This window comes from Mycoplasma sp. 1890 (assembly GCF_053851615.1).
The window spans coordinates 1-57,671 of record NZ_JBSQAZ010000002.1 but is presented as its reverse complement, the minus strand read 5'-3'; the positions used below and the strand labels follow the sequence as shown (position 1 = coordinate 57,671).

Annotated in this window: 41 protein-coding genes, 10 tRNA genes and 1 riboswitch (1 of these 52 running past the window's edge); of the genes, 7 read left to right on the top strand and 44 right to left on the bottom strand. The window is 28.1% G+C overall.

The window, feature by feature from the left end; all coding sequences use genetic code 4:
* From rpsG to ACWXVO_RS00880, 6 genes are all read right to left on the bottom strand, one after another.
* Window positions 1-255: the 5' portion of a 30S ribosomal protein S7 gene (gene rpsG / locus ACWXVO_RS00905; protein ID WP_438340318.1), read on the bottom strand. 216 nt of this gene lie to the left of the window's left edge; 255 of the gene's 471 nt are visible here — the first part of the coding sequence; the start codon lies at window positions 253-255; its stop codon lies beyond the left edge, outside the window.
* A gap of 28 nt (window positions 256-283) precedes the next feature.
* The gene (gene rpsL / locus ACWXVO_RS00900) at window positions 284-700 is read right to left on the bottom strand and encodes a 30S ribosomal protein S12 (RefSeq protein WP_438340319.1); all 417 of its coding nucleotides are present in this window, start codon (window positions 698-700) and stop codon (window positions 284-286) included.
* A gap of 150 nt (window positions 701-850) precedes the next feature.
* Window positions 851-1,429, bottom strand: a complete 579-nt coding sequence (locus ACWXVO_RS00895; RefSeq protein ID WP_438340320.1) for a hypothetical protein — start codon at window positions 1,427-1,429, stop codon at window positions 851-853.
* Between the two features lie 12 nt (window positions 1,430-1,441).
* Window positions 1,442-2,617, bottom strand: a complete 1,176-nt coding sequence (locus ACWXVO_RS00890) for a hypothetical protein (protein WP_456001975.1) — start codon at window positions 2,615-2,617, stop codon at window positions 1,442-1,444.
* A 14-nt stretch (window positions 2,618-2,631) separates the two neighbouring features.
* Window positions 2,632-3,588 carry a hypothetical protein gene (locus tag ACWXVO_RS00885; RefSeq protein WP_456001972.1) on the bottom strand — a complete coding sequence of 319 codons (957 nt, stop codon included), beginning with the start codon at window positions 3,586-3,588 and terminating at the stop codon, window positions 2,632-2,634.
* 67 nt (window positions 3,589-3,655) lie between these two features.
* Window positions 3,656-4,552 carry an RluA family pseudouridine synthase gene (locus ACWXVO_RS00880; RefSeq protein ID WP_455993638.1) on the bottom strand — a complete coding sequence of 299 codons (897 nt, stop codon included), beginning with the start codon at window positions 4,550-4,552 and terminating at the stop codon, window positions 3,656-3,658.
* Window positions 4,553-4,587: 35 nt separating this feature from the next.
* Here ACWXVO_RS00880 and ACWXVO_RS00875 point away from each other — a divergent pair, with 35 nt between their 5' ends.
* Together ACWXVO_RS00875 and ACWXVO_RS00870 are read left to right on the top strand one after the other, a co-directional pair.
* Window positions 4,588-4,935, top strand: coding sequence for a YigZ family protein (locus ACWXVO_RS00875; protein ID WP_455966342.1), 348 nt, complete (start codon window positions 4,588-4,590; stop codon window positions 4,933-4,935).
* 880 nt (window positions 4,936-5,815) lie between these two features.
* Window positions 5,816-8,410 carry a hypothetical protein gene (locus ACWXVO_RS00870; RefSeq protein WP_456001969.1) on the top strand — a complete coding sequence of 865 codons (2,595 nt, stop codon included), beginning with the start codon at window positions 5,816-5,818 and terminating at the stop codon, window positions 8,408-8,410.
* A gap of 392 nt (window positions 8,411-8,802) precedes the next feature.
* On the opposite strand, the gene ACWXVO_RS00865 is transcribed toward ACWXVO_RS00870, so the two are convergent.
* The 27 genes from ACWXVO_RS00865 to ACWXVO_RS00735 form a co-directional block, all read right to left on the bottom strand.
* On the bottom strand, window positions 8,803-9,063 hold the full coding sequence (locus tag ACWXVO_RS00865; RefSeq protein WP_438340326.1) for a hypothetical protein: 261 nt from the start codon (window positions 9,061-9,063) through the stop codon (window positions 8,803-8,805).
* A gap of 234 nt (window positions 9,064-9,297) precedes the next feature.
* A complete protein-coding gene (locus ACWXVO_RS00860) occupies window positions 9,298-10,101 on the bottom strand; it encodes a SemiSWEET family transporter (RefSeq protein WP_455966346.1) in 804 nt (267 codons plus the stop codon).
* Between the two features lie 186 nt (window positions 10,102-10,287).
* Window positions 10,288-10,363 (bottom strand) — tRNA-Phe (locus ACWXVO_RS00855).
* A gap of 1 nt (window position 10,364) precedes the next feature.
* Window positions 10,365-10,441, bottom strand: a tRNA-Asp gene (locus tag ACWXVO_RS00850).
* A 1-nt stretch (window position 10,442) separates the two neighbouring features.
* Window positions 10,443-10,518: transfer RNA gene (locus ACWXVO_RS00845), tRNA-Met, on the bottom strand.
* Window positions 10,519-10,524: 6 nt separating this feature from the next.
* A tRNA-Ser gene (locus ACWXVO_RS00840) sits at window positions 10,525-10,615 on the bottom strand.
* Window position 10,616: 1 nt separating this feature from the next.
* Window positions 10,617-10,692, bottom strand: a tRNA-Ile gene (locus tag ACWXVO_RS00835).
* Window positions 10,693-10,719: 27 nt separating this feature from the next.
* Window positions 10,720-10,796, bottom strand: a tRNA-Met gene (locus tag ACWXVO_RS00830).
* Between the two features lie 4 nt (window positions 10,797-10,800).
* A tRNA-Ala gene (locus ACWXVO_RS00825) sits at window positions 10,801-10,877 on the bottom strand.
* Between the two features lie 5 nt (window positions 10,878-10,882).
* Window positions 10,883-10,959: transfer RNA gene (locus ACWXVO_RS00820), tRNA-Pro, on the bottom strand.
* A gap of 65 nt (window positions 10,960-11,024) precedes the next feature.
* Complete coding sequence (obgE, locus tag ACWXVO_RS00815) at window positions 11,025-12,296, bottom strand: GTPase ObgE (RefSeq protein ID WP_438340328.1); 1,272 nt, start codon at window positions 12,294-12,296, stop codon at window positions 11,025-11,027.
* A gap of 111 nt (window positions 12,297-12,407) precedes the next feature.
* Window positions 12,408-13,454: a hypothetical protein gene (locus tag ACWXVO_RS00810; protein WP_456001966.1), complete on the bottom strand. Its 1,047-nt coding sequence runs from the start codon at window positions 13,452-13,454 to the stop codon at window positions 12,408-12,410.
* Between the two features lie 102 nt (window positions 13,455-13,556).
* Window positions 13,557-15,122 (bottom strand): methionine--tRNA ligase, encoded by a 1,566-nt coding sequence (gene metG / locus ACWXVO_RS00805; protein ID WP_456001963.1) that lies wholly within the window; start codon window positions 15,120-15,122, stop codon window positions 13,557-13,559.
* Window positions 15,115-15,912, bottom strand: coding sequence for a tRNA1(Val) (adenine(37)-N6)-methyltransferase (locus tag ACWXVO_RS00800; RefSeq protein WP_456001960.1), 798 nt, complete (start codon window positions 15,910-15,912; stop codon window positions 15,115-15,117). Before ACWXVO_RS00800 ends, metG begins: the two co-directional genes overlap by 8 nt.
* A gap of 204 nt (window positions 15,913-16,116) precedes the next feature.
* On the bottom strand, window positions 16,117-16,902 hold the full coding sequence (locus tag ACWXVO_RS00795) for a hypothetical protein (RefSeq protein WP_456001957.1): 786 nt from the start codon (window positions 16,900-16,902) through the stop codon (window positions 16,117-16,119).
* A gap of 302 nt (window positions 16,903-17,204) precedes the next feature.
* Complete coding sequence (gene secA, locus ACWXVO_RS00790) at window positions 17,205-19,793, bottom strand: preprotein translocase subunit SecA (protein ID WP_456001954.1); 2,589 nt, start codon at window positions 19,791-19,793, stop codon at window positions 17,205-17,207.
* 95 nt (window positions 19,794-19,888) lie between these two features.
* Window positions 19,889-20,080 (bottom strand): hypothetical protein, encoded by a 192-nt coding sequence (locus tag ACWXVO_RS00785; protein ID WP_438340334.1) that lies wholly within the window; start codon window positions 20,078-20,080, stop codon window positions 19,889-19,891.
* A 3-nt stretch (window positions 20,081-20,083) separates the two neighbouring features.
* A complete protein-coding gene (locus ACWXVO_RS00780) occupies window positions 20,084-21,118 on the bottom strand; it encodes a carbohydrate ABC transporter permease (RefSeq protein ID WP_455993653.1) in 1,035 nt (344 codons plus the stop codon).
* Window positions 21,060-22,070, bottom strand: a complete 1,011-nt coding sequence (locus ACWXVO_RS00775; protein ID WP_438340336.1) for a carbohydrate ABC transporter permease — start codon at window positions 22,068-22,070, stop codon at window positions 21,060-21,062. The genes ACWXVO_RS00780 and ACWXVO_RS00775 overlap by 59 nt, the downstream gene beginning before the upstream one ends.
* Complete coding sequence (locus ACWXVO_RS00770) at window positions 22,070-24,025, bottom strand: ATP-binding cassette domain-containing protein (RefSeq protein ID WP_456001951.1); 1,956 nt, start codon at window positions 24,023-24,025, stop codon at window positions 22,070-22,072. The genes ACWXVO_RS00775 and ACWXVO_RS00770 overlap by 1 nt, the downstream gene beginning before the upstream one ends.
* Window positions 24,026-24,994, bottom strand: coding sequence for a thermonuclease family protein (locus tag ACWXVO_RS00765; RefSeq protein WP_455966360.1), 969 nt, complete (start codon window positions 24,992-24,994; stop codon window positions 24,026-24,028).
* Between the two features lie 53 nt (window positions 24,995-25,047).
* Window positions 25,048-27,171, bottom strand: a complete 2,124-nt coding sequence (locus ACWXVO_RS00760) for a P68 family surface lipoprotein (RefSeq protein ID WP_456001948.1) — start codon at window positions 27,169-27,171, stop codon at window positions 25,048-25,050.
* A gap of 249 nt (window positions 27,172-27,420) precedes the next feature.
* Entirely contained in the window at window positions 27,421-28,275 is an 855-nt protein-coding gene (whiA, locus tag ACWXVO_RS00755; protein WP_456001945.1) for a DNA-binding protein WhiA, read from the bottom strand.
* An 83-nt stretch (window positions 28,276-28,358) separates the two neighbouring features.
* On the bottom strand, window positions 28,359-29,825 hold the full coding sequence (gene lysS / locus ACWXVO_RS00750) for a lysine--tRNA ligase (RefSeq protein WP_456001942.1): 1,467 nt from the start codon (window positions 29,823-29,825) through the stop codon (window positions 28,359-28,361).
* Between the two features lie 29 nt (window positions 29,826-29,854).
* Window positions 29,855-30,178, bottom strand: coding sequence for a histidine triad protein HinT (hinT, locus tag ACWXVO_RS00745; RefSeq protein ID WP_456001939.1), 324 nt, complete (start codon window positions 30,176-30,178; stop codon window positions 29,855-29,857).
* Window positions 30,179-30,191: 13 nt separating this feature from the next.
* The gene (locus ACWXVO_RS00740) at window positions 30,192-31,922 is read right to left on the bottom strand and encodes a HinT-interacting membrane complex lipoprotein P60 (protein ID WP_456001936.1); all 1,731 of its coding nucleotides are present in this window, start codon (window positions 31,920-31,922) and stop codon (window positions 30,192-30,194) included.
* Window positions 31,923-31,949: 27 nt separating this feature from the next.
* Window positions 31,950-34,103, bottom strand: a complete 2,154-nt coding sequence (locus ACWXVO_RS00735) for a HinT-interacting membrane complex protein P80 (RefSeq protein WP_456001933.1) — start codon at window positions 34,101-34,103, stop codon at window positions 31,950-31,952.
* Between the two features lie 209 nt (window positions 34,104-34,312).
* On the opposite strand from ACWXVO_RS00735, the gene ACWXVO_RS00730 reads away from it, so the two are divergent.
* Window positions 34,313-35,074 (top strand): hypothetical protein, encoded by a 762-nt coding sequence (locus ACWXVO_RS00730; protein ID WP_456001930.1) that lies wholly within the window; start codon window positions 34,313-34,315, stop codon window positions 35,072-35,074.
* Between the two features lie 375 nt (window positions 35,075-35,449).
* Here ACWXVO_RS00730 and ACWXVO_RS00725 read toward each other — a convergent pair whose 3' ends face one another.
* The 9 genes from ACWXVO_RS00725 to ACWXVO_RS00685 form a co-directional block, all read right to left on the bottom strand.
* A complete protein-coding gene (locus ACWXVO_RS00725) occupies window positions 35,450-36,364 on the bottom strand; it encodes an ABC transporter ATP-binding protein (RefSeq protein ID WP_444704803.1) in 915 nt (304 codons plus the stop codon).
* Complete coding sequence (locus tag ACWXVO_RS00720; protein WP_456001927.1) at window positions 36,364-44,730, bottom strand: ABC transporter permease; 8,367 nt, start codon at window positions 44,728-44,730, stop codon at window positions 36,364-36,366. The genes ACWXVO_RS00725 and ACWXVO_RS00720 overlap by 1 nt, the downstream gene beginning before the upstream one ends.
* 124 nt (window positions 44,731-44,854) lie before the next feature.
* Complete coding sequence (gene rsmG, locus ACWXVO_RS00715; RefSeq protein WP_456001924.1) at window positions 44,855-45,559, bottom strand: 16S rRNA (guanine(527)-N(7))-methyltransferase RsmG; 705 nt, start codon at window positions 45,557-45,559, stop codon at window positions 44,855-44,857.
* On the bottom strand, window positions 45,546-46,517 hold the full coding sequence (locus ACWXVO_RS00710) for a ribose-phosphate diphosphokinase (protein ID WP_438340349.1): 972 nt from the start codon (window positions 46,515-46,517) through the stop codon (window positions 45,546-45,548). The genes rsmG and ACWXVO_RS00710 overlap by 14 nt, the downstream gene beginning before the upstream one ends.
* A gap of 124 nt (window positions 46,518-46,641) precedes the next feature.
* A complete protein-coding gene (mgtA, locus tag ACWXVO_RS00705) occupies window positions 46,642-49,434 on the bottom strand; it encodes a magnesium-translocating P-type ATPase (protein WP_456001921.1) in 2,793 nt (930 codons plus the stop codon).
* 208 nt (window positions 49,435-49,642) lie between these two features.
* On the bottom strand, window positions 49,643-50,386 hold the full coding sequence (locus ACWXVO_RS00700; RefSeq protein ID WP_456001918.1) for a phosphonate ABC transporter ATP-binding protein: 744 nt from the start codon (window positions 50,384-50,386) through the stop codon (window positions 49,643-49,645).
* Window positions 50,387-50,576: 190 nt separating this feature from the next.
* Window positions 50,577-51,545, bottom strand: coding sequence for a lactate/malate family dehydrogenase (locus ACWXVO_RS00695; protein WP_438340352.1), 969 nt, complete (start codon window positions 51,543-51,545; stop codon window positions 50,577-50,579).
* Window positions 51,538-52,881 (bottom strand): hypothetical protein, encoded by a 1,344-nt coding sequence (locus ACWXVO_RS00690; protein WP_456001915.1) that lies wholly within the window; start codon window positions 52,879-52,881, stop codon window positions 51,538-51,540. The genes ACWXVO_RS00695 and ACWXVO_RS00690 overlap by 8 nt, the downstream gene beginning before the upstream one ends.
* Window positions 52,871-53,206 (bottom strand): hypothetical protein, encoded by a 336-nt coding sequence (locus ACWXVO_RS00685; RefSeq protein WP_444704808.1) that lies wholly within the window; start codon window positions 53,204-53,206, stop codon window positions 52,871-52,873. The genes ACWXVO_RS00690 and ACWXVO_RS00685 overlap by 11 nt, the downstream gene beginning before the upstream one ends.
* A 208-nt stretch (window positions 53,207-53,414) precedes the next feature.
* A riboswitch (TPP riboswitch) is annotated at window positions 53,415-53,505 on the top strand.
* Between the two features lie 39 nt (window positions 53,506-53,544).
* Here ACWXVO_RS00685 and cypl point away from each other — a divergent pair.
* Both cypl and ACWXVO_RS00675 read left to right on the top strand, forming a co-directional pair.
* The gene (gene cypl, locus ACWXVO_RS00680; protein ID WP_456001912.1) at window positions 53,545-54,678 is read left to right on the top strand and encodes an ABC transporter thiamine pyrophosphate-binding lipoprotein p37/Cypl; all 1,134 of its coding nucleotides are present in this window, start codon (window positions 53,545-53,547) and stop codon (window positions 54,676-54,678) included.
* 310 nt (window positions 54,679-54,988) lie between these two features.
* Window positions 54,989-56,329: an ABC transporter permease subunit gene (locus tag ACWXVO_RS00675; RefSeq protein WP_456001909.1), complete on the top strand. Its 1,341-nt coding sequence runs from the start codon at window positions 54,989-54,991 to the stop codon at window positions 56,327-56,329.
* A 51-nt stretch (window positions 56,330-56,380) separates the two neighbouring features.
* Here the strand turns inward: ACWXVO_RS00675 and ACWXVO_RS00670 are convergent.
* Window positions 56,381-56,456 (bottom strand) — tRNA-Lys (locus tag ACWXVO_RS00670).
* A 3-nt stretch (window positions 56,457-56,459) separates the two neighbouring features.
* Window positions 56,460-56,546, bottom strand: a tRNA-Leu gene (locus tag ACWXVO_RS00665).
* 338 nt (window positions 56,547-56,884) lie between these two features.
* Here ACWXVO_RS00665 and ACWXVO_RS00660 point away from each other — a divergent pair.
* Entirely contained in the window at window positions 56,885-57,208 is a 324-nt protein-coding gene (locus ACWXVO_RS00660; protein WP_456001906.1) for a hypothetical protein, read from the top strand.
* A gap of 280 nt (window positions 57,209-57,488) precedes the next feature.
* Window positions 57,489-57,671 (top strand): hypothetical protein (locus tag ACWXVO_RS00655; RefSeq protein ID WP_456001903.1); only part of this gene is annotated, 183 nt, incomplete at its 3' end.

Genomic DNA, 57,671 nt, shown 5'->3' with positions numbered 1-57,671 from the left:
GTAATTAGAACCACCAACTCTTCTTGAACGAACTTCAAGTTGTGGACTTACATTTTCTAGTGCAGAATTGAATACTTCCATTGGTTCTTTACCAGTTTTGTTTTTAATAATTTCAAAGGCACTGTATAAAATATTCTCGGCAACAGATTTTTTACCATCTAGCATAATTGTGTTAATTAATTTGGTAATAATTTTTGAGTTAAAAACTGGATCTGCTAAGACATCTCTCACAGGTGCTTTATGCTTTCTTGACATATTCTTTCCTTTCTATTTAACTTTCTAATTAATTACTTTTTGGTTTTTTTGTTCCATATAGAGAACGACCTTGTTTTCTATTGTTTACCCCAGCGGCATCTTGAGTACCACGGATGATAGTATATCTAACCCCAGGTAAATCTTTAACTTTACCTCCACGGATTAATACAACTGAGTGTTCTTGTAAATTGTGTCCTTCACCAGGAATATAAGCAGTAACTTCTTGTCCATTAGATAATCTAACACGGGCGTATTTACGAATAGCTGAGTTAGGTTTCTTAGGAGTCATTGTAGCAACCCGAGTACATACACCACGTTTAAATGGGGCTGGAATTGCTTTTTCTTTTTTTTGTAAAGAGTTGTACATCTTTAATAAAGCAGGGGCTTTAGATTTAGTTGTCTTATCTTTACGGCCTTGTTTAACTAATTGCGCAACTGTAGGCATTTTTTTCCTTTCTTAACATTGTTTTACATATTTTCAGATATTTTTAACTCTTATTTTAAAAATACTAAATTATTATACAACAACTAAACCAGTGTTTTTACTTTTTTATGTTTTTTATTAATAAAAAAGCAGCCAGATATAATTAGGCTACTAAAATTTCTTGGTAATAATATCAATTTGCTCTTTTTCTTTCTTTATTTGTTGTTCAAATGCCTTAAGTTTGCTTATTTCTTTGGTGATTTGACTAATATTTCAATCATATCTAAATACATGATCTTGCAAATATTTCTTAATTTTTAAAATCAAGGGCGTGTATTTAACATTAATCAAATTATCTAGTGTTCATTGTGAAAAATTACTTAGTTCTTCAAAAAATTCAGAAACAAGGCGAGTATTATTATTGTACATATCCACAAATTTCTGAACTAAGTTTTTAAATTTTTGTTTAGCTTTATTTATAAAAACGTCAATATTATTTTCATGAGTTATCTTTTCTTCTTTTAGAGACCTTAGAAGATTGCTAATTTCATCCTTTAATTTAATAACTTCTTCATTCTTAGAACTTCCAAATAACGCATCAACATTTGCTAATAAATTTATAATATCATTCTTAAGTGAGTTAATTACATTATATTTTAACTTTTCGAGATTTTGACTACATGAAGCAACAAGGGGTGCAATAGTAATAACTGGCAAAAAACCTAGTACTAATTTTATTTTTTTAGCCATAGCAAAAGCAAATTATTTAGTTGCTAAAAATTTTGAAATTAAAAATTGTTTATATTCATGCATAAAATCAATAAGTTCTTTTTCATAAATAATATTTGAATCATCATAATAATATGAAACATTCGAATGTGGATTAAAGAATAAATCTTCAACTTCATTATCACGATAAAATAATCATGAATTTTTAGTGGCGCTTTGATATAAAGGATCATTAGCACGAGCCGTGTATACATATTCCTCATATTTTTTATTAAATTCAGCTTTTGACATTGCTGCTAATTCCTTAGTTTCGTTAAGAATTTTAGCTTTTTTGTCCATTTTATCCATCCAAATAATTTCCTGCTCAATCTTTGATAAATCTTGATTGTGAATTGGTGTAGCAAATTCCGCAATATCAGAAATTTTTTGAGCATTACTTTTAATTTCGTTTTGGACTTCTACAAAATACTCTACTTTAAATAATTGATTTAAAAATAAGTTATATTGTTTCTCGAATTTTATTTGATCCATATTATTATAAAATTTCATTCATCTTAATAACACATTAGATAATAAAAGATTAGAAGATTTTAACTTATCAAACTCTATATTAATTTTTTCAGGATATTTAGCTAATTCTTGTTTTTTTAGTTCCTTAAGAGAAATAATTTCATTATACACTGCCTCATTTTTATGTTTATATTGAGGATAGTTAAAACTTATGTAATAAATCACAACAAATGCGATACCAAACGAAATTAAAAGAACGATAGCAAAAGAAATAAATGTTATAAATAAAGGAATATATGAGGTAATGGTGTCTTTATATTCTAGATACTTCATTTCTGTAACCAGACCTGAATTAAATTTCTGGGTTGCAGTTCCCATATATGAATATACTTTTGACAATGATACAGATGAAAAAATAATTTGGATAGCTAGAATGACTAAAATTGTAACTATATTATAAAACGCGGTACTTTTTATATTTAACCCTTGTATATATTTTTTAAATAAAAAACCATCTAGTACTGCTTTTGTTTTATTAATGCTACGCTTAAAATTAATAAAAAACTTAATTATTAAATATAAATTAACTATTGCCAAAAGTGTCAATATTAAACCATAAATTAGAAAAGGATTGGAACCGACACTTTCAGAATTATTGGGAACCTTTGAATTCTGTCCTTGTAAAAACAGCTGACTCATTTTACCTCCTAAAATTAATCATAATCATTATTATTCTCAATATCTTTTATTTCTTTGGCATTATCAGATTCATTTTCTTTATTATTTTCATTGTTACTCATATTAGCTTTTTCGTTATGACTATTATTATTTTCAAATATGGCACTGATTTTTTCAATTAATTGCTTACGCTTTAATTCGCTAGCACCAAATATATTTAATTTTTGCGCCATAATTATTAGTTTTTCATCGCTTAATGTTTCTAATTGTGAGCTATATGATTTATTATTTTTTTTCTCAATAATCTCATCATTGTTTTTTTGTTCATTATTATCAAATATAGAAGGTTGTGTAGAATAAGTTTGTTGATTAGTTTGTGAAAACTTTTGCCCAAAAATTTCATTTATTCTACCTTGTTCATTGTTGATTCTTACAATTCTAAATAATTTTACAATTCTTGAAAACGGCCAATATATTGTGAAATATCCTATTAAAAATATGATTGTAACAATAAGATTTAAAATTTGGTTTATATCCCATGGTTTAATTCTAAAAATACCACCAGCTGAGAAAAATAAATTAATAAATATAATCATAACAGTCATGCTATACAAAGTCAGTAACCAAGGCGAATATTTTGTGAAATCTTTTTCTTTTAGTGAAAGTGTTAAAGAAACAATGTGTCAAATCAATACAGCCCCAGAGAATAATGCCACAACGATAGAAAATGCAAATTTTCTTATAAACAAATCTTCAACTGAAGCATTAATGGTAGATATCTCATAACTAGGATTTGCATTTGAAAATGCTTCTTTATAATTCAATAAATAGACTTGTTTTCTAACTGCATACTCAATAAATATGGCCATTAATGATAAAAACATCACAACTAAAAATGCTGTAAATAACATTGATTTTACCAAAATTGCCTTTTTGTTATGTTTATAAAATTCATCAATTGAGTTGTATTTATTTATATCAATATTTTTCATAAACACCTCCTTTTTGGTTTTAACGAGTTTACTTAATTTTAAAATATATTAGAATTATAACTAAATTTTATCTACCTTGCTCGATTTCTCTTTGCATTAGTTCGGGAATAGGGGCCTCAAGATGTATGTTTCTTCCCTTATTATCAATAAAATCTAGTTGTGCAGCGTGAAGTCTTTGATTAAAAGAATCAATTTTTTTATTATAAACAGGGTCCCCATAAACTGGATGCTTAATATATCCTAAATGCACTCTTATTTGATGAGTTCGTCCTGTCTTTAAATTACATTTTACTAATGTTTTATCTTTATTATCAATTTTCAAATATTCAAGACATTCAATCATTGTATATGCATTTTTCGAGTTTTGATCGCTAACAGCAAATTTTTGACGATTTTTTATATCTCTTCCAATGGGCAAATTAATATGCATTTTTTTGTTAGCTATTCTTCCATCAACTATAGCAATATATGTCCTGTTAATCTTATGTTCTTTAAGCAAAGAAGCAAAATAATTGTGGGTTGAATTATTTTTAGCAATAATTAATAGCCCGCTAGTATCTTTATCTATCCTATGAACTATGCCAAGTCTTAAAAGCCCATTAACATTACTTAAATTATTTTTAAAGTGGTACATTAAGCCGTTGACCAAAGTATTATTCCTGTGGCCGGGGGCCGGATGAACTACTAAACCCGAAGGTTTATTTATAACCAAATAATCTTCATTTTCATATACAATGTCAAGGCTGATTTCTTGTTCCTCAATCTTTATTTGTTTATCGATGACTCTAACAATTTCTATTTCATCATTGTTTTTGATAACAAATTTATTTTTATTAATTTTAATTCCATTAACAAAAACAGCCCCCTCTTTAATTAATTCTTGAATATCATTTCTAGTTATTGAAGAATTATTTGCTATATATTTATCAATTCTTTCAGAATAGTTTGCAACAAGTTTCAACATAATTTTTAAATTATAACAAATGTTATAATAATAGCATGAAGTTTTTGGAAATCAAAAAATCAAAATTTATCCCCATTTTATTTAATATCAATTCAAAAGAAGATGTAAGAAAAAATATTGAATCTCTTTGAAAAGAACATAAAAAAGCAAAGCACATCGTTTATGCTTATATTATAAAAGACAATAATGTTATTATCAATGGATATACTGATGACCGTGAACCAAAAGGTGTGGCTGGGATTCCTCTTTATAGCTATTTAAATAGTAAAAATTTAAAAAATAAATTATTAGTTGTTATTCGTTATTTCGGTGGTATTGAATTAGGAAGAAGTAATTTATTAAGAGCTTACTTGCAAGCAGCCAAACTACTTTTTAATGAGTAAATAAGATTCAAATTCAAATATAAGTCTCGTTTTTTAGAATTAATGTTTTAAATATTTTAATATTTAAAAGCTCTATCATTACACTAAATTGAAATTTAGCAAAAATAATGGAGTAAAAATTTAAGGAATTTATTTTTAGATTTAGTTGAAACTACATGTCTTTTTAAAATTAACATCAATCATATCCTTGTATAATAACTAGTTTTATTAGTGTTTTTTTATAGTTATCATACTATCAATGGTTATAGCCTATTCTAACTTAAAGGTATTAAACAAAACATATCAATGTAACATGAAGGAAAGCAAAAAGCAATTATAAAAACTAAGAAAAACCCAAATATACTTTTTCTAATTCTTTCGAACCTTTTAAGGCAATCCTTTGAATTAAAATTATTTAATAAATTAAAACAAAACTCCATCTTGAGATCCTAAAAAAATAACTAACGAGCTAGTATAGAAAAAACCAAAATTGCAAATCCAAGAAATAATGAGAAAGATAAAAATCCCCCTTTTAAAGATAAAATAATATAAAATTCTCCCTAATTTTGAATTCTAATTTGTTTTGTATCCTTAGATTTTAATTTTATTTTGTGTTAAAAAACTTAGAACTCAACTAAAATAACAATAGTTTCAAAAAATGCTATTTTCACCCAATGTTCAAAAATTATGAATTATTTATATATAATTTTTTATTTATTTAGATTTAGTAATTATTAAAAAACTATAAACACTAATTTGCCTATTTTTTCTTGAAATAAAACTATTTTTTTGTTCTATTAATCTGGCATATTTATTAATATAATAATAAGATATATTTTATACCTAAAATAGCATAATAATAAATTGATTTATAGTAAATTTTTTCATTAAAAGGAGTAATATGAAGTTTAAGTTAAGCCCATTGTTAAGTGCAGTTATGATAGCTGCAACACCATTAGTAATTAGCGCTCAAAACAATATGGCCAACAATATCGATAAAGAGGAAAAAAATTCTAGCAATAATGTTAGCGTTTATGCAACTGAGGCAATATCAATACCCACAAATGATGACTATAATGATGTTGAAAGTTATAACATTTACTGAGAGACTGAAGCTTTTAAAACTCATTACAAAATGTTATTTGCATATAGAGTACTAAAAAAATTAATTAATTTTCAAGGTGAGAAATTAGAGATACTTCCATATAAAGAAAAATTAATGGAATTTAAGATTTTTCCTGATGGTGTTTTTGATAATTTTAACAATGAATACTTTTTTTATGACCATAACTTTTTACATTGGGGAACCTTTATTAGATTATGATCAGATGTTAATTTTGACTATAATGTTTTCTTACTTAATGAATACAAAAAATTAAACATTGATAGTGTTTATAAGGTTGCAGACGATTTAAGATCAAATGTAACTTCTGGAAAATTTTCATCAAAAATTAGTGATATTTATATAGTCCAAACTATTATTGCTCATTTTGAAGCCATTAATTTATTGATTAAACACAAAGAAAATTCAAATATTAAAAATTTGATAAAAGATCTATTCAAGGTGCAAAGTGGCATTAATTCTGCAGATCCTGCTTATTTAAATACCTTAAAAGATTCACTGCCAATTCTCAAAAAAATTAAAAAAGAAGCGAATGATAGTATTATTGAAGAAATCATAAAAGAAGTTGAATCAGAATTTTCACATGATAAGTTAATGTATGATGCATTAATTTCGGCACAAAAATCATACGGTTCTATCGAATACGATGAAAAAATTAAACCATTAGTTAAACTAGTTTCGAATTCTAGCACAATGGAATTTTTGGAAAATCTTAAAAATTCCGCTAACAATATTTATCTTAGTGAAAAACAAAAAGTCGATATGGCATTTGAAGATTTAAGAAACAAAGACCCTAATATTAAAGAAAAAATTAATAAAGCACGTAATGTAGGAATTTTAAGAGAACTTTATGCTGATATTATGGCTAAAAAAATACAGGAATATCAAAACGATGTAATGATATTAATTGAAAAAACAAAGGGTTCTGGCATGTATGATGATTTTATGAGATCATTTAGTGCCATAAAAGAAAAAAATGAGCAACAAATTGAACAAAGAAAAGTTGCAATAGAAGCTTTTGATAAAAAATGAAAAGATTTTGGCCGTAACCATACTAAAATTAATATTGATATTAAAAAAGAAAAAGATGAACTTAATACTAAATTATCAAGTCAAATAGAAAACCAAAGGATTACTATTGAACAATTTAATGCCCTTAATGATGAATCAACTAATTTGTTTTCTGATGAAAACAACAAAACAAAATTGCTTATAAATAGCATCAACTCAGTAGACCAAAGAACTAAAAAACTTGAAGAATTAAAAAAAGCAAAAAACATTGAAGATCTACAAAAAATAATAGTAGAGGCACAAAAAATTAAGAATGTAGAAGATTTAACAAAAGCAAGGGAAGAAGCTACAAAGGCACTGAAAAAAATTGAAGGTTCAGCGAATTATGAAGAATATAAAAAACAACATAGTGAAGCGCAAGATGATATTATCAAACTAACTAAGTTAGCGGAAAAAATAAATGCTGAATACAAATTAAAAAGAAATGAAGTTGAAAAAAATCTAAAAAGTTTAGATGATAAAGCAGGATTCGAACAAGCGCTAGAAGAAGCTGATAATATTCAAAAATTAAATAAATTAAATGAAGCACTATTAAATCAAATAAAAGAACAAGATTTAAAGAAATTAATAAAAAGAGCGCAAAAAGCTGTTGATAAAACTGAAGGTTCAGAAAGATTTGAAGAATTTAAAACGTTGTTCGCCAATGCAAAAAATGATGTTGTTAAACTTACTAATGTAGCAGAAAAAGCAGAAGAAATTTATAACATAGAAAAGCAAAAAATATTAGATACGTTTGACAAATTGTTAGATAAAAAGGATTATCAAACAAAAATTAATAATGCAAATAATATAAAGAATCTAAAAATTCTATTAAAAGAAATAACTCAAGAAAAAATACTTCAAGAAAATGCCCAAATAAAAAAAGAGGCGAATGATGCTATTGACAGACTAGAAGGTTCTGAATTAAAAAAACAACTAGGTAGGGAATTAAACAACAGCAAAGAAAATACTAATAAAATAAAAGATATTGCAGCTAAAGCAACACAAGAATTTAATAAGGAACTTAATTCTACAAAAGAAGAACTAAACAAGCTAACAAATTCAAATACAAAAAAAGAGTTAGAAAAATTGATAGAAAACGCCCAAAATATAAAAGAATTAAGAATTATTAAATTGAAGATTCAAAAAGCAATTACTGAGCAAGAAACAAAATCTAAAAAAGAAGGCAAATCAAAGATAAATGTAGCAGCGATTGTAGGGCCTCTTGTGGTAATACTAGCATTAGCTGGCGCAAGTGTTGGGACTTGATATGCAGTTAAACGTCATAAGATTCAAAAAAGAAAAGAAATAAACAAAAATTAGGTCAAAATAAGAAAGTCTTGAATCTCTTATGAGGTTTTAGACTTTTTTGTTGACAATTTTCAGCTAATAAAAAGCAAAAAAGTGTTACCATAAATAATTTTGTGCAATTTTTTTAAAAAACTTATTTCTTTTTGATAGCTCTTTAATAAGAGTTTATTTCACAACCCAAAATCAGTTAGAAAATGAAATAAAGTTTGTTCCTAATTGGGGGCCTGTTTTTAATCGATTACAAATTATTTTTGAAAAAAATAAATAATTAAAACAACCAAACAACATAATGTTGCTTGGTTGTTTTTGTATAATAAATTTAGATTTGTGTGGTTGCTATTCTCAAATCTCTTACTAAAAATAAGCCAGAGATAAATTTACACAAAATTATCTACACTACCACATTATTTTTTTATCAATCTTATTAATGATATTAGTGACAATATACCAAATATCGCAGCTATCGCTATACCAACATAAGATATAATTCTTATATCACCAAGTTTCAAAAAGCCGTTTAGTTTAAACACTAGTTTTCCAAGCGGTGTAGTAGCATTTGATAATAATGCTTCATTACTAAATGTAATAGAAGCAATTATTGAAGAAACAACAAGTATTGGGAAGCTTATTATCAAACATATTACCCAACCAATTTTATGACCCATATTTTTTCCTTTCAATCTTAAAATAATTATATATGTTTTTTAAATGAAAAACTATTTTTTGGCCAGTTCATCATGCACATATTTTAGAAGTAGCATACAAACAATAAATAGTTTTTGAAGCTTTGTTTAATTTTTTTGTATTGTCCACTATTAAATTAAAACAGGTTTTTTATAAAATAAATAAAAAAGAGACTTTGATATATTTCAAGTCAAGGCCTCTAAAAATATAGAATCTTATTTTTGTTCCATTGCATCATCTTGTATCATCATAGTTCTTTTATGCAAAACCTCGCACTTTTTCATTTTCACTTCATATGATATAACAAATGAAAATTGCACTGTATAAACAATTAATGATACAATTTGCCATACAAGAGCCCCGATTAAACCATTCAAGGCAGCTTCCTCACCTTTGATATTTTTATCTACAATACTCAAAATAAAGAAAATAATTCATCATAAGTTATTTAAAATAAAAATAAATAGCATTCAAGGACTTATTGATTTAAAGTTTCTTGTTTTTAATCCTTTTATTAGTTGGGGCATAAAAGCTAAGGTTGTTCCCGCAGGCGTAATTAAACCAATAATAAGTGATGTAACTTTATCAAATACCGCAATTCTATTCCCAACAATTGGATAAAAATAGCCAGTATTAATCTTTTGAAATACTAATACTATAAATACAGCGAATATCGAAGTTGCAAATAATTCTACTAAAACTATAGCTGCCGTTGCAAATTTTTTTTGATTTTTGGTAATTGCTTTATTATAGTGATATAAAAAATACATTGTAAAAGCATATATAAAAGAACAAATTAAGTTTGCTAAAAAAATGTATCAACCGTTTTCATCACCTGTAAATACACCATAAATTAACCAAATAATAATTCCAATATAAAAAATTCAAAATGAATAATAATTTATGTTTTCAGCTTTTTTGGTTTTAACAACCCTAACTAGTTGAGGAACACCTAAAAGAATTGTCGCTATCGCTCCTAATGCTCCAAAAAACTGAATAGATATTTCTAATGCTGTCATAACTAAAAAATTATACATTAATACTAATTTATAAACATAATATTGCCTAGTTTTTAATATTTTTTTATAGCAAAAACATATTATTAAAAATTATTATAAAAACCATCTAAATTTTGCTATGTAAAATTAGAACGTTCAAAAAAAAAAAAAAAAAAACACCAATTTGGTGTTAAGTCATTTCTGAAATGGTGGCTCCGGCAGGAATCGAACCAGCGACACACGGAGCTTCAGTCCGTTGCTCTACCAACTGAGCTACAGAGCCATGGCGGTCCAGACGGGAATTGAACCCGCGATCTCTTCCGTGACAGGGAAGCGTATTAAACCACTTTACCACTGGACCGTGGTTGCGGAGATTGGAATCGAACCAATGACCTTTGGGTTATGAGCCCAACGAGCTGCCGCCTGCTCTACTCCGCTATATTATGGCGGGCAATGAGGGATTTGAACCCCCGCGGGCCGTGAAGCCCCTGGCAGTTTTCAAGACTGCTCCCTTCAGCCTCTTGGGTAATTGCCCATGGTGGACCCAACAGGACTCGAACCTGTAACCGACCGGTTATGAGCCGGTTGCTCTAACCATTGAGCTATGGGTCCTAAAATTTCACTATTGGGTTTTACATTTGGTAGCACCGAAGAGAGTCGAACTCTTGACCTTCCGGGTATGAACCGGACGCTCTAACCAACTGAGCTACAGTGCCATAATGGTGGAGAGGAAGGGACTCGAACCCTCTACCTCCTGCGTGCAAGGCAGGCGCTCTGGCCAGGTGAGCTACCCCCCCATAAATGGTGAAGAAGACAGGATTCGAACCTGCGACCGCTTGAGCCCAAGTCAAGTGCTCTACCAAGCTGAGCTACTTCTCCACACAGAAATTTTTGCTAAATGCTTTATTATTATATATTATTTTTTATGTTAGTTATTAATTTTTTTAAAAATCTTCGTTGTTTCAAATAAACTCATAATCCTTAATTTTAATAGTATCACCATCTTTAATATCGGAATTTTTAATTAAATCAAATACACCTAATGATTTTAATTTGTAATTAAATCTTCATAAATTATCAATAGAAATAACAGGAATTTTTTCATAAACCTTATAAATATCGCTGCCAACAATTTCATAAGTATCATCAGACAGTTTGATAATTTCTATTTTCTTTTTATCTAACGAAATAACAACAACTTCTTCAGATTCTTTTAATTCATTAACAATATTAATTTTGGCTTCTTGTAGAGTTTCTCATAACACTTTTTTTATTTCTTCTATATGCGAGTCAAACAATGATGAATTTTCTATTAATTTAATATTAGGGTACTTACTTTTAAATTTTTCTAAATGAGTTTGATATGATTCGAGATCAGATTTGTTAGCTACAACAATCTGTGGTAATTTTTCAAGTCTAAGATTATAAGATCTTAGTTCATTATTAATAATTTCATAATCCAAAATTGGGTTTTTATTTGAATCACCAAAATCAATAATGTGGCATATAACCCTACAACGCTCAATATGCTTTAAAAATTGAATCCCAAGGCCTTTGCCCTCCGAAGCTTTTTCTATCAATCCAGGCAAATCTGCCACTACAAAAGTATTTTCATAAAATTTAACTAAACCCAATTGTGGAACAAGTGTTGTAAAATCATAATCGGCTATTTTGGGTTTAGCATTAGAAATTTGAGATAAGATTGTGCTTTTCCCTGCGCTTGGTTTTCCAACAAAGCCCACATCAGCTAAAACCTTTAATGTTAGATGCAAATTAAATCTTTCACCTAATGTTCCGTTTTCACAAATTCTTGGAGCAGTATTTCTTGATGATTTAAATCTTAAATTGCCCTTACCGCCTTTACCGCCTTTAGCAATCAGATATTTTTCTTCCGTAACAATATCAGCAACTAACTTACCATCATTATAAACCATAGTGCCCAATGGCACCTTAACAATTAAATCATCAGCGCCTCTACCAAAAGCATTTTTAGGTTTACCGTTTTCCCCATCATTAGCAACAATCTTTTTTTGGTAGTAAAATGGCAATAATGTATTTTGCCCAGGATCGCCCTGAAAATATATTGAACCTCCATTTCCTCCATCGCCGCCGTCCGGACCGCCTTTATCAACATTAGCCTCGCGACGAAAACTAATGATCCCATCTCCACCTTTTCCAGCAATAACCAAAATATCAACTTCATCTATAAATTTCATGTGTTTTATTTTATCAAAAATTTAGATAAATTTAGCCATTATGAGTAATTATTAAATACATTAAAAGCAACCTTTTTCAAAATTAACAAGGCTGCTTTTCTATTATTTAATTTACTTTTTTTGAGGTTCAATGGTTTTATTTAATTGTTGCAATAATTCATCTGTTAGTGACAATTTTTTATAAAGATCTTCGATATTTTTCTTCCAATCTTCTTTTGTCTGTGAATCTGTTATTTTTTCTAGAAGCTCAGTTAGTTTTTTATGTAATTCTTCCTGCTTTGCAAGGCTCTTAGATCATTTTTCTTCTGCTTTAGCTCTTGCTTCTTCTGAAAATTTTTCAATTAACTTATCACCTTTTTCTTTGGAAAATTCCGTTATAAGTTCTTTTATTTTTTTAAGAAGTTCTTCATCAACATCTTTATGCATATTTTTTTCATCTTTAAGTTCTGAAAATCTAGCAATAATTTTTTGATTTATTTCATTAGCTAAATTAATCCAGAAAGAAAGTTCTGTATTATCTTGAATTACTTGTAGTCTGGTTAGTTTATTTATTTCATCTCCATTAAGTTTAGATTGTAAATCATCAATCTTTTTATTAACATCATTTCATTTTTGTTCATAATAGGCAAGTAACTCTTTAAATTTTTTTATAATGCCATTTTTATCATTTGGTATATTATCATCTTCTTTTTTGATCTTTGATTGATCATTCTTTTCTGGTGTATCATCATGTTTATCCATAGGATCATTTGGGAGGGGTGTTTGTTCAGGTTTTTGTTCAGGTTTTTGTTCAGGTGTTTGGGGATTTTTTTCTTCTTTTTTATTGTCATGTTTTGGATTATCTTGTTGAGGATTTTTACTTGACTGATCTTCTTGCTTTCCTTCGCCGGGTTTTTGGGGATTCACTATTGGAGGAGTAGTATTACTTCCTTGATCTGGTGTCTCATGCTTATCAGGTTGTTTTTCTTTTGGCTTATTTTCAGGGTTGCCTTGATCGCCAGGTTTGCCGGGACTATGCGGATTGCTTGGTTCAGCTGGTTTTTCTGGTTTTTTAGGCCCTGGGTTAGATGGATTTGAACACGAAACCAACGCAGCTCCTGTAATAACTGGTAACGAAATAGATGTCAATGCTAATAGCAATTTATTTGATTTTTTCACTTGTTCTCCTTATTGTTAAATTCCTTATTTTGATAAAAAAGAATCTTTTTTGCTTTTATAGATATTCCATAATTTCAATTATATTATAAATGAAAAATGGTCTTATTTCTTAATAACTCTTGCAAATAAGATTTCGTTAGCCTCAGGGTACAAATTATCAAATTTGGCAAAATTAGTTATTTGTTCGTAATTAATCAAATCTATCTTAATAAAACTAAATATTTTTTTCATCTTTTGAGGCATGACAACAGATAACATTAAGGCTATGCTATAAATCCCGTTAAGCAAGGTATTTAAAACGCAATTAAGTCTATCTAAATCTTCCTTCAACAATCATGGTTTTGTTAAATCTATATATTCATTTAATTTCGAAGACAAATTAATAGCATTTTTAATTGCCTTATCAGCATGAAATTGATCAAATTCCTTCTTATATTCCTCATAATAAACACTTAATGAGTCTAATATTTTTTGATCGATTTCAAGCAAATTATTCTTATCAAAGTATGTGCCGTTTACAAAGTTTTGATTAACCATTTTGATAGTACGATTAACAAGATTACCAAAATTATTTGCCAAATCAGCATTTAGCACGTTAATTAAAAGTTCTTCACTAAAAGAAAAGTCATTATCGATATTAACCTGCGAACAAAAGAAATATTTAATTTCCTCAGCTCCGTATTTGTTAATTAAGGGAATTGGTTCCACAATGTTTCCTTTTGATTTTGACATTTTACCCTCGGGAGTAATAATTCATGAATGAACAACTTCTTTTGTCGGTAGATTGATATCAAGTGATTTTAAAAATATTGGTCAGTAAATTGAGTGAAAACGCGAAATTTCCTTCGCTAAAACGTGAACACGTTCATTACCATTACGCCAAAATTTATGATAATTATCATCGTTATTTGTTTCATATCCCAAAGCAGTTAAATAGCTGAATAATGCATCTAATCAAACATAAATAACATGTTGCTTTTCATCATTATTTTTTTGTTTAGGTACATTGATTCCCCAATCAAAGGAAACCCGAGTAATTGATAGATCTTCAATTCCTTTGGAAAGAAAATTACTCTTTAGCTCCTTGGCAATATTTTTATTAGTTAAAAAGTTAGAATTTATATCAAAAAATTCATTTATTCAAGGTTCCAACTTTTTCATATCAAAGAAATAGCTTTCTTCTTTAATTTCTTGAAGCTCATGACCTGATGTCGGGTGGTAATATCTTCCGTCTTTATAGATAGCTTGTGTTTTAGTAAAAAATTCTTCATCGCTAACCGAGTAAAGACCTACATACTTATCTTTAAAAATAAATCCCTTTTCGTACATTTTTTCGAAAATTTTAATAATTGCTTGTTCATGTTGTTTACTTGTAGTACGACTGTAGAAATCATAGTTAATTTTCAATAAATCTCATAAATCAATAAATTTCCGAGATTGAATATCAACATATTCTTGAGGGGACAAATTATATTCCTCAGCTTTTTTTTGAATTTTTTGACCATGTTCATCAATACCGGTCACAAATAAAGTTTCATATCCTTGAGTTTTTTTATAATTTGCAAAAACTCATGCCAGTGTCGTTGTTAAGACATGACCAATATGTAAATTTCCACTAGGATAATATATTGGAGTAGTTATATAAAATGTTTTTTTTGAATTATGCATGTTTTTCTCCTTTTTGTTTCATTGGGATATAAAGTTTTTGCGTTTCTAGGCGATATGAATGGTCGTTTTTATCATCATTATGAAGATAAATATTTGGTTCAAAATACGTGCCTCAACCCGAGTTAAATCGTGATTCAACTAAACAAAATTTAGGTTGAGAATTGATTCTAGTGAAAACTAGTTGCACTCTTTTTGGTTCAAAATTATATTTGCGCAATAATGATATTAAATCAATATATCTAGCAATTGGAAGCACAACACTAAAATAACCTTTTTGCTCAATTATTTTAGAAGATAAAGAAATAAGTGTTTCTAAATCTAAATTAATTTCATGTGTAGCCAGTTTTTGCGCATATGTACCAGTTTTTCTAACTTGATTATAGTTTTCATTGTAGTAGGGCGGGTTAGCAACAATTGAAGAGTATTTCTTAGCAAGATTATTCCCACATTTAAAAGCATAATCTTTTGCATATTCTTTAAAATCAGCTTCAAAAATTTTTATTTGGTCTTCCAAATTATTTAAACATACATTTTGCTTAGCCAACAAAACTGCTTTAGGTTGAATTTCAACTGCGTCAATTTTTATTTTTTTGGATCTGGCAGCCATAAAGATTGATAAGGCTCCATTATTCGTACCAACCTCGAGCATATTAGATACATTGCGATTAATTGAAACGAAATTACCTAATAAAATTGTATCAACAGAATAATTAAACATCTCCTTATCTTGATAAACAAAGAGGTCATTACCATATCCTAAGTTATTTTTAAAAACACCGATTTTTTTCATAATAACTAATTATAAATTAATATTTTTTTTGATACTGCATTAAGTTAGATTAATCTTTTCGTTTTAATAAAATGTTTAAAACCTCATAATTTATAAACGCCTTATACATAATGATAAATAACAACAAACTAGTTACCAAAAAAAATGAATATTTTCCTTAAGCAAACTAAAAACCAGAATGAACCTGGTTTTTAGTTTGAATTTCTATTTTTTTTCACCGGGGATGCCATATATATCAATAATCGGACCTTTACCCTTAATTCCGCCTGAGAAAAGATCATAAAGATTATCTCATTTTGATGGCCCGCTTAAATCTTGAACTTTCGGTTTAGAATCACTTTTTTGTTCTTGTTTAGATTGCGCTTTTGGTAAGGATTGCATTGGTTTTGCTATACCAGGTTCATCATCTTCATACCATGGTTCATTATGTTCTTTTTCATTATTTTTTGAAAAAATATCTAAATCACCATAAAATGCATCATCTAATGGAAAATCAAATCCATGATTGCCATCATCCTTAGTTTTGTTGTATTCTTTATATAAATTCTTGTAATAGAAGTTTTCAATTACATTCTTAATTTCTTCATTAGTTGGGTCACCAAAATCAATTTCAATTTTTGGTGCTTCATTTTTTATATTATTTATAAGATTATTGTTAGTATTGATTGAATCAACTGAGTCTAGTTTAATTGCATTTTTAATTAATAGATCCTTAATTGGTTTATTTTGTCTTATTAAATCTGTAAGGACTTTTTTTGAATGATGTTTCTTTAAATCTTCATAAACAATTTTAATATTATCGCCAAACTGTTGATTTTTATCTTCATTTGGAGTTTCTGGTTTCTTTGGTTCAGCTGGTTTTTCTGGCTTCTTTGGTTCAATTGGTTTTTTTGGTTCTTCTGGTTTAGCAGGATTTGCACATGATAGAGCTATAACTGGTGTTGCCAAAACAGGTAAAAATCCTAGAAAAAGTAATTTGCTTTTTTTCATTTTTCTCCTTATGTTTAATCGAGTTTATAAAGCATATTTTATAGTATTTTTTTTTTTTTTTGTTTTGGCAAAATTTCGCGATTAATGCTCTAATTATGACCAAAATTTAGACAAAACCAAGGCATTTATGAAGGCACTTTTTACTACTTAACATTATTCTAATTTACGTCCTTGATCTAATAAAAAACATATTTACTGCAAAAATATCACTAACATAAATTTGTTTTATTTAATTCGCTATTCAATCATTAAACTAAGAAATAAAAAAATGGCAAAACAGCCATATTTTTGAACAAATTAATTTAATTTGTTTTTTTTGTTGTGGAATCAAAACCCTCTAATTTTAGTTTAAATTCGCGCAAAACTTCATTCTTTTGATTATTAAGAATTTCAACTATTTCTTCTGCACTTTTTCCTTCAGAAACTAGCCGTTTTCTTTCTGATTCAAGTAAAAAGTTAATAAATTCATTTGCAGCATTAATGCTTTCTTGAATATTGTTTGGATTAATATTATTTGCCAATCAAGGAAAATCAATTTGGCTATTTGAGGAAGGCAATGCCTCATAGTTATTCAATAAGTTAATACTACATTCCATTGCTATTCTATCAGTAAGTTCCTTAAATTTTTTTGAACCTAATTTAGTGTAAATTTGATATGGGTTTTTTTGAGCATACTGAACTAAATGAGTGCTACGACGCAATTTGTCCATAACATTAATATGGTCTTGCCATCCTGAATCAAAAACATTTAGGATAATATTTCTTTCTGATTTCACTAATGAAGTTAAACCATATTTTTCAATTATGTTTTGTCTTAAACGGTCATATTCTTTTTTTCAGATATTTGTTATATAATTTTTTAACTCTTCACGATCCATTTTTATAATTTCACCTGGTTCAAATTGATGCTGAGTTAATAGCATAAAATTACGATTTAGATATTCGGCAAAATTATCAAAATCCATTGTGTCATTTTTCTTAACAAAATAAGGATTATTAACAATTTGCTTAACGGCCACATTAAACATCTTGTATATAATTGAACCCAAATCGTCTCGTTCCAAAATTAAGTCGCGTTGTTCGTATATTAGGTCACGTTGTTGTCTAATAACGTCGTCAAAATTTAAAACACTTTTACGACTATCATAGTTAAAACCCTCAATTTTCTTTTGCGCTTTTAAAAATGCTGAACGAATTAATTCACCAGGAATAGGATTTGAACCATATTCCTTAAATATTTCCTTTCATCTATCTTGAACAGAAAATCTCAAAATTAATTGGTCATCTAACGATAAAAAGAATTTAGTATAACCTATATCCCCTTGACGGCCAGAACGACCCTTAAGTTGATTATCAATACGACGTGATTCGGCTTTTTCTGTTCCTAGAACGTATAAACCGCCATGTTCAATAGCTTCTTTTGTTGGCTTAATATCCGTTCCACGTCCTGCCATATTAGTAGCAATAGTTACAGCACTTGCTTGGCCAGCCTTTGAAATAATTTCAGCTTCGCTAGCATCCTGTTTTGCGTTTAAAACAGTATGTGGTATGCCTTCTTGCAACAAATATTCATGCAGAACCTCAGAATCTTCAACTTGTGCTGTTCCAATTAAAATAGGTTGTTTACGTTGAAAGGCTCTTTTTACTTCTTTAACAACGGCCATTCATTTAGAATGCATATCAACATAAATTTCATCTTTTTCATCTTTTCTAATAACTGGTTTATTTGTTGGAACAACATTAACACGCATATTATAGATATCAATAAATTCTTTTTCTTCTGTTTTGGCAGTACCAGTCATACCACTAATTTTTTTAAATAATCTAAAGAAATTTTGATATGTAATAGTAGCAAGTGTCTTTGTTTCTGATTCAATCTCAACTCTTTCCTTCGCTTGAATTGCTTGCTGCAAACCTTCGGAATAGGCGCGCCCTTCCATAATACGACCAGTAAACGAATCTACGAGTTCGATCTTATCATTTCTAACAATATATTCAACGTCAAGCTTCATAACTTTATGAGCTCTTAATGAATTTTGAATTCTATGAACAAGCTCCGAATTTTCAAGATCATATAGATTTCTTAAATTAAAATATTTATTTGCTTTTTCAATTCCTTCATCAGTAAGATAAACAGATTTTGTTTCTTCGTCAATAAAGTAATCATTTTGGTTCAATGTTCTTACAAATAAATCTGCAATAGTATACATTGTACTTTCTTCATGATCACCACCGGATATAATCAATGGTGTTTTAGCTTCATCAATTAGAATAGAATCAACCTCATCCAATAAAATATAATCAAGTCCTCTTTGAACTTTTTCTTCTTTTGACATAACCATATTATCTCTTAGATAGTCAAAACCTAATTCTGAATGAACCGAATAAACAACATCACATGCATAAGCTTCTCTTTTTAAATTAGTATGCATTTGTGCTTTATTAATACCAACACTTAAACCGAGAAATTTAAAAACTTGCCCCATTTCCTCAGCATCACGTTCTGCTAAATACTCATTAACTGTTGAAACAATAACACTATTGCCGCCAATAGCATTTAAATAAACGGGGGCGATAGATGTAATAGTTTTTCCCTCACCTGTTTTCATTTCTGCAACAGAACCTAAGTCAAGAATAATACCACCTATCATTTGCACATCATAAGGTCTTTTGCCTAAAATTCTTTTTGTTGCTTCACGTGAAACAGCAAAAACTTCAGGTCTAATATCGTCCTGACTCTCGCCTAACCTAATTCTTTCGCGAAATTCAATTGTTTTATTTTTCAGTTCCTCATCACTTAATTTGGCAATACTTTCTTCTAATTGATTAATTTTTTTTAATGTTTGCTCTGCAATACGCATTTCAGTTGATTTGAATTTAAAAAATTTCATAATTTAATATTTTATATTAAATTTAGCAAAAAATAGACAAATTAAAACAGACCTATTATAAAGATCTGTTTTAATTAGATTTTGTATATTCTATTTTAACTCAATAATCTTAATGTGTCTTGAGTGAATATATTAGTTACACCAACAATTAAACCATAGATTATGAATCCTAGTATAACTAAACCAGCAACAACAACTGTTAAAATTCCTACAAAACTCAAAACTCTTTTTCCAACTTTTTTTGTTTTTTGTTGATCATTTATAATACTGTAATTTTTATAATCCATAGTTTATCCTTTTGTTGCATTTCCTTGTCTAGAAATAGCAGCCATAATTCTCTTTCTTAAAACAAAGTACACAATCATCATAGGCAAAATAGCTAAAATTGTAGCAGCCATTCTTACCGATAAAATTATTTGTGCTTCGCCACCATCTACTTCAACTCTACCGGTTGTAAATAATCATAAGTTAATTGGTGCATAATAACCAGCAGTTTTACCAGGTGCTGCATCTCACAATAATGCAGGTCATGTATATGAATTCCATGAAGCAAGAGCAGTCAAAATAATAACTGTTCATGTTGTGGCTTTAACCATAGGCAAAGCTACATTAAAGAAGTACTTAATTCCACTTGCCCCGTCAAGCATTGATGATTCCTTAACTGAATTTGGAATAGCTTCAAAAGCGTTTTTATACATATATGCATTAAAAATTGATGTAGCAAATGGGACAACCATTGAAATAATAATTAATGGATTTTTAGTACCGATTCAACCGGCTTTAGAAACTAACGTATATTGTAAAGACAATAAAGTAATTTCAGGAATAACTAACAATGATAATAGCATTCCGAAAAATGCATTTTTTCCTCTTCAATTTCTAAGAGATAATGCATAACCAAGTGTAGTTGCAAAGAATAATCTGACAACAACAGATAAAGCTGTAAATCCAGCTGTAAATACTAGTGCTTGTAGATAACCTTCCTGTAGTGATTGTAGGAAATTACTAAAGTAAAAACTAGTTCCCAAATTGCCACCAAACTCTTTACCATTTGACAAGAATTTTTCATAATCAAATGGTCATCAAGCAATCTTTGAACCTGGTTGGCCATAAAATCTTGGGTCAACAAGCGATTGCTCAATCATAAAGTAAAACGGAAGAACAACTAAGAAACTAAAGAATGTTAATATAGCAATTTTAAATGATCAAGAGAATATTTTGCCTCATACATTTGTTGTTGAATAAGGCTTGGACATTAATTCTTGTTTAGATTTTAAAGCTGATTTTTCTCTTTTGTATCTCAGCTTTAAGCTTGTTGATAACATTTCTTTCTCCCAATTTAGTTTTTAGTTTAAAAATTGATGATACTGATTTCTTCAATGTAAATGAAACTAAGGTACCTAGTATAAATAAGAACACTGAAGCAGCAGCGGTTCTTCCGAATTCTCCAGATTTTGTTGCTTGAAAAATGTAAAGCAATAACGTACTACCATTTTCTGTAATAGAAGCTGAGGCATCGTTATTATATAAGGCCAACGGAAAGACCTTAATACCATTAATAATTCCTATCGTAAATAAGAATGAAATTGTTTTTTGAATTGAAGGTAGGGTAATTTTAAAGAATTGAGACCCACTACTTGCGCCATCAATTGCTGACGATTTATATAAGTCAGGATTAACTGATAACATTGATGTGGTTAGAATTAACACTTGAAAGGCCAATCCTCCTCAAATCCCACGGATCAAGATCACTATAAAGGGATTTCATCTATTACCTGAACCATACAACAGTGGAAAGATAGCACCTTCACTTGTTTTACCAAAAATAGCTGAGAATGTTAGCGAAACAGCTACAGCACCAGTCATGTATGGTAAGAAGAAAACAGTTTGTCAAAAACTACGTGCATATCTTCTAATTACTGTTGTAATAGCAGAACTTATTAATATTGATATTGAAAGCCCTATTGGTAGAGCTACAACAGCATATAGCAATGAATTAACAACTGCTACATCAAATTTAGGATCATTAAAAACCCCTGCTTTTCCTTTTGTTTGATAATAATTTGCTATTGATCATCCGAATCCTCTAAATGATGTTGGGGCACGGAATGATACAATAATAACAAGAATAAATGGAATAATAATCATAAACGCCAAGGCAATTAAGGAAGGCAACATCAATAAAAATGGTTTTCAAAATGGTGTCTTAGTATTTAATATACTTAGAGCTTCCCCTGTCTTTTTGATACGATATTTTTTTCAAAAGTAAGTGTTCATTAAACTCTTTCCTTTGTATCAACATCAAACAAATGGTACAATTCTTTTCTTTTAATACTTAATCTAACGTTTTCACCAATTTCATATTTTGTTTTAGCCGAAAGGAAAACATTAGCAATCTTATCAATTGATTTTATATAAATTTGGGCTTGGATTTCTTTTCCTAGATATTCAACTAATTTAATATCACCAGTAATAATTCCGTTTTCGTCTTCAACCAACGATTCACCGCGAAATCCTAAGTCAATAGTTGCTTTTTTGTAATTTTCAGGGGCTTTAATTAATTTTTGTCCTTCGTAATATACATATCCATCTTTAATTGGTGTTTCAAAAATAGTCATTTCAGGAACACCAAGGAATTTAGCAACAAATTCATTTTTAGGCGTTAAATAAAGTTCCATTGGAGCGCCAATTTGTTGAACTTTGGCAGTAGACATGCAAATAATTTTGTCACTAATAGACATAGCTTCTTCTTGATCGTGGGTAACAAAGACTGTTGTAATTCCAAGTTCTTGTTGAATAGAACGTATCCATTTTCTTGTAGAAACACGTAGCTTAGCATCAAGGTTTGATAATGGTTCATCCAATAGAAGAATCTTTGGTTTCTTAACAATAGCTCTAGCAATAGCAACACGTTGTTGTTGCCCCCCTGATAACTGCGTTGGTCTCTTACGTAAATTTTTAGTAATTTCAACTCTTTGAGCAACATCTAAAACATCTCTAATAATTGCTTCTTCTATTGTTAAAACATCTTTGCCTAAAATTCTAATTTCTTTTTGTAAATCATCTGGCAATAAAGCAATTAATTCATTTAATGACTTCTTTAAATTTCTTGTTTTTATATTATTGCTTTCTAAAATTGGAATAATTAAAGAACGAATAGCTTCTTTGTATACTGTTTCCGTCTCAATCTTCGTATGTTTTAAACGTTCCTTAATTTGCTTAATTTGCATTCCGATAGAATCGATCTTTTGAACAACAATTTTTTCTCTCAAAATTTGTTTTGCTTCATTGACCTTTTGAGTATATTCAAGTCTACTTTCATTATATCTTTTAACATACTCATTTTTAAGATTCTTAATCTTTTCTTTAAGATGTTGTTTAATTTCTTTTCTTTTATTAGAAAATTCAACTATAATACTCTTTTGCTTTTCAAATAAATCACCACACCCTGACTTATCTCTAACCATCATAATTTCAATTTGTTCTTTAATTTCACTTATTCTTGCAGCGCGTTCAATTTCTAAGTCATTAAGTAACTTATTTGTTTCTTCCCTAACATCTTTAATATCTTTTAAAACTTTTTTAGTTAAATTAGATAAGATAGCCGTTTTTTTAGTAACAATGAAATTATAGTTATTTACTTCATTATCAATAATATTGTTATATTGTGTTTTTAACTCAGTTAAATAATTTCTTGTTTCGCGCGGATTATCAATAGTGTGGTATAGTTTTGTTCTTGTTTCAGAAATAAGTTCTTCAGAAACACCATAGAACTTAAATATTAGTTCAAATATTTTTTGTTGAGCTAATTTTGATTTTTCAATAATTTCTTCTTTTCAGTGTTTATCATTCAATAGTGGAAATGCTATGTTATCATAAACAGTCATATGAGGGTATAAAGCGTAATTTTGGAACACTAACCCCAATTCTCTTTGTTGAGGTGAAAACTTTGTAACATCTACACCAGAGAAAAATAACTTTCCACTTGTAGGACGCAACAAGCCAGAAATGGCATTCAGAGTAGTAGTTTTACCTGAACCTGAAGGGCCTAGCAATGTAACTAACTCTCCTTTTTCAATCGCAAAAGAAGCATTATCAACAGCTAGTGATTCACCAAAGTCAATGACTAAATCCTTGACTTCGATCGCAGGAACTAATTTTTTAGCCTGATAACGTTCTTGAGAAAAACCGTGAATATGGCTTTGCGTTATTTTTTTATTTTCCTTTTTCATTTATTTTACTTCTTTCTTTGATTGTTTAGTTCCTAAAAATTCAAAAATATTATTTTGTGGATTAACAAATTTTTGTTTATTTTTTTTCTCAATATTAAATGGATACATAAATTGATATGCATCATTAATCAAATCAGAGCCATGAGCTTGATATTCTTTTGACAAATCAACTGGCAATTTAAATTTAAGGTTAAGGTCTTGACCGCCGACAGAAATATTAACACCTTCTTTAGCATAAAATCCTTTATTGTTGAAATATCCGTCATTAAAAGCCCTTGCAGCATAAGGTAATAAATAAGACAATACTGCGCTCTTTTCGGTTTTTTCATAATCATTAACAAATGTTTTAAAATCTAAAGCGTCAATTCTTGGTAATGTCCAACCATTAGCCAACATTTCAATACTAAAGTTTTTTTCAAATGAATCGCCAAAGAATACATACGCAACGTATCTACTATATGAATTATTAGACCAATTATCAGATACTAGTCTTACATTTTTACCTTGAAGAATATTCTCAACATAAGCACTATCAAGATTTGATAATTTTCTTTCACGCTCTGTTGTACCCTTAGTATTTTGCTCTAAAGTATCAATTAATGGAATTCTAATCTTAATTTTTTGTCCATTCTCAAAGGTTGTTTTTGAGGTCAGATTTTTTTTGATTGTAACTTCGATAGTATCACCATCAAATACTTGAGTTACTTGCCCCTCAACAGCCCCAAAGTTTTCTCATAATGATAAAGCGATTTTTTTAGTTGTCCCTTTTTCCACATCATCAATAATTTCAGTTTCAATAACATTATCTAATGTTTTCCCAACACTGTGATAATTGCTAGGTTCAAATAAAAAAGTAGCATTTAATTTTAAATTATCATAGTATTCTTTTGTTTTTTCATTTTGACAAGAAACGGACAATAGTGGAAAGGTAAAAATTGGTGCTAATAAAAATAATTTTATTTTTTTCATTTCTTCCCTTTTGTTAAAAAAACACAAAAATTTTGTATTTTTTTATTTTGATATTATGCAAATAATTTAAGAATTTCATTAATAAAATCTTCAAATTTAACTGGTTTTTTATTTAAAACCTTGTTAACAATAGCTCTACCAGCGGAACCAATTGATTCTCTTAGTTTATCAGAAGATGTTGAATAAACGTCTTCTGCTGGTTGATATTCATTGCTATTTGTTTGGATTTTTTTGAAGTTTTCAAATGCAATTTTTGATGCTCTATTTAAACCTTTAATTTTATTTACATCTTGATTAATGTAATCTGCAGTTGGCGAAATATAGCTACCAAAGTAATTAAATGCATCAATTGGCTTAACATCTTTGTATTCAGTAGTTCTACCTTTATTTGTAAAACTTATTGATGCTATTTTTTCCTTAAACAATCATTGTACAAATAATTGGGTTGCCTTATCTTCTTTTTCATTAGCATGAATCAAAACAAGTGAAGGCCCTTGAATAAATACTGATTTTTTATCTTTAGAAGCATCTTTAACCAATGGAGTACTAATTCAATCAGCATCTTTAAAATTCAATAATTTATCAGCGGTAAATACTAATTGTGAAATTAAACTCTTATCAACTAATACATATGAATTTCCATCATTAACAAATGTTGGACCTAATGAAACTACTCTCTTTATTTCATCAGCACTAAGTGCAATTTTTAGTGTACTTGATAAAACTAGGTTATTGTTTTCAACACTTCCGGCTAATAAGCGATAATTATTATTTTTATTAAATTCATCAACTAATTTTGCCCCGACTTCTTTAGATGCTAATTGTTTATCATATTGGTCAACAGTAGTACCTTGTGATAAATTATTTGCATAGATATTATTTATGTGTTTTCCTGATTTGAATTTTAATACAACATCATTGCCATCTTTATCGTTTTTATTTACAAGTTCATATAATTTTTCAACTTTATTTTTTTGATCCTTAATATAATTTATTGTTTCTGTATCACCATTTATATATGTATGTGAGTATCCGGCTGTTGAACCAATGCTTATTGCCATATTATGTTTAGTTAATAAGCTTGAACCATAAGCTCCACCACCACCAATTCAAACTGCTCCAGATTTAATACCATCAAAAATAGTTTTTGTTATTTTTTTAAATAATTCATTTTGGAATGTGCCATTTTGTTTAAACGATTCATAATCATACCCACCAGTAAGATCATGACCTGATGAAGGATTAATATATTGTTCACTTACATTACCCTTAGTAATAGCAACATTCATAACATTAACAACTGATGCTAATGAGTCAATGCCTAAAATAGGTTTATTTAAATCACTTGGATATAATTTTTTGGCAGCAATAGCAAAATTAATTAACTTATCATATTCTTGAAAAATAGAGTCATCAAGTGTTAAATTTAGTTCTAAGATACTTTTTTTAGCAGCTTCCATATCAGTAGCTTTGCTCTTTGCTCACTCAGTGTCTACGTATCGAGCATCACTCTGCGATGTTTTTTTGTAATAATCAATGTATTCTTTAACTTTTTTGGTTGAAGCATCTTCGCCCATTTTTACACCAGCATCTTTTAATTCTTTTAATAATTTACCTAAAAGAACTTTATTAACTGATTGCATTTCAGAAGATCTTGAAAATGGCACTACTCATTTTTCTTTTGATTCTAGATTACCACCAATTTCATCATTAACATGCTTAAATGCTTCGGCAATATTCAAATTTTCATAAACATCATTTGGTAAGGCCAAATTCATGTCCAACTTTGCCAATATAGATGCAGCAGTTGGGTAGTTAATCATTATATTTCAAAATTCTTTTGTTTCTTTTGCACTTAATTTAGTTTCTAAGGCATTTGTTGAATAACCATTTGGTGTAAAAACGATTTCAACAGGTAAATAACCTTTTTCAGTCTTTTTAGCTTGTTCTTCAGCTGAACCAGATTTTAATCATTTGTTAAATTCACTAACAATAGTTTTTAATCCAATACCTTGAACATTATTTTCAGAAAAACCAGTAGCAATTTTTAATTTGCCATCATAAACTTGGTCATATCTAGCACTAGAATGTGAAGGACCACATGATGCCAAAAACATAGGGACTGCAAAAAGTGATAAACCACTTAATGAGAATAAAATTTTATTACTTTTTTTCATTATTTATCCTTTCATTTTTTTACTTAAAAACAAAAAACAATAACGATCAGAAAACTAATCGTTATTGTTCAGTTGTGAAATGTGAGTTTTGATTTGGGTAATTCACAATATAAATTTTACTACTTTTTAAATTTTATTAATTTAATAAAAGCGACGGATTTTTATCAATTCATTCGATTTTAAACCCAAAAATAGCATTTAAATTGCTAAGAAACTTATGCAAATTAATTTTAAAATATATTATTTTTTCTAGGTTTTAGCTAGTTTAACATTTTTTGAACTATATTTCTTTACAAATGTTCTTAATTTTATTAACGAATGATTTAATGATGATCTTGACTTATAAATTTTTTTACTAGCCAATAGTTCCACCAGGTTAGATAGACTACTATCAAGATTATTTTTTTTAATTTTAAAGAAAGCTAATTCCTGCTTAGTAAAAAGAAATGTTAGGTTATTTTTTTGCACAAAATCATAGTTTTCTAAAAACTGGATATTAGCATTAGCAATTCGTTGTTGATTATATATATCAAAGTTTGTAATGCGATTTATATTATTAAAATAATCTCGTTCAATTTTATATTCTTCAAGTTGATAATATGAATTAACCGTTTCAATGGCTTTTAAAAAATCACAAATATGTTCAATTTTTTTTAAATAAATTAAAAATTTATTTTCTCTTTTTAATAATTTAAATTCAAGATTATATTTATTTAGTATAGTCAAACATTGTAGAGCATTATCAAAATTATAAAACTTCAATTCAAGATGATTTGAAGAACTCTCAAAATTTGAGACTGAGCCAGATGCTAAAAAGATGCCAGAAAAATATTCACGTTCATATTTTAATTTTCCGTTATAAAAATCTGCAATTTCAATAACAAATTCATTTTTTCTCTCTAAAAAATAAGGAATTGATTGTTCTACTAAAAGCTGCTTAATAAATTCAAATATTATTTTATTATTAATGATTAATTTAAAAGCATTTTCTTCTATTTTTGACGTAGCAAAAACACCACTTAACAAGTTTAATTTATCTTGTTTTTTTAATGGTCTATTTATAATTTCTTCTTTGATTGTTTGAGTAAACGTTTTATTTCCCATAAGTTTATTTTAGTTATATTATATTAACACATTTTTAAATAAATAAAATATGTCCTTTATTGTGGAACATATTTTATTTAAAATTATTTTATTTCTTTTAATTGTGGAAATAAGAGAATATCTCTAATTGAATCATTTTGAGTTAGAAGCATTACCAAACGGTCGATCCCAATTCCGCAGCCACCTGTTGGCGGAAGACCATATTCTAAAGCGTTAACAAAATCTCAATCAATTTCGTTTGCTTCTTCATTACCATTTTCTCTTTCCTCAAGTTGGGACTCAAATCTTTCTAGCTGATCAATAGGATCTGAAAGCTCAGTAAACATATTAGCAAATTCTTTGGTTCCAATAAATAATTCTGCTCTTTGAGTAAAACGGTCATCATCTAATTCTTTAAATGCTAAGGGACTAATCTCAATGGGATGGCCATAAACAAATGTAGGTTGTATTAATGTTTCTTCGATATATTTCTCAAATAGTTCATTAATAACGTGACCTAACTTATAATATTTTTGCGTCTTGATTCCATGTTGTTTAGCTAATTCAAGGGCCTGAGCATCACTTAAATTACGGACATTAATTCCTATTTTTTGCGAAACGGCATCAACCATATTAATCTTTGCAAAAGGGTATTTAAATTCTATTTCATAGCCGTTAAATTTAACATTTTTAATATTTAACTTTGTGGTTAAGTGTTTAAATACGCCTTCCGTTCTTTCCATCATTCCTCACATATCTGAATATGCTTCATAAAATTCAATTGAGGTAAATTCAGGATTGTGTGTACTATCAACCCCTTCATTACGGAAAATACGTCCAATTTCATAAACTCTTTCCAGACCACCAACAATACATTTTTTTAATGGCAATTCTGTGGCTATTCTTAAATAGAATTCACGGTTTAAAGCATTATAAAATGTTTTAAAAGGTCTAGCTGCAGCTCCACCTAATATTGGTTGCAATACAGGAGTGTCAACTTCGAGATAATCTAAATTATCAAAAAATTCACGTACACCTTTAATAATTTTGGTTCTTAAGATAAAAGTATTTTTTGATTCTTCATTAACTATTGTATCAACATAACGATGTCTACGTCTTTCTTCTGCATCAACTAAACCATGGTATTTATCAGGCAATGGTTTTAATGACTTTGTTAATAAAACAAGTTTTGAGGCCTTGATCATTAATGCTTCGGTATGGGTTTTAGAGATAAATCCCTCAACACTAATAATGTCACCTAGATCTAATTGTTTTAAAACTTCTTGAGAAAATTCATCTAATATTTTTTTATCAATATAAATTTGCATTTTACTATTGCGGTCCTGTAATACTAAAAAAGGACCACGTTGAGCGACAACCCTACCATTAAAAACAACAAATTTATTTTCAGCATCAATTGCTTCTCTTGTTTTGCTTTCATACAATTTCATTATTTCTTGCGATGAAATTGTTGGTCTAATAGTTGAATTAAATGCTCTAATATTTTTTTGCGCTAAGATTGAAATTTTGTTTCTTCTTATTTGTTCTTGTTCTGAATATTTTCTTTCCATAAATTTATATAATCTTTCAAAATAATATCCTAATCGTAATAAGGAATGATGTGAATATGTGTTCTAAAAATTGCTTGTCCAGCAGCTTCATTATTATTTATAACTAATTTGAAACCAGAAGCATTAAGCTTATCTGTTTGTAATAAAGCTAATTTTCTAGCTTTTTTGACCAATTTAACCAAGTTTTCTTCTTCAATATCGTATAAGTTTTGTGAAAACTCTTTTGGTACAACCAAGAAATGGCCTTTTTCTACTGGATCAATATCTAGAAAAGCAATAACATCAGCGTCCTCATAAATAATTGTTGCGGGTATTTCTCTATCAATAATTCTCTGGAATGTATCTTTTTCCATAATTTTCTTTTTTTTAAATTAATCCTTCCACTTTAAATAATTCTAAAACAATTGGGTTTAGCTCTGTTAACTTAAATCCTAGATTGTCTATTATGTACTTATTAGCCTCTCTAAACAAAGTGTTTCCTTTTGAGACAACAATATAGTTAGCAATAATACTTTGTTGTGTTGCATCATTTCATGGGGTATTTTCAAAAGTAAAAATTTTCTTATCAACAATTTCATTTTTTAGATTTTTTACTTTTTTAGATAAATATAATGGTGCTAATTTAATTACATATGAAGCATCAATTTTTTTATCATTAATAACATCGATAAATGTTGGATACTTATCTAGGTTATAATCATTTGCATTAGTTTGGTCTATAAATTTCTTATCCTTATATTCTAATTCAGCACTAAAATCGTAATAATGTCTCGATCCAAGTTCCTTAATACTTAATCTCATTGGCGCTCTTAGAATTTGACCACTAAAAGTTATCGAGTCTTTTAATTCAAACATAAGAGTATATTTTTTGTTTTCTAAAGTTATTTCTTTAGTAAATACTTTTTCATTATCATTTTGTCTTGTAAGGCCTTCGAATTCAATATCCTTAGCATTAAATACTTTTAAATTTTCTTCCTTATCTTGTTTAGATTTGAGCGATGCTGTGGCCTTAATTTTTGGTAACTTCTTTTCTTGAGCAAGAATTTTTGCTAATTTAAAATAGTCCTGGTCTAATACTTTTTTAGTTTTTGGATCTACAAAACCAAAAACAGGTGAAGTAAATTTTTTGGCTGTGTAAAATGAGTTTGATAAATCGCCTGTTGTTTCTGAATTAGCAACAATTCCGTTAAATGCTCTTAATGTTTTAAGTTCAAATCCTTCTGAAGCACCAGTTTTTAAAATATATTCGGGATATTTGGCAACCGGATTGTAATCATACTGTTGAGTTTTTTTAGGATTATATGATGCTAGATTGTTAAAATCGTTAAAGGTTGAAATATTTGCCTTACCAATTCTTAAATTCATATCTTTTGTATCAGTAAATGATCATCTTTGGATAAGGGGGTTTTCAAGAAGATACTTAATTAAATAAAGATTATTACTTGAAAAATCAAGGGCATCATAAATATCTTTTTTTAACAATGTAGTTGAATCTTTCTTTATTTCCTCTTCGAGACTTACTTGATATTTATCTAGGCCATTTTGATTAACGGATAGTTTTTTAAACTCATCTCTTGATTTTAATAGATAAATTTTAGAAACTAGCATTTTTTCTAACTCTAATCTAAGATTTTCCTGCAAGAATTTAGAATTCTTCATTAAAAATATAAATTCATCTTCGCTAGGAATATTTTCAGGGGCTGGATTATAGGTGCTAGTGTCAATATTTAATCGAATAAAATCATGTTTTAGATTTCAAAACTTTTGAGCATCAGTATTTAGTGAAACAGAGGCATAATATTTAAATAAGTCATATAAATCTTTATGAAGCTGATTATTTTTATTTTCAATCGCAGAAGCAATTTTGTCTTTTTGATTAATATTTTTTAAATCATTAACATAAAATTTTTCAAGATATGTATCAACAACTGATAAAATCATTTGATTCTTTGATGTTTGCTGTTTTAAAAAACCTGATTGATAACCCGGGGTTTCAACATTATTTTGTGATTTATTATTTGCACATGATACTAGTAATGGAACACCAGAAAATATTAGAGGTGATAAACTAAGCAATACTTTTGAAAGTTTTTTCATTTTTTTCCTTTCCTTATAAAAACTTTTCTATTCTAAAACATATTTAACTATGATGTCAAATAAATAAGAAATAATATCTTTATTATCATGTGGTTTAATTATAAATTTATTTGTATTTGTATCATATTCGAAGTCAGCTACAAGATTATCATTAATTTGTTTCTTAATAAAATCTTTTATTTGACCATATTTTTTATTTACAATAGTTGCCTTATTTGTTTGTTCTAGTGTTGAAATATAGTTTAAAGCTCCTTTAATATCTGCATCATCAAAGTTTTTTTCTTTATCCGAATCAATAGGAGTAAATTTTTGTTGTTTTAAATATTCTTTGAATGTATCTTGTGAAAGAAGATCGTTAATTTGATATGTAGTATCTAATATATCGGCAAAAATAGTATTTAAATTGAATAATTCACTAGTAAATGTATTTTTGTAATTTGCTTTTGATTTAATTGCTAAATCTTTAACAATTAATTTTTGAACAGCTTCCACTGTATCAAACTTGTGTAAATTTTGAATTAATATTCCTTTTGAAGATACTGAAACAAAATTTTCTCCGACCTTGTAAATAGCGTTAATTTTATTGTCCTTATTACCTTTCGCAAATACATCTTTAAATGCATTTCCAAACAATTTGTTAAATTCCTTATCTTCAAGGTTATTAATTATTTTCTCAACTTCGTTATTATACTTAGCATATTCCTCAACGTAATCAGCATTTTTTTCTTTTGAAGCAGGTTCCGCATTCAATGCACTCTCAAGTTTTGACTTAAAATTTGTTTCAAGATTATTATAACCACTAAGTGATTTTAAAACCTCAATTAGCTTTTTCTTTAAATCCTTAAACAAATCATTCTTTTGAGTATATTTATAAATACCTTTATCAGTTTGTGCGTCACCTAGTAAAATTGATAGTAGCCCAAAGTATGAAGATGGTTCACTTGAAGAAATTGCTTGTTTTAAATTAACAAAACCCTTTGACCCAAATTTTGAAGCATTTGCCTTATCAGCTGATAAATATTCAATTAATGTCTGGTCATTTTTTGCATGTCTTTCATCATCTGAAGTAATGTTATCGTTTTTTATTAATGTGCTAAATCCTCTAAAATCATTTAATGCATCAATTGCAAGTTTTAATTTATTGTGCGTATTATCTTCCGGATATGCTGAAAACTTAAGAAGATTAATTATTTCAGCCTTTGTTACAACTCATGGTTTTTCAGCGCCGGTTGTATCTTGATGAGCAGACAATGAAAATTCTGATAAAATGGCTTGTTTTCTGTCGATTCATGGCTTGATAAATCTTTCAGGATTTCTAAATTCCTTAACAAATGATGTTGTAACAAACATCGGAATTTTGATTGAAGCTTGTGAATTTGTTTGTGACTCAATCGAATCCTCTGCTGGCAATACATAATTTTTGTTTTCATGAGCAAAAGGCAAAAATATTTTTTGGCCTTTTTTAGCTATTTCAACTTTTTTGCCATTGTATTCATAAAAAACATCTTTATTGGCTAGTATACCATTTTTTAATTCATTGTATGTTCAATCAGTATTAACTTCGGTTTTATATCTACGATAAGCATTTTTGTTGATTTCTAAATTAACTCGGTATTCCAAAGCTTGTTTCTCATTTTTTGATGATCCTCATGATGGCTTCGAAATCTCTTCTAAGAATTTTTCTTCTCATTTTTGTTCAAGGCCGTATTGCTTTTGATACTGTCTTTTTAAATCATCAATTTCTTTTTGCACTTTTTCTTTAATTTTATCAATCGAATCTAGGGCAAAAGATTTTTCATCTGTTTTTGCTTTGTCGGCATTATAAACTGCTTGATATCATAAAGAAGCCTCATACTCTTTCTCATAAAGATATTTGGCAATGTTTTTTTCAATAGAATCAAAAATATTTTTGTTTTTATTTGTTAGAGTAGGATTTTTGTCTAGCTCGCCATATGTTAAAGTTTTAATAGAACCATCTGGTTGAATGATTTTAATAATTGAGCTTTTTTCATCCAATATTGGAGTTGGAGCAGGTAGGGCCTTCGAAGCTTGAACAAGTGGAATAGAAATACCAGCTGCTAAAACAGCTGAAATGGCGGTTGCTCAAAAAGTTCCTCAAATGACCTTTTTTCTCTTAGCTTTTTGTTCAGTGGTTATTTGTTTTTTAAATTTTTCTGACATATTTGCCTTTCATTCTGAATATAGTAATGTACAAATAAAAATATTCATATTTAATTAATTAAATAAGATAACAAAATTTTACCACTTTTTACATATATTTTGCTAACAACAAAACCAAGTTAACACAGGCAGGTTAAGCAATATTTAGTAGAGAATTAGCAAATTAAATAAATTAAGGTAAAAATAAATTTAAATTATAATTTTAAAATATGACTAAAATTTTTAACCATAAACTTGACATCTTGAAAGAATTTATTAATATTTGTAGTAAGCATGAGCTCTGATATAGTCTTGATTTTAATAGTCTTTTAGCAGTGGTTAATAACCTGGAATATTGAAATGAAACTGATCATTATGAAGCAATGATGACTTTTGAATCATATGAAAAACTAAGACAATTATATCCACACAAGGTAATTGATTCGGTCAAACACTCTGACTATTATTCGTTACAAAATAAATTTGTTGAAGATAGTAAAAATATATACAATGATTGCCCTTTTGTTGATATTAATTTAATCATTCCCACAACGATTAAAAAAATAAAAAAGATGTATAAATTTTCTAATAAAAGTAAAAGCTTTATACAATATTATGCTACTATGAATTATTCAAATATTCCTAAAATTAAAAACAAAATTATTATTTCTAAATTCCTAAAGGCTTTAAAAAAATCGATAAACTATAAGGATTTAGTAAATGATCTAAACGATGATATGTATGAAGGTTTTGTTATAACATCACCAATAATTAATCATTTTTTTCTAACAAAATGATTAACAAATACTAACTATAACATTCGTATTTTTGAAAAAGATGGGCTAAAACTTCATGTTATAAATGAATATCAAAATTATTTAAGAAACATCTTTGGAAGTGATTGAAAAAACATTAAAGAAATTGCAGTTCCATATCACTTTGGCTCATGTATCGACATTATAAAAAGTGTTTCTAACAACGATGATAAATAATTAAGATTTTCTTAAATTAAAATAAAAAACCAGTTTATTACTGGCTTTTTTTCTTCAACTAATTACGCTCTTTTTTCAGCTATTCTTCTTTTTTTGGTTTGAGTAGCAACTTTTATTCTAGCAATACCAAATACAATTGCTGAAACAATTATTAATATTAGCGTAATACATATGAATACAAGTAATACTATTTTCGTCAATGTGAATGCAGAGATAAATAAAGCGATCCATATTGGTAAGCAAGATGATAACATGCAATATGAGGATACTATGTAAGATTTTTTAATTTTCTTTGATAGCAAAAATGCTGATAGAGCAATAATAGCAGTTGATAGTATTAATCCAAATATAATAAATAATATAGTTATAATCATTTTAATTTTCTTTTTCCTTTTTTATTAATCATTTTCGTTCTTGATGTTTTATATCCTTAATATGTCCTAATTCAAGATAAATAACTTTATCCGCAATTTGCGCAACATCAGCATCATGTGAAACAATAATTATCGTAGTTCCATAATCGCGGTTGATTTCTTGAAGAATTTTTAAAACAATTCATCCTGTTTTCTCATCAAGAGCACCGGTTGGCTCATCAGCAACAAGAATATCAGAATTTTTAGCTATTGCTCTTAGGATAGAAACACGTTGTTGTTGACCACCTGACATTTGTGAAGGGTATTTAAACATACATTCTTCAAGGTCGAAATCCTTAAATAATTTCTTAATATCCAAATGTTTTGACTTGTCCTTCTGTAAATAAGCGCCGGTCTCAACATTATCATAGCTATTTAAATTTTGCAATAAATTATAGTTTTGAAAAATAAATGAAATATTATCGCGTCTAAATAGCGTTTGTCTAGATTCATTTAGATAAGGCAAATTTATATTATTAACAATAACCTTACCACTAGTTGGTCTATCTAGTGCACTTATTATATTTAAAAGCGTCGATTTTCCTGACCCTGATTTACCATACAATATTGCAATTTCGCCCTTTTTTATGGTTAAAGATACACCTTTTAGAACATCGGTTGCAACGTTTCCTGATAAATAAGTTTTCTTAACATCAAAGACTTCGACAATATTGCCATCGCTATTCTTTTCCTTTTCTAATCCATCTTTTTTTCGAGGTTTATTATTTGCTAATTTATATTTTTTTAACGTTGCACTATCTAATGGATGTCCTGATATTCCATCAGCATTCGAAGCTATTGATGTCTCTTTTTTATTATTCATGGAAACATTTAAATCTTCATTTTTAGATTCAACTTTTTTATTTCTTCTTCACATTATTTTCCTTTCAAGGTGTCAATGGCCTTAATTTTATTTAAACTCTTTCAAGTAGCCATCGAGGTCAGAATAAACACTGTTAAGCAAATTGCTGCTGAGATAATAATTGTTGAATAGTGTAAAACAAGTGGCAAGACAATTTGAGATGTAGCCATCATAAATGCATTAAATACCGAAATCAATAGTAATGTTGCAGGTATCATTAATAAACAAGCAAATATTATAGTCGGAACAAAGTTAGCAAAGAATAGTGAAATCTTTTCGCGATTAGTATAACCTAAAACTGAAAACGTAGCTATTGCTCTTTGATTTGAGGCAATCATAATATTAGTGATAACAATTAATATTATAATGGAAATCAATAGCGACATAACAATAAAGGCTATTAGAATAACATTTACAGTTTCAGAAATATCAGCTATAAAACCTGCTTCAATATCTTTACTATTAACGTTAAATGAGGCGCCATACATAATATTTTTACCATAAATAGTATCGGGTTGTATTCCATAAAATTTCGTAAGAATACTGCGTGCTAAACCTTTAAATTCTTCATTTGAATTAGCTTGTTTTACAATCTTTTCATATTGAGATTCATTTATATTAAGAAGTCTAAATAATACGTCTTTATATCTTAATTTAGCTCCAGGGTGCGCTTCATTATAGGAATCAATATTATGTTCATAAACGGATATATAATTTAGGTCTTTATTAGATATAAATATGCGTTTAAAGAATTCTCAAACAGTTTGATCACTTGCACCTTCAACTTCGAATGAAGAGGTCGCACCCCAAAAACCGGTTGATGAATAAGTGGTTAAGGTATCGATCGTTTGGACTGGTGTTGTATCACTAGATAAAATACCATTAAATGCTTCATATTTTCGTCTAAAGTCTCTAGTAATTTTTTGTTTATTTTGTGGGTTTAAGAATATAGCATTTTCTAGTTCTTGTTTACGTGCGTTTTGCAAACGAGTAGTCAATGTGTCATAACCCAAAATTTTGTCTAAGATGTCCTTTCTTGTAATAAATTCACTATTAATGTATGTTTCGGATATATCAATAACTTCAAAGGTATATTTAGTTCTTGGTGGCTTTTGATTTAACGCACGATAACTAAAGCGATCAACATGGTTTAATAAATCAAATTCAATTTTTGAACCAATAGAAAGATTGTATCTTTTTTGGGCAACAGTATTGACAATCAATGGGATTGTAGTATTTTCATTATATTGATAGTTAGCTAATTTTTGTTGTAAATCTTCATTATTAGCATTGTGCATTGAAATGAATCTACTATCACCATAATATCCATAAATCTTTATTTCTTTATTATTATATAGTGTTTTAGCATAAGTATATTTTTCATTAGTTACATCATTTCAATAAATACCACCAAATGATACAAAGAAATCAAGACCTTCAATACGACGGTAGGCATTAACCAAGAAATTACGATATTCCTGTCTATATCTCGATGTTGAAACAGATTTTGGTTTAAAGTATGTTTCATTAATGGGATCTCATTCAATAAATTTAAATTGTTCGCTAATTCTTCCGTTGGATTGATTGTTTTGATATAAAGACGACGAAGTGAAATAAAAGAAGCTCGTACGATTTTTTATATCTTCTGGCTTATTGTTGGCGAGATCTTTTTGAAATTTTTCCAAATCAGTAACGGCAATAATATTTGATATGTCACTATCTTCAACATTTAAATAATCCTTACCGGTTTTTAACTTAGAAATATCAATTAAATATTGAGTAGCTTGCATTTCTTTTGATACACGCTTAAATATTTGCGCGACTCTAGCTCTTTGCGTTTCAGGCAAACTAGCATAAGTAATATCTCAAGGGCTTAATTCAACCGATAAATCAATCAAGATATCAAGTGATGATTTAGTCAACACTGTTGGTGCATACGGAATATGTGGGACATCGGTATTAAATGAACTGCCTGGTCTTAAGAAATTCGGATTAGCATAATCAAGTTGACTACCATTTGATGAAGATGATCCAGCTAAATCATTAGGAACATATAATAATGAATTTATATCAGATTTATTATAAGTAACATAAGGCCCACCTTCAGTTGTCGGGCTTTCAAGATCAAGCTTAAATTTATAGAGTCTATCTTTATATGTTTTTGTTATAGCCTTATTAAAAATGTTGTTTGACGATAAAAAGAACATAGAAATCAACGATGTGGTTGAAAATGCTAAGAATAGCGAGAACATTTTTCAGAAATTATTTAGTGCCATAGAGGCGATAAATCTTGCTTTAACTGGCAGTTTTCTAAACATTGCTGAAATTCTTTGAGCAAAATTCCCAACCTTAAACTCAACAAGACCACTCATTAACTCAATAGGTTTTTTTCTAACAGAAATTGCTGTTATTATAAAAATTAAGAAACTAACAAATAACAACGGTGCAATTATTGTACCAAGGATGGCGGAGGTGTGAATAGGAATTATATTATTTTCAAGTGTCCAGTATGAAGACAAAACATTCATTGCTGTTCCCTGTAAGGCAAAACCAACAATATAACCAAGTAAACCACCAACAAAAGCAGGGATTCAACCAAAAGCACAAAATGCAAATGCTATTTTTGAGGTTTTATAACCCTGAGCACGCAATATTCCAACAACTTTATTTCTCGCTTCAATATATCTCTTCATAATAAAGTATATAATGAATGCAACTAAGATAGTTAAAACAGAAATTAAATAGAATGTGGCATTTTTGATTGAATTAACAATAGTTCTAATGGTTACAATTCTTATCTTTCTTTCAGGATTTATATTGTCTAATTCGTCTTTTAAATAAACCTTTTTGTTAAATGAATTAGGATTAATAAGATTAATATCATTATTAAATTGCTCCTGCAATTCCTTCGGCGATTTATTATGCAAATATTTTCCATTCTCATCAACAGGTGCTTTAACTAATGCATAAGTCTTAACAGCAAAAGTTGGATATGCTGAGTTTATACGGTCAAAACCCTTTGAATTAACATAAATAATTGCTTGGGTATTAGTATCTACTTGAATATTTTCTTCATTAATAACAGGATATAAATAATCAACAGTTGAATCAATACCAATGATTAAATACTCCTGCGTATTAACTTTAACCTTGTACTTTTCATCTAATGAAGAAATAAATAATTGCATAGCATAAGGGTTCGATAGATATTTGCTTATATCACCTTTATAGACTTCTTTACCGTTTTTAGATGCATAACCATAATTAACTTTAGCGACATATGAGCCTGAATCTGAATAAGAAATTAAATTTGATATTTTAATAGGTTCTATGATTTTATATACTGATTTTTCTAAAGATGAGGTAATGTTAATACCAAATAAATCAAGTCCCTTACCATTACTATTTCTTAATTTTTGATTAAAAATATAATTAAATCTAGATAGGTCTAAATCAATAGAAGTATCGTTTTTCGATTCAACATAATAAGCAGAATTTTCAAAATTTTGTGTAATTGCTTCGATTTGATAAAATATATCCTTAACATTCGAAGACTTAAGATTATTTAAAACTTTTTTAACAATATAAGCAATATTACCTTCATTTGGATTTGGACTTAAAATATAATATAAAGGAATTTGAGGAAAGCTTAGTAGTGTCAAAGGATTTAATAGATTATTAGGAATATTTAATAATGATAAATGATTATTAAGTCTTGAATTTTCAATAACCTTTTTGAATGCCAAATCTAGTTCATAATCATCTTTAATTAACGGTTTTATAGGAGTTTTGTCATTAGTTTCAAGGAATGAATCAAGAAACATTTTTAATGAATTATTGTAATAAGTTGGAATTTGCGAGGCTGTTGCAATGTAACCAAAGTTATAAGTAAGTTCATTTGAATTCTTAATTAAAAGGTCAATTATTTTATCAATAGTTTTGGTGTCAATTCTAGCATTAATTAAATTAGATTTAAATAAATTAATACCGTGCGATTTTTTCAATAAAGAAATAAGTTCACGATTTGCTAAATTAGTATGTGCATGAGCATAAGGAATTTTTAAAAGTGTTGCTTGATACTTATTATCGCTTCCTAATATTCCTAAACTAGGAATTGGATTAATAACTTTATCAAAGTTTTGCATTGCCTTAACAAATTCAGGATTTAGCGCTAGTTTATAGATTTCATTTAGAACAAGTTTAATTTGTGCATAAGAAAGTTTTTTAGCATATTGCTTTTCAATAATCTTTTGTCCAGTATTTTGATCAATAGATATTTTATCCTCAATACGCTCAATTCTATTCAAAAAATAAGCCATCTTAATTCATATGCTATATAAAACAAACATATTTTTAATAATTGATTCCTCACCATTTGCAAGAAATGATGAACCTAGATATTTAGCAAGAAAATTATGCAAGGTTTTTAGGATTTCTATTTGTGATTTTTTATCTTTAGCATTTGAATCAATAATTGCTGATAAATAGGCTAAATCAGCATATGATTCGGGCTTTTGATTTTTGTCTTCTAATATAAAGTCGAACTTATTATCCCTTGGTTTAAGAGATTTGAGTTTTAAAAGAGATACAAAATTAAAATATTTTTCAAGTTTAGCAAGTAATTTTGATAGATTATTTAGCTCAATATCATTAACAAGTGCTTGCTGTTTAACAAAATCAAACTCAGATTTAGTCAATTTTAATAAAGTTTTAGAATTTATTGCTTGTTTTACCTTTGCAATAATCTTTTTGATATCAACTAAATCAAACTCATTAATAGGAACATTATATGACGAAGGAATAGAAAAACTGCTAGACAAATTATTTGGCAATGCTAATTTAGGCAAAATAGCCAAATCTAGTAATGAAATTTTTCCTTCCTCTTTGGTTGGAATAGAAATATTTAATTCTTTAACCAAACTTTCTGTTTTGTTTGAAAAGTTAAAAATTTTAATAATCGCATTTTGAATTTGAATAATTTTGCTTGCTGAAATTTCATTTTCGCCAACAAGGTTTAGAGAGGACATAAATGCTGCCAAATAATCAGATTGATTTAAATATTCAGTATTGTAATCGTTATAAATTTTATTATTAGCTGTAATTGGATATTTATTAATCTTAATTAATTTATTAAGTGAATTAGTGAATTGTTCAATATTTATATTTGAAAAAATACTAAATAGTCCTTCGTTAATATTCTTATATGAGCCATCTTTATTAGCGTCTAAGGCTTTGAAGAATTTTTTAGCCTCATCCTTCGTATTTTTATCTAAGTCTTGATTTATATTTTTATATGCTTGAACTCATTTTTGGTAGTAGCTGCTTTTTTGCTCTGGATCAAGTATTTTACTAAAATCTACTAAATTGAAAAGGTTCTTAATGGATTTTTTGAATTTTTCTTCATTCAATGAACTTAATAAAGAAATAATCATCCGTTCATGAGACATTGTTCAATATGTATCATTTACCGCAGTAAACGGTTTATATGGATGGCGATCGTATCAATCGTTTATTATTGCTGAAAATTTAACAAAATCAATTGATGAAAATATTTCGGTTAAAATATCGAAAATTTTTTCTTTATCTCTTATATAAACAAATAGATCTTTTAATGAAATCTTGAGTTGTGGAATAATGTATAAATTAGAAAAATTTAAAATTCCGCTTAGATTATTTATTTGTGAAACAAGATAGTTTTCCCTTTCTTCATTAGTTTTAGCCGATAGTAAATATTGTTTTTTAAAATATAAAAATATCTTTGCAAAGAAATTATGAATGAAAGCATTTGCATTTATATTTATGTATTCAAGATTTTGGTTATTATCTTGCGGCAGAGGTTTAACTAAAAATTTAATAATATCTAAAATTGTTTTTTCTAAAATAAAACGGTTAGTTTTTCCGATGGCAAGCAGTGTATGTAACCCATTGCTTTCAACAGAATCGGTGACAGCTTTGAAAATACGATATACATCACGGCGATCAAATAATTTTCCAAAATCTGTATCTAAAAGAACTGAACGTAATCTATCAACTAAGGTTTTAATTGTATTTTTTTGTGTAATTTCAAGAGTTAAATCTGGTGAAATTGATCCGAATGATATTGGTAAACTTATTGCGTTTCTAAATTGAGGATTAACAACGGCTCAACCGTTTGCACCTATTTCACCACGAACAGTATAATCTTGTTGAACAAGGTAATTATAAACTTCATCCAAGCTTAAATATTCCTTGTCATTAACTAAAACCTTATTTCACACGATATCGTCTGTAAAACCATCAATATTGCTTTGAACTAAAAATATATATTTATTTGGTCTAGGCATTGCAATTGCCCCAACGACAGTAGATCCTCCGGGGCGCTTTATTTCTGGCGTAGCAGTAGTTAAAACCAATATTTTTCCATCAACTAGGGTTGGAATTTTTGTGTTTTCAAGAAAATCATAGTACTTTTCAAATCTTATATCCGCATTAAAATATTCATTATTTGGCGTAAAATTACGAAAAATAGTTTCAACTAACGACCTAGTATAAACAGCAGGAATTTTAGTTATAAGATTGCTATTTTTATCTGGCTTTAATAAGAATTTATCAACATTTTCATTTGAAATACTTGAATGCAAAATAGATGGATTAAGACTTTCGTTATATAACTTACCGACATTATTTTCAAATCCTAGTATTTTTTTATCCTTATCACCAATATTAACAAAATGAAATACATTCTTTTTTGCGTTGCCTTCATTAACTGTTTCAACAGTGATGGTTTTTCTAATACCTAAATTATCTTTACCAACAGTTTTTTTAATATCTTCTAGTATTGAAGAACGAGCAAAACTTAAAGCATTATTACGAATAAAATTTTGAGCTACATTAAGCTTGCTAACATTTGATACATCTTGAAATTCTTCATCACTTAATGGCTGAGATCCTAATTTATTAAATTCTACTTGCTTAATATTTCATAAATTAAAGGCATCAAGGTTTTGTTTATTTTTAGGAATTCGTGTATTTTCTTTCCCTCCACTTCACGGCTGTTTAAAGGTAACATCAATATCATTTTTATCAATTGGAACCGTTTGCACAAAGGTTTGTTTATATTTATTTCCGATACTATAGGTAGTGGTTATGGTCTTATCTCAATAAGAGAAATATAAATGTTGCTCATATTCTTTAGGTTGATTTTTGCTAAATTGCTCAATAAATTTAAAGTACGATCCTTTTCAATTGGACTTATCTTCTTGATTGCTTTCATTTCAATTTAAAATGTAACGATATCAATTATATGAAACCATTCGCTCAGCTCTTCTTATTCATCCTTCCGGAATTTTATAAGTATTATTAGAAGCTAGTTCGATATATAGAGGAGAATTAGAAACTATTTTATTTACATTTGCAAATGTCCCGAGTTTAAAATCATCAACAAGGATATCATCATTAATAATATTTCATTGTGTTGTTTTTTGGTTGCCAGCAATTTTAATTTTTGCATTTTTAGCTTTTTCTTCATTAAAATATCACTTTTGATCATTTGATTTTTTTTCAAATCCCATTAATTCAAGGACTTTATTAGATTCAATAACATATAAAACACCTTCTGCTTTTCATTCATCATAATCTTGGGTCAAAAATGATGCTTGTTTAGTTACGGTATTGATATAAAGAGGCGAGGATTCTACAACGCTATCCTTAATTGTTTGTTGATTAAAAGGTCCTTTGGGACCATATGATATAGTTAAAATATCACCTAATTTTACTTTTGTTTTAAATCTTATTAAGTCATCGGTATTAACTCTGTTTACTTTAGTTACCAAAGAATATTTATTTCCCTCTTTTTGATAAACTTTAAATTTTCTATTTTCACCTGAAAAAGTAAATTCTCTAATCTTTTGGGGATTAGGGTTTTCTTTATTAATCTCGAATCTAACACTTGAAACTTGACCTGAAAGTTGTTCATAATATAATTTTAAAAAGTCTTCAGTCTTCAAATAATATTTAGGATTGGTGTTTCAATTTTCGATAGTATCTTTTATGTTTATAAAATTGTGCTCGCTTCCCGGCAAATTGATCGTATAAGAAACATCCGAACCATTTTTAGATGATTCGAATTTTATTGGTGAAGTAATAACACTATGATTATCCTTGTCGATTTGATTATATCCATGGCTAGGGATGACTCCTGAAGGATTAATATCTAAATCAACAGTTAAATCATGCAATTTAGAAACCTTATCATATGCATTTATTGTTCGTGAATATGAAGTCTTAACATCATTTAACAAAGTAAATAAAAATGTTGTTAAGAAAATTAAGATCGTTAAACAAATTAATGTAACTTTGTTTTTAGCAAGTGACCTAAAAACTTCTTTAAATAATCTCTTCATCTCTCACCCCTTCCCAAACTTTGTAATGTTAATTATATAGTTTATTAAATTATTATTTAATAAATTTTTTTAATTATGCAACAAAAAATTCTGCTCATGTATATAATGAGCAGAAAATTTAAATTTATTTTTTGGAATTTTCTTTAATAATTATCGACCATTTTCTTGGGATAAAATTAGGGGTAGGAATTTTTTTTTCATAATAAACCAAGACATTATCGATAGTAAAAAATTTATCTAAACATAAAGTATTAAATTTAATTTTTAATATATTCTTAATATTTCTAGAATTATCAATTTCCTTTTGAAAATTAGTTGATTTTAAAAAACAAAAAATTGAACCTATTTTTCCAACATGATGAGATATTTCAACAAGATTCTTTAATTCTGAAACTGCTCTTGCGCTTATAAAATCAAATCTTTCCTTTTCTAATGATTCTTCTGATCTTATTTTAAGAATCCTTACATTTTTTAAATTACATTTTTTGACTACAAGCCATAAAAAATTTACCCTTTTTTGCATCGGCTCATAAATTGTAAGATTAAAATTTTGACTATATATTAAATAAGGGATAATAGGAAAACCTGCTCCTGAACCAATGTCAAGAACCTCCTTATTACATAGATTTGCAATATTTTTATTTATATTTTTAAAAATAAGAATTGATTCTATAATGCCCTCTTTAATTAATTTTTCACCGTAAAAACCTGTTAAATTATACTTCTTATTTTCCTCTTCAATTAACTGATAATATAAATAAAGTTTAGCAATTATGTCTTCATCTTCAATGCAAAGATATTGAGTTATAATTCTTCTAAATTCTTCCATTACTATATTCTTTATAAATTTCACTTATTGATGTGCTATTAGTATTAGCCTCAATAACTAAACCAAGAAATTCGGCCATTGATAATTCTTTTAGCTTCTTAAAATGTGATAAATGTGAGTGATCTACTGAATTAGTTATTATAACTTCATCAATGATAGGATTGCTTTCAAACATTTCAAAACCTCTTGAAAATAACCCGTGTGTTGCAGCGATAATAACTTTGTTAGCGCCTTGTGCCTTTAGAGTTTCTGCGGCATGTATAATAGTTCCACCAGTATCAATAATATCATCGTAGATGATTACATTTTTACCATTAACATTACCTAAAACGCCCATAATTTCAGATACATTTGGGCCAGTTCTTCTTTTATCAATAATTGCAATTGGTTCATCGGAATTTAGGCATTCTGATAATTGACGTGCTCTAACTGCGCCGCCATGATCAGGAGAGACAATAACAAATTTATCTTTTCTTTTTCTTAATTCTTTAGCAAAAATAAATTGACCTCTTAGATCATCAACAGGAATATTAAAAAAGCCTTGAATTGATGCATTGTGCAAATCAACAACAATAATTTTATCAGCACCAGCAGTTTCTAATAAATCAGCAACAAGTTTGGCTGAAATTGGATGTCTGCCGCTTGTTTTTCTATCTTGTCTTGCATAACCATAATAAGTAGTAACACAAATAATTCTTTTTGCGCTAGCACGCTTCAGTGCATCAATAAATATCAAAAGACTCATCAAATTATCATTGACTGGTTTTCCTGTATTGTTGATAACAAAAACAGTTTTATTTCGAACAGTTTCGTCGGGATAAACTAAATTCTCGCCGTCAGCAAAAACAACTTTATTAACCTTTTTAACATCAGTGTCTAAATATTTAGCAATTTCATTAGCTAGTTTTTCAGAATTGTCCATCCCAAAAATAATTACATTTTCATCTAATTTTTTCATTTTTTTTAGCTTAAATTTTCCTTCCCTAATTTTTAATATTAATTTTAATATATTAATGTGTTAATATTTAACTTTTTCTTAGATTATTACAAAATTAAAAAAATAAGCCAAGTTGACTTATTAATTATAAGAAATGCTTATAGATCTTACGATAAATAATTTTGGTTATTATCACAAGAAATGTATAGGTCGAAAGCAACAGTGCAAGCCAAGCATAAAATATCGAGGGTAGCGGTGCTAGTTGCAAGGAAGTATTTAGCTTTGGAATATAAGGAAGAGCAGTTACCAATGCAACTCCGGTCAAGGTTGAAATAATCACCGGAGTAGAAGCGTTAGATTTAATTAGTGGCACTTTATCAGTTCTTAATAGATGAATAACAAAAGTTTGTGTTCACATTGAGATGACTAATCATCCGGCTCAAAACATCAATCTAAATTCTTTTTGTTGTTCAAGAGATAAATTACTATAATCACTAATTTTGGTAAATGTTGTTTGTTTAATTGCTTGTGGAATGATAACAAAAAATAATAAACAAAACGACATAACATCAACAATCGAACTAGCAGGGCCAAATCATAGCATAAATCGCCAAATAGACTTATGTCCCCATTGCCGCGGAGATTGAATAAATTCTTTATCTACATTATCTCACGGAATTGTTCCACAACAAAAATCATAAATTAAATTTAAAAAAATAATTTGCACAGGTGCTAAAGGAATAAATGGAAGCATAATTGAGGCTATAACTACGCTAAAAATGTTTCCAAAGTTTGAGGACACAGTCATTTTTATATATTTATTAATATTGGCATGAGTTTTTCTTCCCTCAACTATCCCTGTAGCCAAAACATTTAAATCTTTTTCAAGAAGAATGATATTAGCTGACTCTTTTGCAATATCAACTGCTGTATCTACAGATATTGATACGTCAGCAACCTTCATTGCTGGTGCATCATTAATACCATCACCCATGTAGCCAACAACGTGACCATTATTACGCAAAATGGTAATTATTCTAGCTTTTTGATCGGGGCTAAGTTTAGCAAAAATTTGTGTCTTTTCGACTTCGATTGCTAGCTCGACATCACTAAGTTTAGTAATATCTTTTCCTAGCAATATTTTTTCATAAGGAATGCCGACTTTTGAACAAACTGCCTTTGTAACCAGTGGATTATCACCAGTTAGTATTTTTACTTCTACGCCCAAATTATGTAACTTCTTAATAGCATCTTCAGCAGAATCTTTCGGTGGGTCTAAAAATGTTAGATAGCCTATTAAAGTCATATCTTTTTCATCGTTTACACTCAGTTTTCCGACAGCATCAATATTAGACTTTTTGGAAGCGACAGCAACAACTCTCATTCCTTCTTCGCTAAATTCCTCAACCTTATTCAAAACTTTACGGATTACCTTTTTATCAAGAGGAATTACTTTTCCATCTAAATAAATTGTGCTACATACATTAATAATTTCTTCAACAGCTCCTTTAGTAATCAATGTAACCTTATTATTTTTAAGAGACTTTACAAGCACTGACATACGCTTTCTATTGAAATCGAAAGGAACCTCATCAATTTTCAAATAATGCAGTTCAAGATTATCTAATGATTTTTGTTCATCAGCTAAATCAAGGGTACGATTAATAATCGATTTATCTAGTAGGTTTTTTAATCCCGTTTGATAATAAGAATTTAAAAAAGCATACTTTAAAACATGATAATCCTCTTTCCCATTAACATCAAGGTGCCTTTCAAGAATAATTTCATCTTGAGTTATTGTTCCAGTCTTATCAGTACATAAAATATCCATAGCACCAAAATTTTGGATAGAGTTAATATTTTTAACAATAGTTTTTGCCTTCCCCATTGCGATTGAACCTTTTGATAAACAAGCAGTTACAATCATTGGCAACATTTCAGGGATTAATCCGATAGCAATAGATATACCAAATAATAAGGCATTAAATCATGCATTGTTTCCTTCAATCTTTTGATGGGTTAATCCAACAATTAAAAAAATGATAGGAATAACAAAAGCAATGATGCAGGTTAACATTACAGAAATTTTTTTAATACCCTTTTCAAAGTTAGTAGGGACTTGTTTTTCATTTAATTTTGAAGCCACCTTACCAATGACAGTATCATTTCCGACTACTAGCACCAATGCCTTTGCTGAACCAGAAATAATGTTTGAACCCATAAAAGCAAGATTGGGTCTATCTGTCAGATTATCATAATTAGTTTGTGCATCAATAATACTATATTTTTCAATTGCATCGCTTTCGCCAGATAACGAGGATTGCGAAACAAATAAGTCTTTTGCCGCAATAATTCTAACATCACCAGGAATAATATCACCAGCTGCTAAATGGACAATATCACCAACAACTATTTCGTCCATCGGTATTTCCTTTAAAACCCCATCACGCTCAACCAAACAAGTTGTCTCAATAATTTCAATAAGTTTATTGGCACTAGAAGCAGATTTTTGTTCTTGAATAAAGTGAATAATACTGCTGGCAAAAACTATTACCAGAATAATAATGACAGTTATATAATTAACTTCATTATACTTACCACTACTTATTGGCAATATAATATCGACTACAGCAGTAATAATTGTAAGTATAAAAAGAATAATATTAAACAAATTAAAGAAAGAACGGATTAATCTTTTTCCAACAGTGTCAGCCCCTTTTTTGGAAATTTTATTTACACCATATTCATCGCGGTTTTGCTCAACTTGTTTTTCAATCTTGATACCATTTTTAGAAGATTTATATTTTTCAAATAAAAGTTCTACATCACTAATAGATGCTTCAACTAGTCGCTTATTTATCGGATTATTTTTTGCCAAATCTTGCTTAGATAATTTAATATTTTGACTCTCAATATTATTAACCTTTGCTTTCTTCATTATTCACCTCCTTTATATTTAAAATATGTTTAAGGAAGCAGTAATTCTACATAATTAACAAAATGTGCTTAGTGAAAACACAATATTTGCACTACTTCGATCACTACTTTGTACTTCCATTAAGTCACCTTTCCATTTTATATTTACTTAATTTTACATTAAACAACAATTTAAAAAATAAAAAAGTAATAAACATACCTCTTAATATCTAACTTTCATATAACTGTTCTAATTCTTTTTCAGAAAGATTATAAAGGTCTCCGTTTTTAACTATTTGACCATTATTAATAAAAATATATTTAGAAAAATTATTTCTAAGGACATTTAAATCATGAATATTAACTAAAACTGTTGTGTTATATTTCGTGTTGATATTTTTTAAAATTGACATTATATCCTTTGATGTTTTAATATCTAGTGAACTAGTTGGTTCATCAGCTAAAATAATATCAACGTCTCTTAGCAAAATTTTTGCTATTTCAACACGTTGTTTTTGTCCGCCTGATAAATCAGAAATTTTTGTAAAGATCTTATCTAAAATTCCTAAGGAGTCGAGAACATTATAAATTTCTTGTTTTTGTGATTTAGTTATTATTTTTAACAAGGAAAATAATACATTTTTATATTTTGAATAAAAATGCAAAATATTTTCATAAACATTTAACGACTCAATAAGATTTGTTTCTTGCGAAAGATAACCAACTCTCTTTACTATTTTTTTTCATTGTCGTTTTGAAATGTTCTCTATATCATATTCATTAATAAAAAGTTTGCCTTGACTAGTTTTTAGTTGTTTTAGAATGGCATTAAACAATGTAGTTTTTCCTGAACCAGATCTTCCTATAATAGCAATCATTTCACCTTGATTAATTAACAAATTTATATCATTTAATATATTCATCTTTGATCTTGGATATGCGGCATAGTAATGCTCAAATTGAATTTTCTTCATATTTTAATATTATATTGTAATTTTTAATATATTAATATAACGCAATTATGCAAAAAATAAATTTACATCATATTAATATTAACAAATAGGCCTGCCATCATAAATTCTCAATAAATTAAACTTAAAAGACATAAATAAAAAAACTCCCAATTAAAGAGAGATTTCCATGTTTAAACAATAGCTTTAATCATTACTTAAAATCTGGTTCTATACCTAAATTTTTAAGAATTTCAACAACAGTTTCCTTCATTTCCTTTGAAAATGAATCAAATATGGATTGTTCATCGTCTGTTAATCTAATTTTTGGTAAATGACGATAACCATTTCTTCCTAAAATTACAGGTAATCCAAAATAAACACCACTATTTTCATACTCTTGTGGAAGTTTAACTCCTAATGAATAAATTGCTTGACGATCTGTTAAAATTGATTGCGTAATTTCGGCTAGGTTTTCACCAATTCCAAAATTTGTAATTCCTTTTCCAGTAATAATTTCAAATGCTTCATCCTTAACTTTTTGATTTAATTTTTGTAATCATTCTTCCGAAATTGTATTATTTGCTAATCAATCCTTTAATGAACCAAGTCCTATTCTTATTTTTGAAAACGGAATTAAACATCTTGCTCCGTGTTCTCCAATAACGAATCCAGTGATCGATCCTGCCTTAACATTAATTTTTTCAGACAGGAATTTTTTCATTCTAGCGGTTTCAAGAATTGTTCCAGATGATATAACTCTTTCAGGAGCGAATTTTGTGATTTGTTGATATATTGAAGCCATAATATCAACCGGGTTTGAAGCAATAATAGTAATACCATTAAAACCTGATTGCTTTATTTTTGTTCCTATTTCAGCAATTAATTTAGCATTATCTGTTAATAATTCAAGTCGGTCTTTTAAAACTCCATCCTTCGGTTTTACCGATGCAGTAATAACAATGATCTCAGCATCTGCTAAATCTTGATAAGTTCCAGCCACAAATGTTGAACCGCTTTGTAACATCGAACATGCAGCATCATTCAGATCTTTAGCTTGTGCTTTTGCATATTCAACAAAGGCATCAACCAATACATAATCAGCCTCAATCGATTTATTCAATGAAGCATATAAATAGGCCGAACCAACGGCCCCAACGCCAATAATTCCTATTTTAGTCATTTTTTTGTCCCCCCATTAATTCGTTAATTTTTTTAGCCATAACGATATTAAACGTTTTTAATCCAGTTTCTTCAAATGGATCTATCTTCATAAGATGTGCACTCATTATTGATGCACGATGAATAAAGGAAACAATTCAACCCAATGTTTTGTCCTCTAAATCGCTAATAACTATATCTATAAAAGGTATTTGAATACCTAGATAATAATCCTTAGTTGCTTGCAATAATGTCTTATTTACATTGTTAAATGTTTTCTTCATTAAAAAATTAAGTTCATCGCCATCATTGTCATTAACAATAGCTATATTGAAGTCAAACATGGGATTTTGAACCAAAATATGAGTATTAAACATTCTTCTTTGCTTATTATAAAACAAATTAGCAAACGTTTTAGTATCAGAAGGATGAATAAATGTGTTAACCTGTATTCCTTTATAACTCCGATATGAAGACGAAACCAGATACATAGCAAATAAATCATTTAAACATTTATAAATTTTAGATCCCGAAACAATATTCTCAATTGCAAAAATGTCTTTCTCTTCATGATTGCGATCTTGTTTATTAAATATATATCTAACTAGAGCATAACGATATGAACTATTATTTTCTAAATTTGTGTTACTAAAATATTCATTTGCTTCTTTTGCTCCTTCAATATAATCATCAATGTCAATATTAGCACAAGCAAGAGGTAATAAAACTGCTGCTGAATAGTTTAAATATCTTTCAGGGGTATTATCTAATAAAACTAAATGATTATAATTTTTTGTTTGAACAAGATTGAATAATTTTCCATAGTTGTTATTAGTTGTTATAAAAATATAATTGGTTGCATTATTTCTGCCAACCTGTATATTAAGTAATGTAACCAATTCTCTAAAAACAATTAAGCTCTCAATATCCTCTCCATTTTTTGATATAACATTAATTGCAAATGACCTATTTTCTAAATATTGAATTAGGTTTAAGATATCTATTCCTTCATAACTTTCATCAACATACATAATCTCAATTCCACAATTGTTTCTTAAGCGGGAATTCGCTAGGCCTATTATACTCTTTGATTGAATACATATATGTTGTGGAGCAATGACAACAAAGGTTTGAATTTTTTCATCATTAAAAAATTTGACAATTTTTTTTATCTTTGAATAATCACTCCTTTGGATATTTCTATCAATTTCAAAAAAACCAAAATTTTTATATCCTTCAATTTCTTTGGATTTTATTTTATCATTAATATCGTTAATAATATCCTTATATTTACCACTAAATAATTTAGAGTCAATAACCTGGTCAGATAAAAATTCTATCTTACTTCTAATCGCCATAATGTATTCCTTTATTTGTAAAATCAAGCAATTTATCAAACTTAGCGCCATTTTTATCAAGTTTAAAACTAAAAGGATTTCTTAATTCCTTTGGATGAATTTGCTTAAATGAAAAAATAAGTTCACCATTTGCTGCTATATCAATAATTATTAGTTCTTTAATGTCATTAATCTTAAAAAATGAATTCAAATTACTTATATAATAATCACTAACTTCAGAAATGCCTAAATAACCAACATGGTTGGTTTTGGTTATAAGAGTTATAAATTTGCTTGAAATTTTGTAAACCTTTGCCTTTATTATTTGACCAACTGAATAACTCATCTTTTTCCCTTTTAAATGTACTTAGTAGCATATAAATTATATGCTAAATAACAAAAAAATAATTATGATATCCAAAGTATATTTTATATTTTCAAAACAAAATAGCATATCTATAAAACTTACTCTTAAATCCAATATTAATTACAACATAAGTAAAAAGAGATTTTTTCCTTTTTGCAAACTAAAAAGTACTATAATTGAATCATAAATTTATGAACAGGGGTGCCCATTAAGGCTGAGAAATACCCTCGTTAGCTGATCCAGATAATACTGGCGTAGTGAGTTCTTATTTTTTGGTCATCATCCCTTTTTAATTAAATTGAAGGGATTTTTGTTTTATGAAAAATAAAAAAATAGCGTTTATACTAAGCCTAAGCACTCTAATGTCCACATTTGCCTTTATTTCTATTGCGTGCAGTGCAAAGCAGGATGCTAATTTAACATTAAAATTTGTTATAAATGAGCCTTTTTTTGGTAATAAAAAACATCTATTTTTTAGCAAAATTTTATCTGAATTTAAAAAGAAAATAAATAAGGATGCAACAATTAAAGTAAGATACGTTTCAGCAAATAATGATATAGCTAGTATTGTTAGAAAAAAAACAAGCAACGTTGCTATCATTACGACTCCTTTATTTATCAGAAACAATGACCAAAATATTATTCCTATCTTACAAACTATGACTAGGGCATTTAAATTTGATAAAAATTTTAATGATAGCTACTCAGATGGATCAAACACTGACAAATTAAGAATTATTGCTGCTAAATTACAAAAATTGTTTAATAAAAAATCATATACCGCATGAACCGATGAAGAATATAGTTGGAATGGAAATATATACGAATATTTCTATGCAAAAAATAATGAATTAGTTGAATACTATCGTGGCATTATAATGATTCAAGGCACAAATGAAGAAAGAGAACAAATTAAAAAAGCATGAGACAATAAAGATTGAAATACTTTTAGAAATTTTGGTATTGTGACCGGTAAGGAAAGCAGCGGTTCAAAATATATTCTACAAGAAGCATTATTCAAAAAACATTTTAATCTAGAAAACAATAAATTTAATTCTTTTGCTGAAGATAAAATAAAAAATATCGAAAAATATACACAAGGAGAAGCAAAAAATATAGCGAATGGTTCACTTAAAAAATATCATATTGTTTTCGATGAAATGGCCTCGTTTGCCTATCGCAATAATAAAAGGGGCAAGTTCTACACCCCTGATGATGAGAATGTTAAAATTGAGTTTTTAACAGCCACTGATCCACTAAAGTATAATGTTGTAGTGGTTAATAAAGATGATTTCAATACGGAACAAATAAACTATTTAAAAAATATAATAATAGACTTATGAAGAAAGAACGAAGATGATTATGGTCCTACCGTAGGATTTAATGGCTACAAAATAATTAATGATGTTGATAAGGAAGTAATACAACCTTATAATAAAATATTTAGTTAATATGTGATTAAAAAGAAACATTTTTAAAGAACAGTTAAAATTAGGCAATACTATTTTAAAAAACGGACCATATCGGCTAGTTTGAAAAATAGCATTTTTTGTTTTTATTATTTTATTAATTATAGCTTCAATCTATATTGTTAATTTTAGTTTTGCACCATCAGGTATTAACCTCTTTATTAAAAATTTAAGAGATTTTTTTTCTCCAAGTAGTTTTAGCAATATATATAAACAAAATCTCTTTTATATTTCTTTTTTGTTTTTATGAAATAGTATAAAAATAATTTTCCTAAGTACAATTATTGGATTCATGCTCGCATTTCTCACTTCGTATTTTTCTAATATTAAAACCAATAGCAAATATATAGCTATTCCATCTAAAGTTATAGTAATTGCTTTAAGAATTTTTCCAGAATTGTTTTTTGTATATTTATTTAAAATTTCTTTTGATAAAAAACTAGCGATAGCATTAATTTTTTGTTGGTTTACATGACTTTGATTGCATGAGTATTTTTCACAAATAATTGAGAATGCTAATTTTAGTATTTTTTATCATTTGGTAAAATCACAGCACTCAAGACAAAAGGCTTTTTGAACAGAAATATGACCTCAACTTAGAAAAAAATTCATAAGTTACTTCATCTATGCATTTGAAACAAATTTACGTTGGTCAGCAATACTAGCTAATATTGGTTTTTTAGGGATAGGAATTTTAATAAATCCTCAAATTCAGCCAATAAATTATACAGAACTAATAATACCTTTGTTAATACTAGTTTCCTTCTTGTTTTTAGTGGAAATTATTAGTGAAAATATAAACAAATTTCTATTTGAATCTCGAAAACAAGATAATATCAATTTTAAGAAATATCAAACTAATAATATAATCAAAAAAACTTTTATTTCACTATTTATTTTACTTACCTTTGTGCTAATTTGCATAGCTATAAAAGATTTAGCTTATGAAAAATTTTATGAGACCGAAGCTACTAGCTTTTTAAATAATATGTTTAAGGGGAGTTGAAAAGATATAATTTTTAGCTTCAGCGAAGATGGAATTTTTTGGATTATCATTCAATTTGCATCACTTGTATTCTTAACCTTCATTTTAACATATTTTATTTCATATTTTAGAATGCTATTAATGTCTAAATCAATAGTAGGAAAACATTTAAGTATCTTTTATAAGTATTTAAATATATTAATAAGAGCAATACCTGCTGTTATTATATTTCTAATGCTTTCAAATCTTTTTGAAGAATTGTCAGCATCATTTGTTTTTGCTTTTGGTATCCATAGTGCATCTTCAATATCAAGAAACTTATATCAGACAATTAATAACATTAGTATAGAAAAAATAAAAGAATTAAAAAAACTAGGCTTCTCTAATTTTTTGATATATAGAAATTTTATTCGCCCAAAAATTAGACTAGATTTCATTAGCTTTGCAAGCCTAGAACTAGAAAAAATAGCTAGAAATTTTATAATTTATGGTTCTTTGTCTTCTTCATTATTAGGCCAAAAAACAAATCTAACAAGAGCAAAAGATATAGCTGATGTTTCGCCTTATTTGTGAATAGGTTTTATTATCATTGCGCTAATCAGTTTCACTTCATATTTCATAAGATTTAGTATTAAACAAAGAAATTAAAATAAAAGACAGATAATCTGTCTTTTATTTGTTTATGTCAGTCACCTGAAATGGTACGCCCTAGAGGATTCGAACCTCTGACCCAATGGTTAAAAGCCATTTGCTCTACCTTCTGAGCTAAGGGCGCTTCTGGTGCCCAGAACTGGACTTGAACCAGCACGGCCATTACAGCCAACGGATTTTAAGTCCGTAGCGTCTACCATTCCGCCACCTGGGCATTAATTGATTAATGCTTAAATATTATAATATATTTTTTAAAAAATAAAAAAAATTAATTTTATTACCATTAATTATGTGGATTCTCAATTATTTTGCTACATTGCAATTCTCAATTATTTTGCAACATCCTATAGTTTAAAATAATTATAAGAGGTAATGTGAAATATAAAAAAATAGAAATCCGGAATTTAACAGATTTTGAGAAAAAAAGAAAAGGTATTTATATCGATATAACTAATGAAAAAAATAAAAATAAACTAAATTGCCATAAAACACGAAGTTAGCCGTTTTACAGTTTTTAAAATTAAAAATCTATAAATTTTGACGGGACATTTAATGTCTCGCACAAAAAAGGGAAATAAATATAGACAAAAATTTAGTGCTGATCTTGTAGATTATGAAATTGAAAAAATCAGAGATTTTAGTTCTTTTATTTTTGATCAACCTAGAGATAGAACTAGAAATGTTACTATGGCAATTTATTATAGAACAAAGAGTTCAATAATGTCTTTAAAAACTCTTTACAGACGCACCTTAAAAAAGGGGGGGTATGCAACAGAGCACTTGCACAAGGCGACTAGAAAAGAAGCTAAAAGAAACACAAAAAATATTTTAAATAACGCAAGTTTTAGAAACAATATTTTATTATGCAATAAATAGCAGATTAGAGAATCTTAAAACAATAGAAAAAATGCAGTAATAAAAAATACCTGGAAAAATCTTTCTCCAGGTATGATCGTGGGATCGATGCTACGCCAGACACAATGGGATTGGGTGAAACTTTTCATACTTACCACGCTATTGATCCTGCCACTAGTAGGCTTTTAGCAGTCCGTGTGTCTAAAGAGGAAACCGATATTGGTTATATGAATCTGCTTGAAAAACTTTTTAGAACACATGGAATTCCGCAGATTATAAGGACCGATAAGAGAACAATTTTTTGAAAAAAGAGTTTTCATGTACACCTATTACTGAGTATTTGCAATCCTTAGGCTTTAAAGTTCAAACTTCTAGTGTTTTGCAATTTAAGTCTTTTGTTGAAAGGTCTTTTAAAACTGCTCAATTAAATTATCCCATATGCTTTAAAATAAAGAATATAAAACATTGAACAGAAATTAGTAAA